Source organism: Mesorhizobium silamurunense, assembly GCF_014843905.1.
In the GTDB taxonomy this organism is placed as follows: Bacteria; Pseudomonadota; Alphaproteobacteria; order Rhizobiales; family Rhizobiaceae; genus Mesorhizobium; species Mesorhizobium silamurunense.
This window is the reverse complement of sequence record NZ_LPVS01000038.1, coordinates 115,344-173,014: the sequence shown is the minus strand read 5'-3', so window position 1 is coordinate 173,014 and position 57,671 is coordinate 115,344. Positions and strand designations below refer to the sequence as shown.

Here is a 57,671-nt window from a genome sequence, read left to right as displayed (position 1 = left end):
CTTCTTCTCCTCAAGTTCATATAGGCGTTCCAGGTCGCCTTGATCCACCGCCTCTAGCCTGGATCGAGCCTCTCCTGCCAGCCTCTCCTGCTCCTGCGCTCTTTCAAGCAGACCTGCCACTGTCTCGCCGTCTGCAGGCGAAGCCACGATGGCAGCGGAGCGATCAACCTCGGAAAGGATACGCCTTCGCTGGGATAGGGTTTCGATTTCCTCCTGCAGCACCTCGAACCGCCTTTTCTGCTCCAGGAAAAGTTGCTCCTGCGCCGCCCTGCCGATCTTGAGGCGGGAGGCGTCCTCCAGGCGAGTTCCTCGTAACAGCCCATCATCATAGAGGCCGTCAGCCATGAGGGCACGGCCGGGTTGGTTAAACTCCTCCATGGTGCGGGCCAGCCGTACATTGCCATATCTGCGCTGCAGGAAGGCGACCGCGTCTTTGTCATCGGACTTGAAAAGCGAAGGGAACCAACCTGACTGGACCGGATTCTGGTATTGCTCGAGCTTGTTTAGGCTGACTAGGGAAGCCTGGCGTAGCTCCCGCCTGTTTTCTCTCAGGATCGTCGTTGCCATATGGATGTGGTCGCGATCGACGAAGATCGCTTCCCTGTCTCGACCGAGAAGACCTTCAGCCGCTTGTCCCCAATGCTTGTCGGTAATGTCAATGATGTCGCAAAGCGCTCTCGGAACCATCCCGGCCATGCGAAGGAGCCTCATCAACTCGCGGGTATGGTCGCCGAGGTGAGAATCTCGTGAACCGGAAGCGGCCGCCTCGATAGACCGAGACAGCTTGTCGACCTCCTCAATCTTCGTATGCAAAGCGGCTTCCGCCTCGCTACGGGCCCTCCCAATTCTCTCGGCGCTTACGGGGAACGACGCCAGGAACGCTTGTTCGATCCCTGCCGTGGTTGCTGTGTTCCCACGCTTAACCGCCTCGGCCACCGCGGAGGCGTGGGCGGCCAATTCGCGGGAGCTTACTTCACCCTTTCCGAGTGCTTCGGCCGCAGCGGCGATCCGCTGCATATGCTTCACTCTTTCAGAGACCCGTTTGAGGCAATCTGCGGCGGAAAAGGAATAGCTTTCGGCCATCTTCTTAAGATCGTCGATGCCCACCTTGGCTTTGATCGCTTCGATCTGCTTGATGATGCGGTGCACATCCTGGTTCGCTTCGGTGATCGAACTGTTCAGGTCGTTGATTTCTTCGCTCTCGGCTAGGAGAAATGCCTCGGCTTCCTTGACCTCTTCTTCGAGTGCCCGCATTGCCGCCGAGGCCGCGAGGTACCTTGCCTTGCGACTGATCCAGTCCTCCTCGACGTGTTCGTTGAGGTAGTTTCTAAAATCTTCCGCTCGCGCCTTGACCACCTTCAGCCGTTTCGCACGCTCCCGCATGTTCTTGATGGTCTGGTTGACTTGTCGGTAAGTCTTCAGCGACTCTCTCAGTTCACCGATCCTCATCGGAGACTCCTCGAGGATATAGTTCCTGACAAAGTCTGTTGCAGACAGGCCCTGGTTAAGCGTCATGCCGTTCACAATCGCCTTTGCAAGCGCGGCGGCGTTTCCGGAAGTCGGCGCCGATCGTGGAACCAAGTCACGCATATATTCCCGGATGTGGTCCGTGGCGCTGTCGCGGTGGTTTACGAACCCGCCACCGCATTCCCTCTCTAGTGATTGCCTAACATCCTCCCATTGCGCGAATTCTTGCCTTCCTTCCCGCTCACGTAAGAAATCCGCCGTCTTCAATATTTTGCCGCGGACGACGAAACGGCCGAGTATGGTTTCGGCAGGCTGTGTCTTCCTTGCCTCCATGGCGAGGCCTACCGTCAAATCGGGCTTCACTCCCTCGGCGTCGCGAAAACTGACGGCCACGTAGGTAAGGCAGGCTTCGCGCCGAAAATCGCCCTCTCCACGGGCACCGAGGCAGTAACCCTGTACCGTGCGCCTCGGACCGCTTCTGCGACGATTTTCACCAGCGACTGGGTTGAGATTCATGTACCGCCCGCTGGCGCCGGTGAGCACCACCTGGATCATGTCGAGGATTGTTGATTTGCCCGAAGCGTTTTCACCGAGGAAACCGACGTGGCCGCTAACCGGAATATCTTCAACGCTGAACGAATGCCAATTGACCAACGCGAGATGAACGAGTTCCATCATTGCAATTTTTCCTCGATGGGACCGGGCTGGCGGGGCTCGTAGTCCTCCAGCGCAACCTGCTCCTCAATGCGCCGCAGCGCGTCGGATCCGGAAACCAACTTGATTATCGGCCGGACCACCACCTCCCGATCCTGAAGGACACGATCGAACTCTCCGAGCCAGATTAGGTTACGCGCAGCAAGATCCTCAAGAACGTCCTGGAACCTCGATTGGGGCATAAGCATCTTTGTGCCCCTTTCGGCCATTTCCCTGTACTTCTCGTAGAGGACGTTAAATGTTGTCAAGACCGTCGCACGTTCTTCAACGTTGCCCTGGTTCGCTTCGTCCTGCCAATGGGCCGCTGCCACCAGAAGAACGATAGTCTCGTCAGCCTTCATTTTTGGCGTTGACGACATCTCCTCGTCAGCCAGCGCGATCCCTGCCCACTGCTCGTCATGCTCGCGGTGGACGCGGTAGCCGATGCAGTCAAAGAATCCGTCGATCACTCTTCTAAAGCGACTATCCATAATTACATCATAGACGGTCGCCACGCCCCGATCGCCCGAATACACGAATTGATGACGGAGGAGGTATCGGCAAGCTTTCCGAAGGTCGGCACCCTTGTCCGCGCCGTATCGGGCCTCGACCTCTTCGAACTCATTCAGCATCCATGCCTCCAGCCGTGGCAGCCCGTCTCCGGATTAGGAAGTTACCGCATTTTATCCAATCGCTATCGTGCTGCGGTCCTTTAGAGTCATCCACGATCTCAAACGCCGCTGCGATAGAAGGCGGGAGATCGCCTGGTTTGGTGAACCGTCGGATCACATCGAAGGCAATGAATGAGTCTACGTCTTCTATCTCCAGGAAGCGCGCCTCTTTCGTCACCGCGAATGGAACTTTGTCATGCAGCCATTGCAGCAATTGTCTCTCGTCTGGAACGATTCTTTCCATGTACTGCTTTTTGAGTTTCTTGCGCAGCACCAGCAATGGATCCACTATTTTGGGCGGGACGGCCATTGGTTCCAGCGCCCTACGTGCTTGCCGCGGTTGCGCGAGATGCCGCTCGGACCACGGCGTACGCATCGGCTCGATCGGGAGGGGAACCCAGGCGAACTCAGAAAGAGCCGGGCGCTGGTCCATTACCTTGTGGAGCCGGTGTACGAGAGATGCGGCCCGGCTTGAAATGCCACTGCTCCCTTGCTCCGCATATTTGACCGTGTTGCGAAGACGCTGTTCAAGCTGTCGCCGAAAGATGGCGATCCGGTCGAACATCTCGCCGATCCCATCAAAAACTTCCTGGATCGATAGAAGGTCGGTCTCTGCTGTTCTGAGCCCATTCTCATGGATGTCGGCCATCCCGTTCTCGACGTAGCCCGAAGCGATGGTCTTCATTATTTCGGGATCGACCGAGATAGCGCGAGCCAGATCAAGGATGTGGTCTTTGAATCTAAAGGGATGATTGAAAGTGTGGATGGCTTGGAAGTCTTTCAGAACCAACTCGCCGATGAATTCCTGAAAGTATGCGTCTACCCTCTCGCGCATGCTCCGCGATTCCATAATGGTCCGGCGGATCCGCCTCAGGTCGGAGAGGATGGCCCTGAGTGTCTTGAGAAAGGCCGTGGCCTGTTCTCTCGCCTGCACCACAGCGTACGCAGCATCCACGGCCTCCTTTCCTGAAGAGTCCGCCTGGAGTTTCGCCGCCAGTTCCAGACTTTGTTTCACGTTGACCACGACGCCACCAAAGCGCTGGCTCACGTCGGATTTCAGGCTGGACAGGAGCTGCATGACCAGGCTGGCTCCCATCGGCATATCGACCGTTACCCTTAGCCCATATTCTTCCTCTTCGAGCCAGCCGGTCTGGATCAATTTCTGGTAGGCAACGCTCGCGACCCGCAACGCTGTCTCGGCAGCCTCGTTCGCTTCGCCAGCAAACTTGAGGCGTCTACGACGCTTCGACACCAGGTCAGGCAGGCCCTCACCAACATCGTCGCCCTCTGCAAGCAGATCAGGCTTTCGCTTGATAAGATCATAGATTGCGTGAACGACCTCCTGAGGAGTTGGGAATGACGCCCCACGGGAGAAGAAGCGCTCGTAGATATCCAGTAACGCCGCCTCATAGAGGAACCGGAATTTGCGTGAAAAGATCAGAAACGCGTCATCATTAAGATAACGGAAAAGTGCCATTTGTGGCGTCTACCCCAAGGTGCCCGCGAATTTATGCCACCGCTTGGTAGACCAAACAACCCGAGAAAACGCGGTCGAGAACAATCCGGCGATCTCGAGGCAACGTTCCTGCAAACTTGAGCGAGTCGGCTGTGCTTGCGTGATTTGCTCTGAAGACCTCGGTTGCTCTTCCGGAGGATGGAGCCAGGATGCGACAAGCGCTCGTTCCAGCCCGTGGATCAGAATTGTCGATGTGGTGGAAAACCGGCTACTGTTGCGACCCTACAATTTCGATCCCGGATCATCTTTCCAATGGAAACCAAACTCTCGCTGGTCATTAAGGCCCTAGGAGCTCCGCTCAATCGCTGGTTCAGGAATGCTGCTTGCAAATCAACGCATACGCAGAGGCCGAGGAACACCTCGACGACTATCACCGCAATGAATGCCTTGAGAACGCATCGGCGATCTTGAAGGCAAACACGATTCGCGGGCGTGCCACTGTCGGGGTTGTATTTGAGTTGCTCGGATTGGCTCAATCGTTGAAGGCCTTTGATACAGAGTTCGAAAGCGTTGCGGAGAAGCTTGGGCAGGTCAGCTATTGGGACGAGTACTTAGGCTCCCTTACAATGAGGCTGTAGATGTGCTCAGTTCCCGTCTCGACTTGCTTGCCGCGCTCGTAGAGACGCCATCCGAGGTACGAGAGCAGCGACGCGTGCTGGCCAGGATGCTGCGGCAGTTGTCGCACTACATTGAAGGGACCGGCAATCTTCCTAAACGAGAGAAGGATGTTCAGGATCATCTGCAACTGGTTCTCCGTCTCGCCTTCCCTGACGTAGTTCGCGAGGCGCCTGTCCTCAAGCAGACAAAAAAGCTATTTTCCCGACTTCGGGATCGATACCATCGGCACCGCCATAGAGGTGAAGTTCGTTGATGACAGGAAGAAGGCGGCATTGGCGGTTGGCGGTCTCTACGAGGACATGAAGGGCTACGCGAATAGCAGCTACTCGCAGTCGTAGGTCTGATCTATATGATAGGCAACTATCTGGCGCAGGACCAAGTGGATGCCGGTGGGCACGCCGAAGAACTGGGCTGTCTACCTCGTGGTTGGAGCTGGCGGGCGGGTGTCGAAGACCAAGTAGCGTCCACAAGTCGCTTCGGCCGAGGCGAATGGAGCCGCGAATGGCGCAGAAAGTCAGCGGCAGAACGTCCCTGCGACCGGCGCTATTACGCCATGATGAGCAACGTTACGACGATCGGTCTAGATATCGCGAAGTCCGTGTTTCACACGGCGTGGATGCGGCTGGTGAGGTTGCCGTCCGCAGAAAGCTTACGCGTGGGCGCGTGCTGGCATTCTTCAAGAGCTTGCCGCGATGCCTGGTCGGGATCGAGGCGTGCAGTTCGTCGCATTATTGGGCTCGTGATTCACCGCACTTGGCCACGATGTGCGGCTGCTGCCGGCAGTACGTGAAGCCATATCTGAAGCGGCAGAAGAACGACGCTGCAGATGCAGAGGCGATCTGTGAGGCGGTGACCCGGCCGACGATGCGCTTCGTGCCGGTGAAGTCGCCCGAGCAACAGAGTGTGATGATGCTGCATCGGGTTAGGTTGATGCTCAACCGCCAGCGCACACAGATATCGAACGCGTTGCGGGCGCACCTGTCCGAGTTCGGGATCGTGGCGCCGATCGGACGCAATGGAATCGAGCAACTGCTCTACGTCATCAACGACGAGAACGACGCCAGGATAGGGCCTCCGTGCGAATCCCTACGCAGACGATCCGCAAAAGACGATTTACAGCTGGAGCCTCGGCATTGCTCGCTGAGGTCCTGCGTCCCGGCAAGAGCAGGATGGACGCAGCAAGGTCCGATATGTCGACGGCCGCTCGATAACAGCGCGCGAGAACATGGCCGAACCCGGGACGGCAGATTGTTGCGGGTCGTCGCGAATTCCATGCAACACCCGGCTGATTGCAGGGAAGCGCGATCGGTCGCCGTCTCTTTCACGTTCCGCGCGGATTATGCCAGTGGCTGCGCGCTCAGGAACGAACCTCGATAGATGAAAACTAGGCTGCAACCTTCTTGCGGGTCCGCTTTGCCGGCGCCGGCGTTTCCGGCTCTTTCGGTTTGCGTCCGAGACCCATGGTCTTGGCCAATGCCGAGCGCGCCGCGGCGTAGTTCGGCGCGACCATGGGATAGTCCGCCGGCAAATGCCATTTGGCACGATATCCATCCGGCGTCAGCCCATAGTGGGTCGACAGATGACGCTTTAGCGATTTGAATTTCTTCCCGTCCTCAAGGCAGATGATGTTGTCCGGCGTCACAGATTTCCTGATCGGCACAGCAGGCTTGAGAGCCTCGGGTTCTTCTGCGGAAACGCCGGCGCCGGCCGTGCCCTTCAGTGCCGCGTGTACCTGGCCGATCAGGGCAGGAAGTTCTCCCACCGGAACCGGATTGTTGGAGACATAGGCCGAGACGACATCGGCGGTGAGCTCGATGAGGGTGTCGATGTTTTTGTCGGCTTCTTCTGTCATGAAACTCTCCAGGCGGCTTGAAACACAGTCGGCGAAGTGTTGCTTCATAGTGGCGGTTGTCGTTGAAAGCAACAAATGCATCGGCAGGATTATTGCGATGCTCGTTCGCTGGGCAGGCTTGGGTCAGTCCCACCTAGCCGAGGAACAAACCTTAGCCGCACTGCCGAGTATCTCGGCGACGACCGAGAGGGACGATCGAAACGTAAAGGATTTGCGGTTGAAATTTACTTTTCCCGAAGTATTCAGTGCTAAGGGACCGCCCAACACGCAGCTGGCTACTCTACCGCGGGGAGTGAAAGAGTGATGCAGCGTCTGTCTGCCGCAAGGCTCGGTGACCTTCTGGCGGGAGACCTGCGTGTTTTTGGCGGGCCCTCGACGATCGAACCACTTGCCGGCCGCATCAGGGCGGAGCAGGTCAGTATCGTGCTTCGCAACACGCTTCTTGGCATGGTTGCGAATATACTCAATGCGGCCACTTTTGTCATGGCGGTCTGGGGCTCGCCCGACCAAACGAAAGCCATCCTCTGGGCGAGTGTCGTCATCGTCGCCGCTGGTTTCGTCGGCCTAAGAGCGAGATCTTCGTTTCAGTCGGTCAAACCAAGGTCGGTGTCTCGCCGCACTACGCAAAACCTGGTGCGCAACGCCTTCCTTTTCGGCACTTGGTGGGGCGCACTGCCCGTTCTGTTTTTTAGTGGGGCAACAAGCGCAGCGCAGGTCGTCATTACCTGCCTGAGCGCGGGGATGATCGCGGGCGGCGCCGCTTCCTTTTACACCCTTCCCATTGCGGCCATCGCGTATACGCTACCGATCTTCGTCGGTTCGGCGGTCGCAATTGTGTGGGTACAAGACGCCGTCAATCTGCCCGTCGCAATCCTGATAGTGAGTTACGCCACTACGCTGTTTCGTGCGGTGCTTGCTCACGCGTCCGAATTTACCCAACGCTTCATTCTGCAAGCGGAAAGCGAAAATGCTATTCGCAGGGATGTTTTGACGAGTTTGCCAAACCGGTTCAGCTTCAACGAGCGGCTGGACAACGCGTTGGTGGACGCAAAGCAGTTTGACCAGCACTTTGCGCTGCTTTTGTTCGATCTCAGCAATTTTGACGAGGTGAATGATCACTTTGGCCGAGCCATGGCGGATGCCGTTTTGGTCGAAGTGGCTGCGCGACTTCGCAAATCGACACGGGAAAGCGATGGCATCGCCAGATTGGAGGGCGGCGAATTTGCAATAATCGCTGCGCGCGATATCCGGCCAGATCAAATCAGGTCCTTGGCCAAACAGATCATAGATGTCATGCGCGCGCCTTTCTTGATCGAAGGGCGAGAGATATATTGCAGGGCCTCCGTCGGTATCGCTTTGGCGCCCACTGACGGTTTGGATGCCAACCAGCTCCTGCGGTGCGTCGACACCGCGCTTCACAGGGCTAGGATGCTGGGGGCGGGCTCCATCCAGTTTTTCAGCGCAAGCGACGATGAAGCTGCTGCAAGGCGCCAGGCCCTTGAACGCGATCTGGCATCTGCGCTCGCCAACGACCAGCTTTGGCTCGCATTTCAACCATTTCTCGACCTCGGGAGCGATCGCATCCGAGGTTTTGAAGCGCTTCTGCGGTGGCAGCATCCGACACTTGGCGCGATCCCTCCGTCGGAGTTCATAGCTATCGCTGAAGAAACCGGATTGATTCACGCCATCGGGCATTGGGCTCTCAACACGGCTTGCCTGGCAGCGGTGCAATGGCCGCGCGACTTGCGGGTCTCCGTCAATCTGTCGGCTGTCCAGCTTAAGAACAAGGCGTTATTGGATGGAATAGTAATGGCCTTGTCGGAGACCGGTTTAGAGCCAAAGCGACTTGAGGTCGAAATCACGGAATCGGTGCTGATTTCCGATTTTGAAGACGCCATTTCATTACTACAATCGTTGAGTTTTCTGTCCGTCACAGTTGCCCTTGACGATTTTGGCACCGGCTTTTCATCCCTCACCTATCTTCGCAAATTGCCTCTTTCGCGGCTCAAGATCGACCGGTCTTTTGTCCAGGATATGCTAACCGACGCGGACTGCGCCGCGATTGTAAGATCATTGGTTCAGCTGGCGCATGAGCTTCGAATTGAGGTAACGGCCGAAGGCGTGGAAACTCCCGAACAGCTCGACTATCTGCGCCGCTTCGGATGCGATGAAGCTCAAGGCTATTTGATCGGGAAACCTGTCCGGATAGATGACATTCCTGGCATTACCGCGAAGCCGCTTGATCAGGAGCTAAGTACTTGAAAAGCAGGACCGGCGCTTTGGCGGCGATGGTCGGTTTTTTCGATTCCGTCGCAAACTTTCCGTCAAGATCACCTGGGGCATGAAGGCCCCTCCATTTGAGGGGGGGCATGTTCAAAGGCCGCCATTTCGATCGGTCGGTCATCCTGGATGCTGCCCGCGGGGGACCCGCCGAAGGCGAAGGATTCGCTGGTTGATCCGGTCTCCGACCGCATCAGTTGTGAACTCGTCGGGCTTGAGGCTGCAGGGCCTCGCCCGGCGAGTTGCATTTGGGCTCGCTGCGCTGGCCCGGCTCCGCGCGGCCAGGTAGACGAAGTTGAATAAAATTCTGGACAGACACCGTGAATTACCCCCAGTATTCAACGGGGGGACAGTTCAATGAAGGCGATAGCATTTCTTGCGGGCGCGGCCGTGTTCATCAGCGGGTGCTCAACAAACACGAATGTTTCGGATAGCGATTTAAAAGCGCAGAACACAACAGCGCTTTGCCACGCGCTGGTCGGCAGCGCCGACGAACAATATCGAAGTCGAGTTGCAGCGCTCCTGACTCGGCGTGGTGCAACGGTTGAGAAATGCGTTCGATTGATACAGACCGACAACGCTGTCGCGACTGGAATTGCGGTGGCGGGTGTAGCCGCTGCGGCGGGCGCGGCAGCAAAGAATGGCGGCGGGGGCTACTATGTTCCGCGACCGCAAGTTTATGGCGTTGCATGGGACCAGTTCTACGGCCCGAACTACGCTTTGATTTGGCGTTGCCGGGATATGGCGACCGGGCAGTTTGTCTACGATTACTACTGCGCTGCCATGCCCATGATCGACAGTACCTGGCCGGGCTGGTCGGCATAAGTCGACAATGGATAGATCACGACACGACAATCGGTCTGATCAATGGCGCAAACGCACCGGCGCAAAGCGCTCGCGCGCGCTGCGGTGGGCGAGCGTGCCGCGGCGCTTGATCTTCGTGACGTTCGCCGCAGCCGGCGCGCTGGCCGCGCAGATCGCCATGCAGCACAGCGACCGCTTGCCCGAGCTCAACGCATCGAACTGGTTCGGGCCGAAGCCGGAACCGATCTCGGGTGTCGCCTCCGTTATCGACGGCGACACGATAGAAGTTCGCGGCCAGCGGATTCGCTTCAACGGCATCGACGCGCCGGAGAGCAAGCAATACTGCGACGACGCCAAGGGCTTCGAATATCCCTGCGGCCGGCGATCGGCGGAAGCATTGGACACATTCCTGGCAGCCTCGAGGCCGGTGCAGTGCACGTTCGTGACGTGGGATCGCTATCACCGTTTTGTAGGCGACTGCCGACGCGCCGACGGCGCCAGCGTGGCGACATGGATGGTCGAGCACGGTCAGGCGCTTGATTGGCCGCGCTACAGCCACGGCGCTATGCGCCACAGCAGGCGAAGGCGAGGGGCCGCGAAAGTCGGCATGTGGGTCGGCAACTTTCAAGCGCCCTGGGATTGGCGCGCGTCGCATGCCGATGGCGCGGCGCCGTCGAGCCAGCCGCTCGGCATGGTAAGCCGCAAGCTGTTAGCGCAGAGCGGCTATTCATGCGAGCCACGGCGGTACTGCTCGCAGATCAGCTCGTGCGACGAAGCGCAATGGTATCTGCACAACTGCTCGTGGGGCCGGAAGCTGGACCGGGACGGCGATGGCGTAGCGTGCGAGACGCTGTGCTGATTGTGCGCGGAGGTGCCGTATGAACCTTAGACGAGGGTTCGTCCGCCTATGGTGGGCGTTCTCGATTCCGTGGATCTGTTTCTGGTCCTGGCACGATAATGTGCCTTGCTTAATGGGCTTTGACCTCATCGGCGACAGCCCTTGGTGCGTCACGGGACTCTACTTGCCGGTTCGACCGCACATCGAGACAGTTGAGTTGATCTTGGGGGCGCCGTTGGTGGTTGCTGCTGCTATGGCGTTGATCGCGTGGGTGGCCGCGGGCTTCGAGGATGTGAAATAAAGTCTTGGAATAATCCTAATCTTCTCAAGACGAGTTTTGCAGAGAATGATCGATGGAGTGGCTGGGCACCTCAGCTACCATGAAATCCAACGTATAATACAGCATGTCGATCAACCGAAGAGGAACGGAATCCCTTACGTATGGGAACTGTCACTGCTTTGGGCACACACTCGAATTCATCACGTCGTGCATGAAAGGGTCAGTGCGTCCGGGGACAAAAAAGAGACCCATGGCTTCCGGAACTTGGCGTCTTTTCTGAAGTCAAGACGATCTCTGACGCGCAAGCGCACAAGGACTACCCAGTCACATATTTTATCGACTGCTTTTCGGCATTCATTTTGAAATATGCACCGGTGCATGGCGACTTCCACATCCAATTTGGATCGCTGCGAAAGCGCGTCCACGGTCAAATGGTGTACGTCCCGGCTCCCCCCAAGAATGTAGAAAGGTCTGCCAAGCACCTCGTGCTAGAACTCGTCAAGATAGGAGGTGATTTCTCGCGCCCCTTTCAGCATCACGTGTTCTATGAGAATGCCCAGGCAACGGTGTCCTATCAGCCTTCAGGAAGAGACTTTCCGCTCATCGGCCACGGATATCCCTTTCTCCGTTGTTGCTTCCTGCACCCCTTCATTGCAGTGCCGGATGACGCCAGACGAGCGGCAATATTGCGAAATTCGGCGAAAACACCCGGACCAGCCAGATGAGAACAGGCATCCGAGATACTTTATCCATAGCGCGTCAATAAAAGGAGCCTGTGCTATAACTCTGCTAATTGCTTAGAAAGCCTTATTGGATGCCACGCCCATCAAAACCTCGGCTTTCTGAGCGGTGCCCTGCGGTTCGGGGCAGCCTGATCCCTAACTGCAAAGCGTTGCTGCATCCAAGCACGTTCCGTGCCAACTGTGAAAAATAATTGTTATCAGCAGGATAACTGAAAAAGACCGTGTCCGAGATCCGACCCGGACAAAGCGAAATGTAGTTGCATTGTAAGTAACGTCCCGGTGTGGCGCTCGGCCTCGAATCCGCCATGCTTGCGAATGAGCGTGCCTCGCCCGCGCCCCCGTGATGCTCGACCAATGCATCGGCTGGAGTTTGCCGCCGTGCTTGCCGTCAGGCGCCAATATCGGCGGGACATCGGCCGCGAAAAAGGAACAGGCGTGCGAATCCGGCTCTGATGGACTTGCAGGGTCACCGCGCTGGTAAAACCGCGAACTGAAGCGGATGGGGTCGGCCGCCGTCAACGGCAAGCGGGTACAATGCGGTGGTGACCTGCCGATGGATGGTCCCAGTTGTCGCCTCGAAGGGCTGAACGCCCCCAAATGCGTGCTGTAGGTTTCGGGTTCGTCTAGCCATCAGCTGCCGCTTTGACTGCCGCCTCGAACCGTTCTGCCGTTGCCTTTGCCGTTGTTAACAGCGCTTTGAAATCGTCGGGAGGATTACCGCTTTCCAGCATACTTTTGAAGGCCGCGTAGGCACTGTCCTGCTCCCGTAGGCACGCATGGTGTCGTCATCGTTTACCCACGCGAGCAGGATGATCTTGCTGGCGCTGTCGAACCGGAAAAACAACGATACTGCTGAAAAGAACGGAACCAGTGTTTGCGGCCGCTGCCGAGCGCATCACCCTGCCGAAATTGCGGCGCTGACGGCTCAACAAAGAAAGGGTGGCCTGCAGCCCGCCGGTCATTGCGGAACAGCTGTCTGCATCGTCGACGGCATCGAGCTGGCGGCAGGCCATATCGCCCGCGCGCTGCGCCCCATGATGCTTGTAGACGCCGGCGGCTGCCAATGCCAATCGTGGCGGAGCGCGCCGTCACGTCTCGGTCGAGATTGCAAAGGGTGCAAGCCGGGGACCCCAACGTCAGCATCAGCATTTATCTCTGCGTCCTGCATGCGCTCGCGAGGTCGACAGGTGCTGGCGAGCGCCGATCTGCCCAACACATCCATCTCAAGCCGCTTAGACGGATCGTCTCGCGATGGCTGACTTTCAGGTGCAATTAATCTGGACGGCCGCACACACCCGATCGGAATGGCGAGGAGCAATCGCGGCCGGGGCTCGGAGACCATCCTCTCTTCGAGTATGACGGTGCATGGTTTGAGAATCCGGACCGCTTCTTGCTCGACCCAGCTGTTGCTCTGACCCTGGCGCCTTCGCTCCTCCTGCCCCGGACACTGGCGATCATTCGATGACTGGCACTGTGCTGATAATCCGTTCGGCCTAAGCGTACCTCGGAAGGCGCGACAACAGAGCCCATTTCGGCATCCAAACCGAACGGCAACAGAGCCAGCATATCTCGATGCGACCGGCGACACCTCGCGCGGTTGACACGGTTATTGCAGGATCTCTTGTCACAAGGCGGCAAGAACTACGGGAAGAGAGATCGAGGAAGTATTCGGCGCCTTCCGCGTCTCTATACCCCCTCGTGCGCCCCGCCTGGAGCCGAATGCCAGCTACGTGACCGAAGCCGTAAAGCGGTCCGGGAAGACCTCTGACCATACCAGGATGATAATGGAATATGGATTTCGCATGACGAGGAACGGTCGGCGCGCGTTAGCATAGCCTTAATCAGGGTTTGGAGAGAAGGCATTGGTGAAATCAGGAAAGGCCCGGCTGGGCGGTACGTCCGAAGAAGATGACCTCACTCCGCTCTCGGGAGAGTGGGTCGAAGCCTTGACTGGGGCATCGACTTCCTCTGCCGGCGATCCGGCGAACCTCCACGCCCCGGCATCCCACGAAGCGTCGCTGGACCAAATCCTGGACGCCTGGGCTGCTGAAGCGGGACAGGGGGACAACGAGCAGCGGCAAGAGGCGGTGACACGAACCAGGGCCTGGGTTGAGGCCGGCGATGTCGATGCCCTACTGGACCTGTCACCTGCGTTCCTGACGAGTTTGCCCGCCCTCCCGGCCGGGCTTCCGACGCTCGATGTCAGCAACAACCGGCTGGAGTTACATCCCCGCGACAGTTTCGGGCAGCAGAGGCTGTCCTCTGGGGAGTTGCCTGAAAAAATGGGACTCTGCGCCAGCAAGCCGCATACCGCGGATGCAACTTCTTCTCACAGTTCACACTCCTCCAGCGCCAGTACATCCTCTCCCGCGAGGCCAAGCACCTCCCTGTTCGAATACAGGACGGCCGAATTGCACGAGGCGAATGAAAACGGCATCTGCGTTGGACTGACTGCGGAGTGGCTCCTCAATCTCAACCGCAGCGCGTCAGCCCGGATGAATGCGATATTGCCTGGATCGGAAGGACACGCCTCAGCGGCTATGCGGCAACAGCAGTATCAGAACCTCAAGCATCTGTTGCTAACAGAGGGAGCAGGAGCTTCCCAGGCCGACCTTCAGGCACACAACACCATTTTGCGGGAAGCAGGCCTAGCACCGTCCGGAAAAGAGAAGAAATACACATTTGGCGAGTCTTCGAGCCTCTTGCGGATGATTAGCAAAATAACGGAAGACGGGTCGACCTATTTGGTCAACTTGTATTTTTCTGGCGATGGCGCACACACAGTTGCGATGTCATCTTCGAATGGAGTGACGACGCTCTTCGATCCAAACTATGGGGAGTTTACTGTTCAATCGCGAGAGATGTCGTCGTTGTTCCAAAGCCTCACCAATCGTTACAGGAACCCAAACCGATTGCACTTGTCGACAATCACCACACAAAGGATGCATTGAGTCGGGCCGAACTTTCCGATAACTGGATGTCCGTACTCTACGCAGTCGCGTTTCGCTGGGTCAGCGTCAGCGGCGAGCGATTGTAGACGATGTGGCCGTTCGCATCCTCGCCGGTGACGGCCGTCTTCATGCGGTCGTGGAGAATCTCGATCGGCACCCCGCCAAGGGCCTCTGCCTGGCAATGCCAGCATAGCGGCGTCTGCAGGTCCTGGTGCATGACATAGCGGGCGAAGTTGTAGCGCGAGTGGCCAAGCACGAGCGAGAGCGCCGGCAAACGTGCATCGATAGTGCCGGAGCGAAATAGTTGCGGCAAGGCCGCGGCCGATGCACTGGACGGCTTTCTGGCGCAATCCGGACCCACGCGCTGCGACTTCGTGGAACGGGGCGATTCGATCCTCCGGGGCTAATTTCCTCGATGCTGCCGTCCACGATGTGGACCGTGCCGTCGTAGCTCTCGTTGAGTAAGACGAGTCTTGCGCAGGTCAATGTCAGTTCATTCATGCCATGTTTCTCCGATTCACCTTCGTCTCGATCTTCTCCGCCCTCAGAAATCTCTTCGTCCCACCAAGCTCAAACCGCTCTGTTCGCGTCATACACATTCATCGCCTGCAGGCCATAGCGGAATGGAAGTCAGTGACCATTGTCAGCTGAGATCAGCGCAAAAGTCTCATTGCGTTCATTTGCAGATAACGTGACATCGCCGCCAAGTTGATGGCCTAGGAGGAATGCCGAAAACCGGCCGGTCTTTGAATGGAATGGCGGCCCGCTCCACGTCGGGTAGTCCGCTTTGGAGGTGATCGCGAGATATATTTATAATTGCGTTACTCGTAGCAATGAAAAACTGTATCGCCGATATATGTCGCCATAGTGTCATTCATTTAATTTTCTAATTGCGGCAGCAGCGTCTCGACGGCTGCTGGCCGCCGCCAACACTCGCGATTTAGCCTTATTGTTTAATTTGCCAGCGTTCTCCACCAGCGCAGGCACCACTTGCGCTGCGCTGCTCTTGCTCAGAATTTCGACGATATCGTTCTTGCTGAGCTTCTGGCCGCTGAACTCCAGCTTCGCCAGCGCCTCCGCTTTGTCCAGCAGCGCCACAACCGCCCGCGCGGCACCGCGCCTTTTCAGGATCTTCAGTACATCATCCTTGCTGAGTTTCTGGCCACCGAACTCCAGCTTCGCCAGCGTCTCGGCGTTGTCCCCCAGGGCCCGCACGGCCCGGGAGGCACCTTCATTGCCCAGGATCTTGACGAGATCGTCCTTGCTGAACCTCTGGCCGCCGAACTCCAGCTGCGCCAGCGCCTCCGCGTTCTTGACCAGGACCTTCACCACCTGGGCGGCACCCTTGTTGTGCAGGATCTTGATGATATCGTCCTTACTGAGCTTCTGGTCGCCGAACTCCAACTTCGCCAGCGCCTCTGCGTTCTTGACCAGGGCCTTCACCGTCTGGGCGGCACCATCATGGCCTAGGATCTTGACGATATCCTCCATGCTGAGCTTCTGGCGCCCGAACTCCAGCTTCGCCAGCGCCTCTGCGTGCTCCAGCAGGGTGTCCAACGCCAGGGCTGTGCCCGGCCCGCTCAGGACCTTGATGATATCGCCCTTGCTAAACTTCTGGCCGCTGAAGTCGAGCTTCGCCAGCGCCTCCGCTTTGTCCAGCAGCGCCACAACCGCCCGCGCGGCACCGCGCTTTTTCAGGATCTTCAGTACATCGTCCTTGCTGAAGTTCTGGGCGCCGACCTCCAGCTTCGCCAGCGCCGCCGCGTTGTCCACAAAGGCTTTCAAAGCGAGCAATCCACCGGGGCAGTTGACAACGCGTTGGCACTCCTCGCGTGAGAGCCGAAACCTTGTCTCAAGGGCTTTACTCGCCAAGTCGCTAAACGTTTCAGGGACTTCCCTGCGCTTTGCCCCGTGCCGCGCCATCAGGGCCGCACGATCGGTTACGACGTTTCGAAGATCCAGCGATGCGCTCTCTGGCGGTTCCTTGTTCGTCAGCCTGGTCACCAGTTCGCGCGTAGCCGCCAACACCGCAACACCGCAGTCATATCCGTTGCGCTGCGGCGCTACATGCCCCTCCCGGTACCCTGCTGCCCCCAATTGGCGAGCGAGCTGGCCTGCAATAGAGAGCTGCGCAGAGTCCTTCAGCGAATCGTAATGAAGGGCCTGCGGCCCTTGGGGATGTCCCCGGTCGATGAACAGGAGCGACCAGTGCGTTCCTTCAGCTTCACCAGGCTGCCCATTATTCACCGGCAGGAACAGGAACCGTGTTTTTTGCCCGGCCGCGGTGTCATAAACGCCTGGCAGTGCTTCCTTCAGATCTTCTGCCGAGGCAAAGCGCAGCATCTGGACGACCGCGGGCGGCACAAAGTGGGTCTGGGCGGCAAATCTTGGGTAGATCTGTCGCAGTTCCTTGGCAAGCCGTTCGTAGTCTGCCTTGATATGCTCGTCGCCAAGCCATTCGGTTGCACCTAGTGCCAGAGGTCGCGCGCTCTCCAGCGCCGGAACCGCCGGATCGGCCTCCAGTGCCGCGCTGGCAGAGAGTTGGGGGCGCTCGGCGTGAGCGAGCATATGGTGTTCGTGCGGACTCGCTGGGAAACCGTCTCGGCCGAACAGCTCGACCATCTGCCGGGCCTGTCCGGAATAGTCCTGCGCTCTCTCAGTCGCTGCCCCGTCCACGGCAGGAGTGCTGCCGCTTGGCCCGGCAACGGGTTCCGACGGCGAAATAGGTCCCTGCGGTGGCATCAGTTGCGCGTCAAGCGCGTCCGGGGGGAGGTGTGGCTGCAGATGCTCGTGGGCCTGCGAATATGTTCCGCCTGCCACGCCCTCATCCGTCGGCAGAACAAGGTTGCCGGCGCGAGTAAGCGCATCGTGTTCGTCCGGACTCCTTAGGAAACCGTCGCGCCGGAACTGCTCGACTATCTGCTGTGCCATTCCGGAAAAGTTCTGCGCCTTGGCGAGCCAAGCCTGCGCCATCTCCCACAGCGGATGAGGCAACTCATCGACAATGATGCCAAAGGCCTGCGTGTAGTCGTCTTCTCTCGCGGTCGCTCCCCTGTCTACGGCAGGAAACCCTGGAGTGCTGTCGCTCGTCCCGGCAACAGGTTCCGGCGGCGAAACAGACCCCCAGGGTGGCATCAGTTGCGCCTCAAGCGAGTCCGAGGGCAGGTGGGGCTGCAGATGTTCGTGGACCTGCGGATACGTTCCGCCAGCCACGCCCTCCTCCGTCGCTGGAACGTTGCCTGGATGGCTGACTAATCCGATCGTGCTTTCCATGTCCACCGGGTCGGCGGTCGGCGGAGTGAGGCTCGTCAGGGCCTCCAGGAAAGCCCACGTTTCCGGACTGAAGTCACCGTCCTCTGGGGTCATGACAGCCATTTCCTGTTTCTTCGGTGATCCGTGTCGCAGCTCAATCGATCGCGACGGTAGCAGCAGGGTTGTAGAATTCCGCGATCAAGCTCCCTAAAGGTCTTCGGAGCGTCCTGCGGCGATGGGGGTGTATTGGATGTAGAGAGGGAAGGTCATGCCCGCGCATGATCAGGGAGAAGCCGTAGGAACGACAAAACATGTGGTGATGAAGCGGCACCATACCGGCGCGCGTTGCGGCCCCGGGCTGACAGATAGCTCGCGGCCTGCCGGGTGAAGGACGCAACGCATTCGATGACGAATGCCAGGGCACGTAATCCTCGCGTATCGCTGGCCGGCGGCAGATGGCGCGTAGCTTGTTGCGCGCTACACACACTGCTCGACCGACAGGCCTCTCTTCAATTGGGGAATCCAGATCCTCTCCCATGTCCACTTGCTCACGACGCAGCGCAATCGCCTTGCTGACGCGCAAGCCGTGACGAGGCTTCATCAGGATCAGCAGATAGTCGCGAATGCGAAGACGCCGTTTGCGGACGCCTCGAGTACGGTCCTGATCTCGGCCTTCCCTAAGAACCCATCCCGCCGCCCGTACCGTTGGTGGGGTCATCCGATCCACTCTTTGAACCTCGCTGTTGATAGCATCCGTGGTGTCTGACTACTTGGTTTGCCTGGGCCTGGCCCACAACGGCCGACGCCCAATTGACCTCCGCCTTTGTCTGCTCGACCAGAGAAGAGCGGTGCATCCGTGACCGGGCTGATCGGCCTTCACGTCTGTCGCCCTCGTAACGGCGTTTGCGTGAACGTCGGAAAACGCTCGTTAAGGCGGCGGTACAGCTAGCTTCCCGCGAATCCAGTTGCACTCCTCCGTTCTTTGGTCTGCACGTCAACCTCCTGATGCGCAAGCTGAGAGCCGTGCGCCAAACTACGCCATGACTGATCTGGTGATCTAGTTGCGGCGAGATTTGAGAAGATGGCTCAGTTCCCGAGTAGCAGTGAAGTCAATCGGTCTGTCCAATGCATATGAGATATGGGGTATGTCGATAGGTTATGCCGCGTATGGAGCGATGACCTTGATGGAGGTGAGTTTGCATGCAAATTCCGTGACGATCATCGGGGTTTTGTCGCAAACTATTCGGTAAGCTGATGCAGGCATGACGGCACTCTCAGCCTTCGCGACCCGGAGGAGATGATGGCCGAACGTGCGTGAGCGTCGATCATTCCACCGTGCGTCGGTGGGTCGTGCACTTTTCGCCGCAACTGCTGGAGCGGTTCAACCGGCGCAAGCGATCCGTCACTGGCAAGTGGCATATGGATGAGATCTACGGCAAGGTCCGCGGACGATGGACGTATCTCTATCACGCCATCGACAGCGTCGGCGACACGGTGGCTTTCTTCCTCAGCGAAACCGTGACCTATCGGGGGCGAAGCGCTTCTTTCGTCAGGCTCTTGCGCCCGACCTTCGACGTACCTCAGGAGCTCGGATTGCTTTGATACCTGCTCCTGAAGCCGGTCCAACGAACCTTCCTCATCGCCTATCGAGGTTGACGATCCACTGCTCAGTCATCGTTTTCTTACTGCCGGTAGAGAAGAATTTGGCTTCGTCCTTCTGGGCCCAACATGGCCGTGCACCGCTCCCCTCTGATGTAGATCGTTATCATTTGCTGGGATTGGCTCGGGAGTAGACCATGGTAGTGCAGTTGGCGCAACATTTCTATCGGCGCCCGAAAGCCGTCGTCCCAATTCGGGGGGACGTACTCTCCGAAATCGAAGGAAGCTGGCTGGTGATATGTCGAGCCGAAGATCGATGCCCCGAGGCCTTGATCCCACGTTGGCGGGCTTGGCTGATTTACACTTTCTGCCGGCGAATAGGGTGAAGGCATCCCCTGCCAAAAGTTCGCTGTATCGAAACTGTCGGCGGGCAACTGGCCGGCCTGATCCACTCCTGCCCAAAACTCCGCCGAGTTGAAGCTTTGCGGCGACGGGGCGGGTTGATCAGCCGCATCCGCCGCAGCCCAAATCTCGTCTTGATCGACACTTTTCACCGGTGAGGACGCGGCTTGATCCACTGGCGGCCACGAGCTGCCTTCCCCAGCGCGCGAACTTCTCTTCCGAAGCTCCTGACGGTGCCTCTCAAGCATACCCAATCCCCCGATGGCGCGCGGGAAAAGCGTTGTAGCATATTGGCGCAGCGAATCGCCATCAAGGCTAGCAAGGCTCAGCCCGAGAGGCTGGAGCGCCTTAGACAACGAACGGAGGGTGCTACGATAGGCTTTGATGGTATCCTTGCCCAGCCTCCCGCGAGCCGCCACAGCCGCCGTGTCGATGAGCCTCACGTCTTCATCAGAGACACGACGCCGCGGACTTTCGGCTGCTGCTTGCTGTGGCTCGGCTGGTTGCCCCGCTTCCTGCTGTTGCTGCAGCAAGTAGTAGTGCTGCATCCACGCTTCCGTGCCCTGTGCCCCGGTCAAGTCTTCGAACCACTGCGTCGGCTCCGGGGCGGGATCGTCGTCGTCGTCGGAAGCCTGTCCTGGATTTCTCATTGCCGTCTTTCCTGTAGCCAGATCAAAGATGTCCTATCCTACAGCCGGCCGAGCGTTCCTACCCATGCCAAATCCATATGCCATCATGCTCGTGAGACATGGTCAGGATCCTTGCCGAATCAACTGCGCACGACCGTTTCACGGGTCCTCGATCACCGGTTTGGAGCGACGGGTGTTCCCGGACCTCGTCTGACGGTCCGAAGGATTGCCTTGTCTATGAACCTCTCGGCAGTACGTTATGCCATGCTAAAAGCACCGGTGGCCACTGGCGGCCTGGACCTCACTGTCAAGCGAAGTGAGGATTTGACCCCGCATTGCCTCACGTTGATTGTTACCAATAGGGTCGCCGTCCCGAGGGGATGAAGCCGTTGTTGTCATCCTCATTCGGAGGCTGGATGGCGGGGCGGGGTAGCATGGCGACACGGTTGGAATTGATTGAAGCAATTGTCGAGCGATGTCGATCGAGCTGCCGGGCCGACAAACAACGGATTTTGGACGAGTTCGTCGCGGTTACCGGCTATCCTCGCAAACATGCGATCCGGGTATTGCGACCTCGCGCTTCCGGTCCCTCGCCCGCCAGACAATATCCGGTGCTTTATGGCGCCGAAGTTCTGGAGGCGCTGGTGGCATTGTGGGAGGCGTCCGATCGCCTTTGCTCGAAACGGCTGAAACCGCTGATTCCCATTTTGCTGCCGGCTCTTGAGCGGCATGGCCGGCTCGATCTGGATGGCGAACTTCGCGACAAGCTGCTGACGATCAGCGCAGCGACGATGGATCGCTTGCTTTCGGAAGTGCGTGCTGTAGCTCGCGGCGGGCAGCGCCGTCGCGCCGGACTGAGTTCTGCGGTGCGTCGGTCGGTTCCGGTGCGCACCTTCGGCGACTGGAACGATCCGGCGCCCGGATATGTCGAGGTCGACTTCGTTGCCCATCACCGGCACCTCTTCGTCCGGCAGCTTTGTGCAAACGATGGTCTTGACCGATATCGCCACAGGCTGGACCGAGTGCGTGCCGGGGCGGACGCGAGAAAGTGGTCTTGTCATCGCTGCTATCAAGCGGGCAAGGTCGTTGTTCCCCTTTCCGCTTCAAGGCGTGGACTTTGACAATGACAGCGCCTTCATGAATGAACTCGTGGTCTCCTGGTGCAGAAGTCAAGGATTGGAAGTGACGCGTTCCCGTGCTTATCGGAAGAATGATCAGGCATGGGTCGAGCAGAAGAACGGTGCCATCGTTCGTCGCCTGGTCGGCTATGGCAGGTTCATGGGTGCGGAAGCCACGGCGGCGCTTGTTTGTCTCTACGACGCAGTGCGGCTGCACGGCAATCTCTTCCAGCCCTCGTTCAAGCTGCGAGAGAAGACCCGTATCGGCGCGCGTGTGATCAAGCGCTATCATCCGCCAGCGCCGCTGGTCGAGCGTGTATTGGCCCATCCCGAGGTGCCGGAGGTCGACAAGGAGCTGTTGCGTGCGATGCTCGCAACGGCGGACCCGGTGATGCTGTTCACCGGCATCCGTTCGGCACAGGAAGATTTGGGAAGACGCGTCGATCGTCGTGGAGTGCAAGCAACGCCACAGGAACCGGTCGTCATCGATCTGCAGCGCTTCACCGCAAATCTGAAGACGGCTTGGCAGGGCGGTGAGGTGCGACCCACCCATAAAAGGCCTTATCGGCGGACAAAGCCTTATCCGAAGAGACCGAGCATGCTTGAGCCTTATGAGGCTCAGATTCGGGCATGGTTGGAGGCCGAGCCGACGCTCTCGGCGGCCCTCGTGCTGCAGCGGTTGATGAACCTCGATCAAACACGGTTCACGAACAAAAGTCTGCGGACGGTGCAAATAGCGGTGAAAGCCTGGCGTAAAGAGACAGCCGTTGAAATCATCAATGGCGACTGGATGGCGATCTCCCCGCTTCTTCAACCCGCTACATCGTTAGGTAACATTCTTCGGTGAGGCAACAGGGGGAGTCAGTTTCTCAATTCGACCGACAGCAGGCCTTTCTGACCATGTCCCGGGTGCATGATCGGATATGGATTTGACATGGCGAAGAACCGTCGGCGGCATTAGCATGGGGTGTTCCGTTGATTTGGCTCTGGAGAGACGGCATTGGTGAACCCAGGACAGGCCCACCCGAGCGCTACTTGCCAACAAGATGATATCACGCCGCCCGTGGCACACTGGGTCGAAGCAGTAACCGGGGCATCGGTGTCCTCCGTCGGCGATCCGACGAACCTCGACACCGCGGCCGTGCCGGAAGCATCGCTGGACCAAATCCTGGACGCCTGGGCTGCTGAAGCGGGACAGGGGGACAACGAGCAGCGGCAAGAGGCGGTGACACGAACCAGGGCCTGGGTTGAGGCCGGCGATGTCGATGCCCTACTGGACCTGTCACCTCTGTTCCTGACGAGTTTGCCCGCCCTCCCGGCCGAGCTCCAGGTGCTCAACGTCAACAACAACGATTTGACCAGCCTGCCCGCGAGCCTCCCGGCCGGGCTCCGGCGGCTTGACGCCAACCACAACCAGCTGACCAGCCTGCCCGAGCAGCTCCCGGCCGGGCTCCAGTGGCTCTATGCCAATGGCAACCGGCTGACCAGCCTGCCCGAGCGCCTCTCGGCCGGGCTCCAGCGGCTCTACGCCGACCGCAACCAGCTGACCAGCCTGCCTGCGAGCCTCCCGGCCGGGCTCCAGGCGCTCTACGTCAGCGGCAACCAGCTGACCAGCCTGCCCGCGAGCCTCCCGGCCGGGCTCCAGGCGCTCTACGCCAACGGCAACCAGCTGACCAGCCTGCCCGCGAGCCTCCCGGCCCGGCTCCAGGCGCTCTACGCCAACGGCAACCAGCTGACTAGCCTGCCCGCGAGCCTCCCGGCGCGGCTCCGGCGGCTTGATGCCAACGGCAACCGACTGACCAGCCTGCCCGAGCACCTCCCGGCCGAGCTCCAGTGGCTCGACGTCTGCAACAACCGGCTGACCAGCCTGCCGGAGACCCTGCTGACGCAGCTAAACTCTGAGTGCAGGGTTTTTCTAGATGCTAACCCGTTGCCCGAGAGGGTGCGCAGGAACGTGGCGACAGCCCTGTATGCCGCGGACTATCCCGGCCCGCAGGTCTTCTTCTCAATGGACGAGGAAGCGGAGCAAGGTCCTCTGCGGCCCCTGCACGAGGCGGTGGCGGACTGGCTCGTCGACGATCCGCAAGGGGGGCGCGCCTGGCAGGGCTTCGCCGGTGAAGAGGGCGCCCAAGAGTACGCGCGCTTTCTCGACAGACTGCGGCACACCGTGAGTTTTGGCAATGCCGAATTCCGACAGGCGGTGGTCGAGGATCTGCGGCAAGCGGCGGCCAGGCCGCGATTGCGCGAGCTATACTTCGCGCTGGCCTTTAGGGCGAGCGAGACCTGCCAGGATCGGATCACCCTCACGTGGAACAGCATGCAGACTGCCCGGCTGGTCGCCGATGTCGAGGACGGGGCCTATGACCGGCGCCTTGATGAGCTGGTCGGGCAAGCCCGTGTCATGTTCCGGCTGGATGCGCTCGAGCGCATCGCACGGAAGAAGGTCAGCACGCTCCGCTTCGTAGACGAGATCGAGGTCTATCTCGCCTATCAGGTCAAGCTGCGCGAGCGGCTGGAAATGCCGCTCATTGCCCCCGATATGCGCTTCTTCGGCGTCTCCTGGGTCACTGAGGACGACCTAACCGCGGCCGAGGAGCAGGTGCGGCAGGAGGAGGCCGCAGGCTTTGCCGCCTACCTGGCCACAAAATGGGAGCCTTGGGAGAAGGTGGTGAGCCGCATTGCCCCCGAGGCCTATGGGGCCATGCAGGATCGGCTCATCGCGGCGATGGGTGACGAATTCCGGAGCAGCCTGGACCAGCGTCTCGCCGCTGAGAATCTGACCGGCAACGACGATGCGGAGCGGGAATTCGGGAAGCTGGTCAGCGACGAGCTCGCCAGCAAGATCAAGGGCGAACTGATGCGTCAAGTGCTGCAGGAGGAGGGCCTCGAGCTGTGAAGCAGAACATCAGAGTCTCACAGATTGTGGCAGTATACCGAGCGGAAAGCACGCGAAGCGCCGACGCTCCAGCTGCCGCAGTAGAGGTCACGATCAATATCAGTTTTGGGATGAGCTGTTCCGAACGCGGACCGCTGCGACCCGCCGGGTCGGGCCCGGGTCGTCAGCGCAGTTACGTCGGATTTTGATCCGAATGACTGGCCGCCGGAAGCCGAGCCATCGTCGTCTGCAAGGTTCGGTCGTCATACATCTACAGCGGGGTTGCGCGCTTAGGCTGAACGCTGGGGCGGCTCTCGCCGAGGCCTTGCTGGAAGGCGCGTATCCTCCCTCCCATCCGCGCATTTTACCGTCTGACCATATTCGATGCGGGCTTAAGCACGGACATTTGTCGCACGGTAGTCCGAGGTTCCCCAATCGTTGGAGGCCATCTCCAGCATACTGCAACGGCAGATAAAACGCGGCGCTCTAAAAGACAGGCCGCGATGCGCAAGGCCCCCTCGGCTCGGCTCTGGCGCCCCGAGGACGACCTTAGATTGGGCTTTCGCTGCGCCTCCCCCCCATTACTCTGCTACCCGCCACGCAGGTCGAGCCCGCAGAGAAGCGAGATAAACGGAGACAGTCATCAGGTCTGGATACGAAAAGCGCTTTAACGCGACGAAACCCAAGGCCGGGACAGGGGGTGCGACCATTCCCGTTTAGCGCATCTCCGTTGTGTCATTTGATTGCCAGTCTATTCATATAGCGCTCCAAGTACCAGGCCGGATCATCATCAGACGAATCATCCTCGTCATTTGCTTCACTCGAATACGAATCAACACTTTCGTCACTCTCACTTTCGTCACTCTTAGAAAGGTAAAGGCCAGGTTTGCCTGCCCTCTGCCATTCACCGTTGCTATTCTTCGTCCATTTGTCGGGATGCTGCGTCGGATCAAGGACCCACCGATCTTGGCCCACATCAACAAAACCCATCTGCTGCAGACGGTCTTCCATGTCTGGCAACGCCGGGCGTGACATGATCAACGGCCGTTCACCGTCGAGTCGAAGTTGATGTTCGAGCAGAATATCGCCCGCGTTCTCGACAAGTGGATGTGTAACGCGAAGGTCTACAATGGATGTGATGTGTTTTCGCCCGGGAAATCGATCCCGCCACTGCTCCCGTTCAATGTTAAATCCACCTTCTGTTCTCAAAAGCCCAGCGCATGTTTCGCCTAAATCATAGCTAAAATAGCGCGCCTTTGGGCTATCCTGGTCGGTGCTACCGTAGAGCCTGGCGAGTGTTGCCGTTCGCTCGGCCTTGGAGGACACAAAAGGGGAGTACTCTTGTGGATTGTCTGCGATGTGCTTGATTTCATCGCTGTAGAAGTCCCTCATTTTTTTGGCGAATGAAGACTTATCGAGCTCCTCGATAGGAGGTTGGGAAGCGAGCGAATACGGCCGTGTCGGCGCTAGAGACGAGCTAGCACGGGGATCACGTGTTTGTGCCCCGGTCAAGTTCTCGATCCATCGCCCTGTTTCCGGGCGGAGCAACGGCCGTCTTGTGTTGTCCATTTTGATCTCTTCGGGTGGCAAAAAGCAAACATGGGTATACTGGCCAGCCGCGCGTCTCCGTCATGCATATTTCATATGTTGCCATATCGGGGCTTTGTCACGCTATCTCAGGTTGGACGGACCGCGGATGGCGATACCAGGCGAGGGCTAAGGGTTACAGCCAATTGTTGGGGCCTCTATGCGGTGCGGTGTCTCGACATCGGGCATGACAGCCGTTCACCACCCCATAGGAGCGCAGCATGTCGGTGATGGATGCGCTTTCGTGCCAAGCCCTGTTTCTTGCAACCTGCTTTGGCAAACGGTATGCAGTTGCAGCCGAGAGTCACCCGCATTCTCAACAAGTTTTTTGCGACACTGCATGGATCGCAAGCATGCAATGCGGTTGCTACGCCAAGGCGCGGAGCTGATTCCCCGGCCACCGCGCCTCGTCTCTACGACCATGCCACTCGGCAGGCGCTCGTGGTTTATGGCAGGCATCCGATCGGGTTTGTGGAAAGCGCCTGAGCGCGCTGATCCATTTTCCGTCTGTCTCCATGCACAACACTCCGTCCAAAGCTTTTTCGCATGATCAGCCCAAGGTGGGCCGGATCGGGTGTGCGCATTTTGGCAAAAGCCGGACGGGGGTTCCGCTAATTCCCGGACAGTCGTTTCGCTAATGCCGGGACAGTTTGGCGGCGTCGGTCCTTGGGTGCCTTGTTGCGTTCGTGGATGATTGATTTCGCCGTTTTCGGCGCCGGTCAAGAGGGGCGCGGCCTTTGCTTTCGCATGCTGTCGCCCTGAAGCGCGATGCGGTGGGCGTTGTGAACGATCCTGTCGAGAATGGCGTCGGCGACGGTAGGGTCCTCGAATGTTTCATGATGCACCTCTCCTTGATCGCCTGATCCGCTGCAGGCGGCTTTGCAGTTGATCGATCTGGTCGCTGGAAAGGCTGATCTGCCAAGGCTGGCCTTTCGTGCTTTGCCGACCGCTGATAAGTCCCTGGGCGAGGTAATCGAAGATGGTTTGAGCCGTCACGCCGATTGCAGCGGCAGCGCCCTGTACAGAGTAGGTCCCATCAGGCCAGCGTGTCGGATTGGCTGCGACACCGTTAATCTTGGCTGTCGGGATTCCCCAGCGGTGGCGCAGAAGCCAGACGTTCTCGTAGGTGAATGGTCTGCCTCGGGCTGAACGAATGCCCTCGTCGTTCAATTTTTTGGCGATTTGCCTGTCCATATCGCCCGCAGCATTGAGTTGCGTAACCCGCTCACGCACAAGGTCGAGTTCGCCATACTAGGCCAACGAACAGACGTTATGGCTTTGCGGCAAGTCCGAGCTGAACGCGCTTCGAATGTAGGATTGCCTTGAGAACATCGATCCCGAACTTCAGGCTTTCCGCTTCAGACTCTATCGAAATACCTGTCGTCACAGTGCCTTTGGCTTCGTTGAGCGAGACCTCCTCTAGATCGTTAAACCACTGCTGGTCTCTTGCTTCCTGAAATTTGGATAGTGCCTCAATCGCCACCCAAAGGGCCGATTGAACTGCAATTAGGGCAGCAGCGAGTTTTTTGTCGTCCGCGCCGGATATGGAAACAACAGGTCCGCCTTTCTTGTTCACGATTTAGTTTCCCTTGCTGAGATGGAACATCGACCGAACGGGCCTTCTGATCGCTGCCGCGCCTACATGCCGGTCGCAAAAAACGGGGGCGCTGACGGCTCGACAGAGGGATTCGCGCCCGTTGCTTTGCTTGCTAGCCGTCTAGGAAAGATGCGTTTCGTTCCGCACGGAACTCGCTCAGGGCAAAATCGATCACTATCGCATTATTCGGAATCAATCTTCGCCAGCCCAGACGTGGCCAGAGCCGCCACCAGCGCAGGAGTGGGAGGACCCGGTGTGGGCGGTGGCATCGACATGATGCTACCGGGGCGGAAGGGCGTTGCCATCATGCCGATCGTCGTACCGAAGATGGCGATGCCCTTAGAGCTTATTTCGATGGCCTGAGGGCCGGCTGGGCCCATCACTGAAAGGCGAATCTTGTTAGGTGTCACCTCGATACTGCTACCAAACGCCGCCAGGGCCGAGGCTGAAGTGAGGAGGTATTTCTTTTTGACGTCGATGGCATAATTATTCCCGACCTTTACGTTGTGGTCCTTCTGCGCTTTGAGAAAGACCTCCTCACTGCCTTGCCTGTCCTCGAATCGCAGCTCATTGTAATCCGCAATTGTGCCTCGATCGGTGTGCGTTCGGAAGGTGGAGCGGGTCTTGTTAGCCGGTAGGTTTTCGGGAGGCAAGTTGGACCCGTTGTAAACGACCCCGGTTACGTAGGGACGGTCAGGGTCGCCGTGGACGAAATCCACCATAACCTCTTGGCCGATCCTTGGAGTTAGGAGGCAGCCGAAGCCCTTGCCAGCCCAGTTCTGCGCTACCCTGATCCAGCAGGAGCTATTTTCGTCCTTGTTGCCCTCGCGGTCCCAGAAGAACTGGACTTTGATGCGGCCGTACTGGTCCGTCGTGATTGTCTCGCCCGGCGGGCCCACGACCACCGCTGTCTGCGGTCCTTTGATTAGCGGCACCTGTGTGCGGCGCGGAGAGCGATACTGTGTGCTCGCAGAGATGATCTCCACTGTGCTGTGATAGAGCAAGCACTCGACGTTTTGGTCGGTGGTCACCGCTTCCGTTGGACGGTCTCCCACTTCTCCTAAAACCGTGAAGTCATTCGCGATTGCGAGAAAGCGCTGGGTAGCCCTCGGGCGCGTACCCACATCGCCGTAGTAAAAGGGGTTTGCAGCCTTGAAGATCAATCCCGTTTGGATCTGGCGAGCTGTAGTTTCAATACGCGCCCGATAGGCGTTGCAAGCAAGCTCTTCCGCTCGGATAGTGGCGTAGAAGTCGCCATCCCTTTTCGCCTTGTAGCCTCCGGGATAGATGAATGTCTCCTGTATGGCTGAGAAAAAGTCCGCAGGCGCCGCCTCCAACGCCGCGCCAGCGGCGCCAGAAAGACGGGTGCCGGCGCCCACGGCGCTCTTTCCGGGAGGAATGTCGCCGATCCGAACGGAGGGAGTGCGCGCTACCGCGCTAAGCTCTGCCATTGGCCTCTCATGATCGTAGTCCTTTAGAACGACCTTGTTCGACTGCAGTGACACGGCCTCGCTCCAGTGCAAGATGACGTCATCTCGATGGAGATTTCGGGCGGGCCTGAGATTGTGGTGGGTCTCCACAGCCTCTGGCTTGCATGTCTCGTGGCTCGAAAGGTCGTCGACGAGCACCAGATCGTGTCGATTCTCCCCATGTTCAAAATAGTAGTAGAGGCCGTCCTGTTCCATTAGGCGGCTGACGAAGGTCAAATCTGTCTCGTCGTACTGCACGCAAAACGTGCGGTTCGGAAACCGCCCGATTGTCCGATTCTTGAAATTGCCTTTGTGCTCCTGAAAAATTTTGGAGATGATCTCGATGCTGGTCTTATTTTGAAAGATACGGCTGTTGGTGCGATAATCGAGCAGGGAAAGCCAAGGCCGCAACTCGGCTGCATAGTTGAGGTGCTCCGTGTCGTCCAGGCCAAGATACTCAAACCGAGTGATGACGCCATTGAAGAAGCGCGTTCCCGCGTCCTTCAGCTTCAAGCCGACCGTCAAGAATTGGCCGGGAATGTTAGCGAAGTTCTGAACTGGATTGGGTGTGGCGAGTTTCACCTCATAGCGAAAGGGTTCCCCCAGCCGTTCGGTGCCTTTTAGCCGTCGAAGAATGATCTCGTTCGGCTGGAATGCGGCCGAGGTAACTGCAGCAAATCGATTGTGCCTCAAGAGATTTTCAATTGTAGACTGGACCATGGGGGATTTCCGCGGTTGACTGAAAGAGCGCCGTAGTACTTTTCTACTTGGCTTTAGAGACGCGGCCGGAACGCCGGCAACAAAAAACTATGGACGGCGCAATGCCTGGCATCGATGATGAGTCTGCCGATCGAGCGCACCCGCCGCTGCGGCTCGATTGAGTTTGCTTGGTAGTTCGAACGGGCGCCGAGGTTGTTCCGGCAGCATCCTGATACCCTCATCGAACGGGCCATCTCGCGTCAGAGAGAAACGTCAGGCCGGCTGACGGCGAGTTGATTGCGCGTGGCCTCCAGCGGGCTCACCACTTGGTACGGCAGCCGGACAGCGGAAATATACCTTGCAACAACGCAAACTTGGGACGCTTTGCTCAAATACCGGTGGCCCTCCAATGTCGGGGTCTTGAGGCGCATATTGGTGACGGCCCGCTGCTCATCCGGCTCCGCCACATCGACGGGCTGGAGGTGCCTTCTCGGCGTCAATGCCTTGTCGACGGTCACGTGGCGCGCGATGATGCCTTGGTCAATGCCGAAGCTGGATGAAATCTTCCACAGATCGGGCTGGCCAGTGCCCCTGAGCTCGTGTTGAATCGGCTCAACAAAAATACTATCGCGGAAGTTGCGGAATGCTGCCGCAGTCTTGAATGTAGTATCATTGCAAAGTACATCGGGATAGGTAGTAATATTCATGCGGCTCACTCTAACCGACTTCCTTAAACTTCGGAAACTTGGAGACAGCGGCCGCTAGGCGGCACGCTCGATCGGCGCTGTAGTCAGGTCGTCGGCATCGCGTCGCGTCTTGCGCTGGCCCATCCAGCTGGTCCAGCCGAGCTTACCGCTATGTCCCAACCTGAGTTCCGGCACTTCTTCGTGTCGTAGGATCAGATTGACCTCCCAGTCCAGTTCATCTCCTAGGTAATTGCGGATGATCGTGGCCAAGGTCTCAAGGTCGGAGGTCCCCGGCAGAAGCCGCTGGTAATCAGCCAAGCCGAGCGGGCCGATAATGACGCGGAAGCGATGATGGTAGACTTTGATCCTGTCGCCAATTGCGGCTGTGCTGCCAAGTGCGCCAGTGCCTGCGTGGCGGCCGAGGAGGCAGAGCGCGTCGGGTGGCGACTGAACCCATTTGGGGACAAATTCACGGATTTCGACCGGCGCGACAAAGAAGCTGTTGAGGATAGCGACGAGTCCTTCAGCATTGCGCGTGTGCGAGGCAAGACGGCCTGTGAAGTGAAATTTCGCCAGATCGGGCATGGCGTCCCGGCCATGCAAAGACGTCATGCCAAAACCGGCGAGGGAGCCGAGCTGGAGGGCAAAGCGATCTACTTGTGGCCTGTCGTAGCTGACGGTCGGTTCGCTCTCCGCCCAGGCACGGAAGAAGAGCGAGGCTAGTCGATGATGAAAGATATCGGCAAACCGAACCAGCGTCTCGTCGGCGGCATTGCGCTGCCGAAAAAGGGCGTACTCCGTCAAATGCAAAGGCAGCGGACCGTTGGGCCCGAACAGGCCAAAGGCGTAGGTGGAAATACTGGCGGGATGGTTCTCTCCAGCCTCAGCTACCCAAGCGATAGACCGGGTCGGAAAGGCCAGCGCCGGCTGCTGTCCAATCCGCACCCGATCCAAGCCCGGGCGGCTCGATTCACCAAGCCTGGGGCGATCTGAGCAGATTGCGTCGACGACCCTCATAGCCTGAAAGAAATCATAGGCATGCGGCTCGGCCGCTACTGCGCTCAGAAACTGTGCGAGAGGGTCCGGCATCAGAGGATCGCCCGGCGACCAATCATTGACGGCCATCGCATCACTTTGCCGCGTTGCAACGTCGAGACGACCATCTCGGTGAAGCTGTTGATTGAGACATATTTGGCGAAGAACTGGTTGAGGACGGAGGCGAGGGGAAAAATGCCAACGCCTTCGAAAGCCGCTTCATCCAGGACGACGCTGATTTCGATTCCACGAGCGACCGAAGCTTGTCCCCCGCCTGGCAGCCGCCGCTCTATCGGTCGCGACTGGACTTCTCGTATTCCCTCGATCTGCCGCGACCCGAAAGTATCGTCCGGATCGACGTACAGGCCCAAGAGTTCTCGCAGCGCCTCTGCGCCGCCATGGCCGTCATTGTCGGAATTCGTGATCGAGAGATAATTCACCGATAGATGGCTGATCAGCTTCCACGCGACGTCGCCGGTGGCGAAGGAATGACGCGGCCTGGTCGGCAACGACAGACACCTTGTGACCGCGACCGGAGCTCCGATTTCGAGAGTGAAGTCTGTCTCTTTATGACCGATCGGCAGTAGCAGCGGCAGATGCCTGTTCGAGCAAAGGCATCGCACCGACAACTGCCGGGGATTCACCGAATTGGCAGCCGCCCGGCGCTCGACAAGTGAGATGAAGGTCTCGGTGCCTCCATAGTCAGTGCCGGCGCCGTTTAAGCGCTGGTCCTGCGACTGCAGGCGACGCTCTCGCCGGACTGTGTAATAGCTGGAGTGCTGCTCCTCCCGTCCATGGGCGCTGATGCTGTAGAATGGGAAAAACTGAACGCGGGCCGCTTCGCGGCTCTCTCCTTCGCCGCTCATCTCGATAATGGACTGAACCTCGAAGTCGAGCGGCCTCATTCGATCTACCACCAGATGATGCTCGTAGTTCTTATCGCTCAAGTGAATGCGATCCGCCTGGCGTTCGAAAAGATTGATAGCCGGCGTCGCGAACAGGGCGATGTTCTGAATTCCGAGGTGACGTTCCAACCGTGGCTCGGCACGGTTGAGGACGAATATGATCTCAAGGCTCTCTGTCGTCGACAGCGCCACGGCGTTGGCTAGCCCTGCGAGCTCGATGAACAAGGCTCGCTCTGCAAGGGCGAAATATTCTTGCAGCAGACGATACCCGTCGAAGGAGCGGGGAACCTCAGGCAGGAGAGCGAAATCGGGCTCCAGACAACACTGCTGCAACTGGCCGAGCGGGATTGTCTCCTGCCAGGGGGGAGGCAGGCTGGCGGGCCGCGCGACAATGGCGCAGGCATCGCCGATAAGCTGTTCGGCGACTGCCGAACCGATGCCATCAGGGCCGGCTAGGTAGAGTGTTAGCGCCCTCAGCGTGAGGTTTTTGAACGGCATCCCATTGGTTGTCCGAAGGCGCAGTCGCAGCGCGGCCTTCGCGTCTTGCCGCAGCGGAAGATTCAGGGCCGAAATTTGCGCCGGTGTCGTGTAGTAGTCTACAGCACTCACCGCGATCGGCCAGAGGTGGACATCGTGAGCCGTACGGAACTCGCAATGGGTAATCGCATCCGAAGCGAGTTGGCCCAGCAGCTTGGTTCCGCGCGGCACCACATATCCTTGCTCAAGCCGTCCGGCCAGCGGATCAGGCCCGAATTGGACGATTGTCATCGACGGGATGGGCGCCAGAAAATGGGGGTAGACCAATTCCAGGAGATGCTGCGTGAAATCTGGGAAACGAGCCTGCAGCTTCAACTGGACCCGCGCGGCCAGGAAGGCAAAACCTTCCAGCAGCCTCTCAACATATGGGTCGGCGGCCTCGGCTGCTTCCATTCCGAGTCGGCGGGCGACCTTTGGGAATGTGCGGGCAAACTCAGCTCCCATATCCCGCATATATGCAAGCTCATCATTGTATAGCCGCAGGAGCCTCGGGTCCATCAGCTTATCTCTGCGTCTAGACTGGTAACGCGGACCATCTTGCGTTCTCGATCAAGCTCGGTTCGGATCACAATGCGCAACGGCACGGGCTGCGCTAAGAGGTCGGCTTCGACCCTAAAGCCAAGAGAGCCGTCGGCGTGAGTGAGGGCCGTCACCTTGACACTGTTGGCAAGCAGCCGAGGTTCAAAAAGTTGCAAGCTGCCGGCGATCTCCCGTCCTAAGGCGGCAGTGTCGAGGCCATCGACGAGGTGCCCGGCAAAGGGCCGGATACCGTAGTTGAGCGTGCTGGATGCCACATGGGGGTAGGATTGGAGGTCTACGGTTGCGGCCAACTGGTTTGCGTTGAACAGCCATGACACGTCGCGCAGGATTAGTGCTTGTACTTGGCGCAGCGAAAGGCTGGATAATTTCGATGATTCGGACGCACTGCGCGGCTCGTCATCCGTGAGCCGGTCGAGAAGGGATGGCTGGATCAGGTTCCACTTAGCAGTGACAACCATGTTCAATCTCCAAATCCGCAGCGACGATCCGGGACCGAATGCGTGCCGAGCGGCCAGAACGCACGCGGTCGCGGATCTGCAAGCTGTCAGGCGACGAGCTTATTGAAGTCAGTACTGTTGGCGATTTGGTTCCAGATACCCTCACCAGCCTTGGTAAGAGAACCTTTGTCGTCCTGCCCGTAGTAGATGATCTTGCAGGCGCCAAATCGGAAGGTAATCGTCTCCTCCGGAGCTTCTTCGGCAAAGGACCACTCGACCTTCTCGATCGCAAGCATATTAAAGGACCAGTGTAAGAACAGGTTCGAAGCGGCAGTCGCGAGCCCTGCACCCGTCGATTTGAACAGCTTCAGGTCGACGCCGTTGAAATGGGCGCCGCGGCCACATGCCACGTACAGGGAAGCAGAGGCGTTATCCACCTGCTTCTTGATGGTGAAGACTTCGAACTCGGCCTTACCTGACCCGGCGCCAGCGGTGTGAGGGCCGATGTTGAGCTTGTTTTCCAATGAGAAACTCCACTGGTCGCCGAGCGTGATACCGTCCTTCAGGATAATGGATTCGCCCTTCGGCTGGATGCCGTCCTTGGACGCTTGCGTGAAACTCATGACTGCATCGAATGCCATGCTAAATCTCCTCTATCTGGCTGTTTCGGATCGACGGCCGGAATGGTCCCGAACCCGTGTGGTATTGGAGGCGTGCCTCCACTTGTGATGGCAGCACAAAGGGCCTCAGCCCTTGCGTGCCGCGGGTAGCCGCGACACCAGCCTCAGTGAGATCGTAAGGCCCTCGAGCTGATAGTGGGGTCGCAGATAGAATATGGCGGTGTAATAGCCGGGATTATCTTCGACTTCCTCGACCTTGACCTCTGCTGAGGAGAGCGGCTGTTGCGCCTTGCTTTCTTCGCTCCCCAACTCGGGCGAGGGATGGACATAGCCTTGGATCCACTGGTTCAGCCACTCCTCGACCTCATGCCGTTCTTTGAACGCGCCAATCTTGTCGCGGACCATGCACTTCAAGTAGTGGGCAAAGCGGCAGGTCGCAAAAATATAGGGCAGCCTGGCACTCAGCTCTGCATTCGCCGAGGCATCCTGGTCTGCGTATCTGATTGGCTTGTTGACGGTCTGGGCGCCCAGGAATACCCCCAGCTGTGTGTTTTTCCGATGCAACAATGGCAGAAGGCCATTCTTGGAGAGCTCCGACTCCCGCCGATCGCTGATCGCGATTTCCGTTGGGCATTTGAGGTCGACGCCACCGTCGTCGCTGGGGAAAGTGTGCACCGGAAGGTCTTCAACGAGGCCGCCGGACTCGAAACCACGGATTCTGGACAGCCAGCCGTAAAGCTTGAACGACCGCGTGATGTTTACCCCCATGGCATAGGCGGCATTTGTCCATAAATACTTTGCGCTATCGCTGCCGTCGGTGTCCTCTTCGAAGGCAAACTCATCGACTGGATTGGTCTTAGCGCCGTAGGGCAGCCGCCCGAGCACGCGTGGCAGTGTCAGCGCTACATAACGGGAATCCTCGCTCTCGCGAAAAGCTCGCCAGGCGGCGTGCTCAGGGGTCAGGAAGATCTTCGTGATGTCGCGTGGGTTGGCAAGTTCGCGCCAAGAATCCATCTGCAGCAAATGCGGCGAGGCAGCTGAGATAAACGGGGAGTGGCTTGCGGCAGCAACCTGCGCGATCCCCGCCAGCAGATCAATGTCCTGGGGACCATGGTCGAAGTAGTAGTCCGCTACCAAGCAGCCAAAGGGGTTGCCGCCAATCTGCCCATATTCCTCTTCGTAGACCTTCTTGAACAATGGGCTGTGATCCCAGGCTATCCCCTTGTACTTTCGCAGCGTTCGAGACAGTTCTTTTTTCGAAATGGAAAGAACGCGAATCTTCAACGTCTCGTCCGTCTCGGTGTTAAACGTGAGATGATGCAAGCCCCGCCAAGCCGACTCCAGCGCCTGAAAGTCCTGGTGATGGAGTATCTCGTTGATTTGCTCCGATAGTTTTTCGTCGATCGATGCTATAATCGACTGGATCGTCTCAACGGCATCGTCACTGATCAGCGGTGTATGTCGAAGTGCTTGGTCGGCCAACGTTCTGACCGCATTCTCCACCGCCTCGCGGGCTTGATCCGAACGGGTCTTGAACTCACGCTGCAGCAGGACGCCAAAATCATCGGGGTCGACGAGAGGCGGGGACTGCATCTGGGCGGGCATTGAGGTTACCAAAGTCATGATCACTGTTCCTTCGTCTCTGCGGAGGAGGATGGCGCCTCCACTGCTTCATCGGGTGCTTCATCGGTCGCTTCACTCTTGCGAAGGCCGCTGAAATTACTGAGCAGCGCGGGATTGGCGAGGAAGCGGGCGATTAGTTCCTCAGCCCCCATCTTGCCGTCCATGTAGGCTAAGAGATTGGAAAGCTGCATGCGGGCCTGCAAAAGCGCGCTGAGGCTTCCGACCTTGCGCGCCACGGCTGCCGGAGAGAAATCGTCCATAGACTCGAAGGTCAAGTCGACAGCTAGTTGGCCCTTCCCGGTCAAACGGTTGGGCACCCGCATGGCCACCCTGGGTGACAACGATCTGAGCCGGTCATCGAAATTATCGGCGTCGATCTCCATCATCTTTCGCTCGCCCACTGGGGGTAGCGGCTGGGCGGGATTGCCGGCGAGATCAGACATGACCCCCACGACGAAGGGAAGTTCCACCTTTTTTTGTGAGCCATAGGTTTCCAGGTCGTATTCGATCTGAACCCGCGGGGGGCGATTTCGGTTGATGAATTTCTGACTGCTTGCCTTTGCCATTCTTCGGTTTGTCCTTTCGAGATTCCGAGTTCATGCACCGGAGTCGCCCGTCAGACCGGCGATCAAGCGGTATTGAGCAGCCCCCTCCGGCGCGAGCTCCTCGAGCAGAGCCATAAAGTCCTTGGATACAAGGCGCTTGGCCCGCTCAAGCAGGGCTGGCACGGGGCTCGCCGGCTCGTTCACTTGATACCAGCGGCAGATACCGTCGAGTATGCTGATGACATCGTTACGGCCGCTAATCTCTTCCGGTTTGCGCACCTCGCCTCCTGCTGCCAGCGGCTGCAGAAGGGTTGCAGATGGAGGGGTTTTTTGGTGGCGACCTACCACGTCCTTGCCTTGCCGGAGCACCGAAAGCAGGGGCTCGAACCGGACAGCATCGATGATGTCGACGTGCTCCTTCGCTATCGCTTCCAGGTCGATCGCAGCCGTAAGGCTGGCGTCGAGGCTCGCCCCGAGTTGGGACAGGAGGGCGGGGTCGGTATCGCCGAAAGCAAGGTCGATGGTCGCTGAATCGATCTCACTCGATTGAGATCGCTGCGTCTCCATCCAATCGCGCAGGGTAAAGGTGCCAAACTGTCTGGAGGCGGTGAGGGGAACCTGGCAAACCTCCGCGATAAGCCCGCTGGGATCGCATAGATTTGCCAAGGCATTAATGCGCACCGTCTGATCGCCCGACTCTTCTACGTCTGGTCGCGGATGCAGCTCGGGCCAATAGAATTCCACATAGCCGGCGAGCAGCTCCAGGCCGTTGCGAAGTCCGGGGTAGCCGAATTGGCTGAGAGCGGAGCGGGTTAGCAGGACACCGACGCGCAGGTCCTTTGTGCGGGCAGCGAGCTCCAGACCAAGCTGCCAGACTTGGCGCCAGTCGGGAGCCTCCGCCGCTATGACGGAATCTCCCATCTGCCGGGCGGGCTTGCCCTGCGCCGCCATCTCAAGTTCGAGAAAACTCAGATCGTAGTCGAGAGCCTCACCGCATGGGTTGGCCTCGCTAACCGGCTTCAACAAATGATCTACATCGAGCATGGCTAATTTGCTGTTGCCCTAATCACGTTCGCGCCCCCAAAAGGCCAGGCCAGCCTCGGATAGTTTGTCTCTCTTAGGCGATGATCAGGTCTCATGCGGCATGCGAAATTGATATGCAGCCATGGCGGAGCCAACCTGCATTCCTGTCGCTTATGATTGCATGTCAACTACGCATGGAGGGTCTCAGAAAAACGCTTTAGAACTGCCTCGTTGAAGACCGATTTTACCGAAGGACGGCGGGCCAGGCGGATGTCTTGGGACAACAAGGTGGTTTGGTCGGAGGGGTTGTTCCTCCGGCCGCAGCATTTTCAGCAAAACGACCGTTATGTCGAAAAGCTGGTGCGCAGCAGAACGGCGGTTTTGCATGGCTATGGCTGGGGCATCACTCACCTCCGGCTCAATCGTGAGCTGCTTGGCTTGGGCAAGATCGCTATCGAAGCAGCGTGTGGCGTTTTGCCGGACGGCACTCCGTTCAGCATTCCAGATGACGCCGACCAGCCCACTCCGTACCAGGTTCCGGAGCATCTGCGCGACTCGCTCATCCACTTGGCGGTGCCCCTCTATCAACCAGGAGCGGTGGAAACGGATGCGCGAGCAGAAATCGACGTCCCAACCCGATTCGAGGTTGCAGCCCAGGATCTTGTCGACACAAATGCCGGCGAGCGAGGCAGCGCATCCATCGAGGTGGCGCGGCTGCGTTTTCAGCTCCTGCCGGACGCAGCAAATCGCGGTGGATTCGCCTGTCTTCCTGTAGCCCGCCTGATTGAGGTGCAGGCCGACCGGCAGATCGTTCTCGACGAGAACTACATCCCACCAACCCCTGACTGCGCCAGTTCTCCTATCCTATCAAATTACGTGACCGAAATCACTGGCCTGCTTCATCATCGTGGTGAGGCGCTGGCTGCGCGGGTTTCGCAGTCGGGCACGCGCGGGGTGGCGGAAATTGCTGATTTCCTCCTGCTCCAGGCGATCAATCGTTACGAGCCCTATTTCCGCCACCTTTTCAAAACCGCAGGCGTGAATCCAGTGAAGCTTTATGGCCTCACGGTCCAGTTGGCTGGTGAACTGGCCACGTTTTCCCGGACCGAGAAGCGTCCTCCGACCTTTGTCGGCTACAAGCACGACGCTCTCTCGCAAGCTTTTGCGCCGGTGATCAGTTCCATTCGTTCGTCGCTTAGCACTGTGCTAGAACGGACGGCGCTACCCTTGCCACTGCAGGAATATAAATACGGCGTCCATCTCGCCGAGGTGCGAGACCGTTCGTTGTTTACGAATGCGAGCTTCGTGCTAGCCGTGCGCGCCGATGTCGAGACCGAGCGACTGCAGCGCGAATTTCCGGCCCAAATCAAGATCGGCCCGGCTGAGAAGATCAAAGAGCTCGTCAATGTCGCATTGCAGGGGATCAGCATCAACCGCCTGCCGGTCGCCCCACGGCAGATCCCCTTTCATGTCGGTGTCACCTACTTTGAGATCGATCAGCAGAGTCGCCTCTGGAAGGAAATGCCTAACTCCGCTGGCTTGGCGCTGCACGTGGCCGGTGATTTTCCAAATCTCGAAATGGCGCTCTGGGCCATTCGGTCTCAATAGCCACCATTGGGGACTGCAGGCTCAACATGCCACTCATTCTACGTGTGACAAATATGGAGGCCGGCTCATCGGGGAGCCGCGGCATAAGCTGGCTGATTGAGTCAAGCGGCGGACTCTCCATAGGGGTGTCTGAGGACAATGGGTTCATTTTGTCGGATGTTCAGCAGACCCTCTCAACGCACCGCTTCTCGATTGAGCGTGCGGAAGGGGAATTCGTACTTATCGAGCGCAGCGGCAATGGCACGTCCTTGAATGGCGGGGCCAAGCCGCTGCCGTCGGACCTGCCTATTAACTTGACGACCGGTGATATCATTGAGGTCGGCAGCTATATAGTCAATGTCGATGCAGCATCGGTAGAGGACGCTGCCGAAGGCGAGCTGCGCACGGTAGGCTCGCCTGAGCAGTCGAGTCTTCTTGGGGCTGTTGAAATGGCTCCTCTCATACCGGTTGGCAGGACCACTCGACTGGGAGGGTTGCCGGCGGAGCCCTTCGATGAAGACCTCCTGCCGATGTCGTTCCTGGATGCTGAGCAAGATCTCTCATCTGGCAACGCGGGCGCTTGGCTGGTGGACAGTTATCCAGATCACATACCCGACCAGGTCGGCATCTTCGTGCAACCGGCGTCAAGCGTCGAGACCATTCCGGAGGATTGGGACCTCGCGACAGAACTCAGAATCACACAGGCCTCGACAGTTGCGCCAAGCCTCATCAGTGTCAGCAAAGGTCCTGCTCTAGGGGCCAGCCTCACCTCGGCACAGCCGGCGCCTGAGGAACCATCTCGTTCGATGGTGGCTGATCACACGGGTGCCTGCAACGAATATCATGCTGCCATAACGGCCTTTCTTGGGGCCTGCAGGCTATCTCTACCAGATCTCGGGCAAGCCGATATTTCAACTGTCATGGGCCGTGCGGGGCGGATGCTCCTGAATTCCGTCGTCGGTCTCAGCAGTGCGCTCTTCGCATGCGAGCGCGCCCGGCAAGAACCCGGCCTTCAATGTAAGACGACCGCGAGACCCGTCGAGAACCCCCTGAAGTTCATGCTGGACGCCAGGGACGTGTTGCACGCGGCTCTATGCTCCGACAGCCAGCGGACCCTTCATGGAGACATCGCCGTGGAGCAAGCCTTTGCTGACATCCAGGCGCATGAGGATTCGCTGTTGGCGGCATCGCGCCAAGCTTTACGCAGTGTTCGTGAACGTCTCTGCCCTGCAGCCATCGAGGCCTCGGTTGCGCCGACCAGAAAATTCTGGGGCGGTAGCCGAAAAGCCAGGGTTTGGGAGGAGTACTGCCGGGTCTTCGAAGACGTCGTCTCTGACATCGAGAATGATACGCTTCGCAGCTTTGGCTTCGAGCTAGGGCCTTCACTTCGGCGGAACGTCGGCAGCGAGCACGAGCCACAAGCGCGGACGAAAGAGCCGGCCCAAAGGAATGGGTAGTTATGTCGAGCGACGAAACCATCTCAAGTTCCAGCCCTGCCGTCGGCCCTGAGCTTCCGATATCAGACCAGCCGTTCGGGGAAACGCTAACTCTCCAGCGTCTCAATCCACTGGTCGCGGCCGCAGCAGCGCTATTGGGTCTCTGCGCTCACCTCAAGAGCAGTAGGGATCATTTTGATGTCGAGGAGTTACGCCTGCGGGTGTTGCGAGAGATCGATGCATTCCAGCGTCGGATAATGCCTCTCAAACTGCCGATGCGGGCAATTAAGCTCAGCAAATACGCTCTCTGTGCCACGATCGACGACATCGTTCTGAATACGGCCTGGGGTAGCCACAGCGTCTGGACAACTCGAAGCATGGTCGGAACGTTGTTCGGCGAAACTTGGGGCGGCGACCGCTTTTTCGAGCTTCTGGAGCAAATCAAAAAAACCTCTGCAAACGACGTCGATCTGCTGGAGTTGCTCTACTACTGCATGCGACTGGGGTTCGAAGGTCGCTTCAGGGTAGCCCCGCGAGGAGCCTCCGAACTCAGCGTGCTGTGCGAGGACACGTACCGCCTGATCCGGGCAGCGCGCGGTGACTTCGAGCGCGACATAGCTCCACACTGGCAGGAACGCTCCACAGAGCGGGGACCGCCCCGCAAATTCGCGCCACCTTGGGCCGCCGGCGCTTTCGGTGCAGCGGCCGTACTGTCGCTCTACGTGGGGCTTCTAGTTAGACTCGATGGCCAATCGGATGCGGTCGTCGCCAAGATGGCAACTCTGCCGCCGCGTGGAGCGGTGAGCTTGGCGAGGACCGCAGCACCGCCCCCAATCGTAGTGAGTAGCGATCGACTGCGTCGCTTTCTAGATGCCGAAATCCGCGATGGGTTGGTCGCTGTCACCGAGGATGCGCAGCAGATTCTGGTTACCATCCGCGCCTCGGGGATGTTCGACTCCGCAAGTTCGATCGTGAAAGATTCGTTCGTGCCGCTTTTCCTGCGGATTGGGCGAGCGCTGAACGAGCAGCCCGGGGCGGTTCTTTTGACCGGACACACGGATTCGATGCCGATTCAATCTCAGGCCTATCCTTCCAACCAAGACCTCTCAACGGCACGTGCCAAGGCAGCGGCTGAGATTATCAGATCGACGATGAGTGAGCCGGGCCACGTGCGGGAAGAAGGTAGAGGGAGCGGAGAACCGATCGCTTCGAACCGGACCCGGGAAGGTCGTGCCAAGAACCGCCGGATCGAAATTGCAATCACGAAGCCAAGCTGAGAGTTAAGCCCATGCAGTCATTCAAGAGAGCGCTCCAGGGCAAATGGCTCGCGATCGCAGCTGCCGGCTTGGTAAGTGCTGCTGTGATCTTTATTTTTGGACGACACCTTTCAATTGGAGGGCTCGTCCCACTCGATAGCCTTAGTGAGCAGCTTGCCGCGTCAACATTGATGCCGATCGCGTTCGTCTTGTTCTACATGATCCAAGGCAACATAGAAGACTTTTTCCTTACACGAGTGTCCGGCATGCTAGACGCGGTCCGGACAAAGCCAAGGGAGGCGGACGGGGCAGGATCGCCCGATCGGGGCGGACCGCCAGTCGGCGCCGCTGCCCAAGCAGAGCTGGAGACCATGTCAGCTCGTTTTCGCGAAACTCGCATCACGCTAAAAGGACTTCGTCTTCCCGGCATTCCCGGCAAGCGGCCGCGCTACCAACTGCCGTGCTACGCAATTATCGGTTCGCCCGAATCGGGAAAAACCACCGCCATTGCCAATTCCGGCCTCAGCTTCCCCCTGGCGGAAAAACCCAGGAGGAAATCGGTTGGTGTGCTCAAGGGCACGCGCAATTGCGATTGGTGGTTTACCGATCGCGCCGTACTCATCGACACTCCCGGTTACTACCTGGTTCACAAGCGCAATCCGGAACAGGACAAAGCGGTGTGGCATGGCTTCCTTCGCCTGCTTCGTCGCTGGCGTAGGCGCCAGCCGCTTAACGGGGTTTTGGTGACAATCGCAATCAATGAGCTGAGCTCATCATCCGAGGAGGAGCTCTTCGAACACGCCAGATGCATCCGACAGCGGATTCTTGAGCTGTATCGAGAACTCGGATTACGACTTCCGATTTATGTATTACTCACCAAGAGCGATCTTATTGCGGGATTTAACGAGTTCTTCGACGACCTTGGCCACGAGGGGCGCGAGGCCGTGTGGGGTTTCACTTTCGCCCAAGAGCCATCGGAAAGTGAAGGCGATCCGATGGAGTCATACCCAGCAGAATATGACGCACTCGTCGGGCGCCTCAATGACAGGCTGCTTGAACGAATGCAGCAAGAGAGCAGCATTCAGCGTCGCGCACTCGTATTCGGCTTCCCACAGCAGGTCGCGAGTCTCAAGTATTTGTCCCATCAATTCCTGCAGGAGGCCTTCACTCTCAATTCGTACGAGGATCCGATCATGCTCCGCGGCGTTTACTTCGTGAGCGGTATGCAGGTCGGCGCGCCGTTCGATCGCCTTGTTGGGGCCAGATTTCAGACATTCGGCATCTCGCAACCGGCTGGGCCTGTTCCTCCCGATCAGAAGCGTGGTTATTTTATTACTCGCTTGCTTCGCGAGGTGGTCTTCGCCGACGCTGGGCTTGTCGAGGTCCATCCCCGCGCCGAACGGCGTCGGCGGAGGCTTCGCCATGGCCTGCGCGCGGCGATGGCGGCAGGTGTGGCCATTGCTAGCGTCTTCTTGATCGTCACCTACGGTCGCAATGTCCACATGATCGAAAGGGTGCATCTATCGGTCAGCAGTTATGCTGAGGACGCGGAGAAGCTTAGGCTCGAACGGGTGGACAGTAGCGACTTTCGACCAGTGCCGCCGCTGCTCGAGCGGCTGCGCGACATGACGAGCGGCTATGATGAAGGCGTCACAGCGGGCAATCATTTCGCAGGATTAGCCCTAGATCAAAGCCAAAAGCTTGGGGTTGAAGCACGTGCAGCCTATCGCCGCGGGCTGAACACGATCTTGCTGCCGCGTCTCATTTTCCGACTGGAAACACTATTGGCGGAACACAAGGGCAATCCTCCGTTCCTCCATCAGGCGCTGAAAATTTATCTGATGCTGGGGGGACGGGGCCCGTTCCAGCCCGGCGTAATCAAGGACTGGATGACGCGCGACTGGGAGGTGATGTACCCAGCTGAGGCCGATGCCAGCCTTCGCCGTGCGTTGGGCGATCACCTAGACGCCCTTTTGGAGAACCCGCTGCCAACTATCGGCCTTAACAGCGATCTGATCGAAAAGAGCCGTGCGAAGCTGCAGACCATCTCGATCCCAGGACGGATCCTCAACATCATCACGACCACTCCGCGGGCCGCCCAACTTCCAACCTGGCGTCTGTCCGACCACGCTGGACCGATGGTAGGAGACGTCCTGATCCGCAAATCAGGACAGCCGCTCAACGCTGGGATCGCGGGTATCTACACCCGAGCCGGCTACCAAACATTCCTGCGATTGCTGCCACAGGCAGCAGATGCGGCTGCTGCAGAAGGTTGGGTGCTTGGCGACCAGGTGATCACCCCCGCCGGCGAGGACAGCCAGAAGCTGCAGCGTGCGGCCATGGATCTCTATTTGCAGGAGTTTGCATTTCATTGGGACAAACTCATCAATGACATCTCCATCCGCCCGATGGCCAGTGTCGACGACGCCCTGCGAAGGTTGAATGCGCTTTCGGCGCCGACATCGCCGATCCGTTTATTCCTCGCCGCGGCCGCGCAGGAGACCAAGCTCGGTGAACCATCGGCACCCGATCCCTCGACTCAAGGCAACAGCACTGCTCAGAAGGAGCCAGGGGAAGGCGACCTTCAGGCGCTCTTCCGATCGCCTGTCGCCGGTACTGCTGAAGGCTATGCCCAACTTTACACGGCCGAGCGTTTTCAATGGCTACACCAACTTGTCGAGGTGCCGCCAAACAGCCCGGCGGATGCTCAAGCGCCGATTGACAATGCTTTGCGTGATCTCGGCGCTCTTTACCAATCGCTCAGTGAGACCCAGGCGCAGGCCAGCTCAGGCTCCCCGGAAAGGAGTGATCAAACCGCTGTCGCGATCCGCAAAATTGAAGCGGGAGCCGCCAATATGCCACCACCCATCCAGCAGTGGATCGTCAGCGTGGGTCGGTTCAGCTCGAAACTCTCTTTGGGCGAGGCAGAGCGTTATGTCGCTAGCGTGTGGGCAAGCGGTGCCGGCGACTTATGCCGGCGGGCAACCGTAGGACGGTATCCCTTCGACCGTGCATCCCATCGAGACATCCCTTTGGGAGATTTCGCTCGGCTTTTCAGCCGCGACGGCGTTATCGACACGTTTTTTGCGCAGCACTTGGCTCGCATTGTTAATGCCTCCGAAGGCCCGCAAAAGACGCAGGTCACCAGAAGTTCCGATTTCCAAGTACACAAGGGCGCCTTGACCCAATTCCGACGGGCGGCCGCAATCCGGGACTCCATGTTCACTGATGCCGAGAAGCAGCCTTCATTTGAGTTCCTGCTCACCATCGCGGATACTGATCCGTCCACCAAGATGGTGGTTGTCGAGGTCGACGGGCAGCAACTCAGTCAACTGCGAGGAGCGTACAGGCCCAGGCGGTTCCGGTGGCCCACTGTCGGCGGCACCGGCGGCGCTTCGGTCACTTTGATAGGTTCCGAGCGCGCGTCTCTTTCCAAAGAGGGCGCCTGGGCGTTGTTTCGACTGTTGGATGAGGGGAAGACGCTTCGTCAAGAAAGCCCCGACCGTATCTACGTGCGACTGGCGGCCGGCCGCCAGTGGGCGACGTTCCTGCTTCAGGCCGACAACCTGACCAACCCCCTATCTCGCAATCTGCTGTCGCAGTTCAGATGTCCAAGATTCTAAGGAGAGCCATCGTTGCAGCCAAAGATAGATGCAGCTGTCGTGCGGTTAAAATCGGAAGGCGCCACTGCAGGTGCATCCGACGAAGCTCCGGTTCGAAACTGCCGACAAACGAGATGCCGGCCGAATGAGTTGGGTGCCTACGCCGGACCTTTCATGCAAACCGACTGGCTAAAGCCTTTATTCGTCCGTGCGTCAGGTCGCTGGTTTCCGCTGATCTTTCAACAGACCATCGGACGGCCCGTGAGCCACCTCAGCACGAAATGCGGCTGCCTCGCCAGCGGGCCGCCGCTGCTCGAAGCCCGACCGAAGCTTCGAGCTGTCCGAGCGTCGAGTCGTGTCTCGGATCTGACGGGAACGGTTGCCGTTTCGTCCATCTTCCGGCGTAAATTAACCTAAGACAGCCAATAAGGAGACGTATAATGAGCCAGGTACACAGCAAAGAAATGTTGTACAAATATATGAATGTGATAAATAACTCTGGAGAAGGACTTGAGTTTTGCTTTGCAGTCGGCACTATCGTCATTAGCGGTGAGGAAAAGCCGGTTCCAGTTGCCTTGGTGCGGAAAAAAGGTCTGGCGAGCCTCAGGCGTGTTTTGGAAGATATGCCATACAAAACACCCAAAGGTGTTCAGGAACCCAGTGAGTTTAAATTTCTGGGGTCTGGCACGGGGAGTATGCGAGAGGGCGTTATTGTCGTACGAATGGCCAAGGGCAAATTCATTACCGTCAAAACGCAAATGAAGCGATATTTCAAAAATTTGAAAGTAAGCCTTCCTGATATACAGGAAGCAGAACCCCTGAATGAAGAAGATCTAAATCGTTTCGAAGTAGCCGCTCAGGAGAACGCGGACGACTTACCGTCAGACACTGATCACAAGGTCGCTCAACAGAGCCCAGCGGGAGGCGCCGAGGACACCCTCTCAGAGGTGATGAAGCAAACTGTTACCACTTCGGCAGCGTCAATCGCAGCTCACGCCATTCGCGTTAGTCGGCAAAGCGGGTTAATGCAAACCGCCGAACTTGGCCCATTGACGGAAAAAATCGCCCATTGGCTCAAAGGCGTGGTGGCCGCGACGCCGTTGGAAGAGCAAGAGAATGCGCTCTACAATTTCACTTGCCGGCTGCTACTGATGCTGGCGTACGACGATAATCGGCGAAATCTCCAGTATGTCGACGACGCGGTCGAAGCAGACGAGGCGCACGCGGATAGCCCCCGAAAGTCGGACGAGACAGGCGTAAGCGAAGGCGCCGGCGGCAAAACGGTCATTATAGATGGGATCGACCTCGACAGTGTTCAGAGAGACACCGTCGAGAAGGACGAGGTCGTGGAAACCCTGTTCCGAATGACCAAGGCAAAGGCTCAAGAGCGACGGCTGCCCTATCCTATCGAAAAGGCGAGCTCCGACAGAATTGGAAGGATGGTGTCATCGCAATGGCCCAAAGAAGAAGGCCAGGCGGCCAGCAGGCGCGAGATTGTGGAGCGTCTGATAGCCGTGGTGGAGCAGCGGCTGGGCAACGATGATCAACTGATCGGCCTGCTCGGCTTCAACAAGACGGACAAGCTGGACCCTGATTTCGCCAGCTCCGTTCGGAGCATCGAAGCTAAATGGCAAGCATGCCGCGACGCCGTGTTGGTGCATTGGGAGGAGACGAAGAGCAAAATCAGCGAGAAGTACGATGTCGAAGCCCTCGGGGGAACCTGGAAACCTGTCGACGATATTATCCTGAAGGTCAATGATACGGTATCCAGCCAGATCACTACCTTAATCGAGCAAGAAGCCGAGCCAGGAGTTGACGCGATCGCGCGCGGTGAAGCAATCGTCGAATCGGTTCTTCGCGACCTCGACGGTAACAACTTCATCCAACTGCTTGACAATCCTCCGGCCGCCTTCGCGCCTATCCTGATCGGGAAGAGGCTGCGGGACGGGATCGGTAGTGTCGGCAGCGAGCTGAAGCGCATCAAAACCTCTCTCGCCTCAGCCGTTCCGGCGAACTAGCAGCTCAGTATAACAGCTTCGCGTGTTCAGCTCCCCGCTGCTAGCAAATCGCGTCTGAATTGGCGAGGACGGTATTGCTGGTTGACGTGGAGCTGATCCGCGAAATGGCCAAGGGCGCACCTTCGTCGCTTCGTCGCCGACCAGCCCAATACCGTACTGATCGGCGGCGCCGGACCGGCAAGTCGCACCTAGCCATGATCCGCAAGCCGGAATGTCATGCCTCAAGCGCGCTTATACTTGCCGCGCTGCTCATGGTGCGGGCCCAACCACTTCAAGGCCCACGTCTGGTCCTCAACCGTGGCCCATATCCCCCGTCGTGAGGCCTCCAGCCAACCTGATCCCACGTCCGCATTGCAGGTGGTTCCGTCGGCATGCCGCCCTGCGGTGGCGCTGCGTACAGGCGTTTGCGGACCGAAAGTAGGGTATTCAGTCTAGCGTAACGCGCCGCCGACGGCAGCAAAATGTGGCGCGCCAACAGGACTGATAGCATGCGATGATGAAGCCAATTTGTGGGAATGCGGTGAGGATTGGCAGTCCTGGCTGGTGATATGACCAAGCAGACTACGCTCGCTGCTGAACACGCCTGGAGGCTCTCGACGATGTTTCAGGGCGTCGTGACTACACCCTTCTCGCGACGGGTAGGCGAGCCTCGCCTTCGTCCCCCAGCATTAGATATAAATCCGCGGAAAGTTCTCGTAGCTCTGAGCCCTCAGGTGCGCCTTCATCCGCTCCGGAATTCTGTTACCAAACAGCTCAACTGTGCAGTCAGCGTTTAGGCGCTCTAGGATATAAGGTAGGGCCGTCGTCGCGTTGCCAATCCCTGTCAGCAAGTTTGAACTCAGGTTGAGCTGCCGAAGGTTGGTCGGGAGGTTAGGGGGCAGATGAGTCAGTTCATTGTGGGGGACTTCCAGCATCTGAAGCCCAGCTGGTAGGTTCTCTGGCAGGTGAGTCAGTTCATTGTGGCCGGCTTTGAGGTCCTGTAGATCGGTCGGGAGACGCTCTGGCAAGCTTGTGAGTTCGTTGTTGTTGGCGTGAAGCTCTCTCAGCTTCGGGGGGAGAGTCTCCGGCAGGTAGGCCAATTGGTTGTTGTTGGCGTAAAGCCGTTCAAGCGTGGGCGGAAGCGTATCGGGCAGGCTCGTCAGGCGGTTACTGTTCGCATCGACCATCTTGAGCCCGGGCGGAAGCGTGTCAGGCAGCCTGGTTAGCCGGTTGCCGGCGGCGGCTAGGTTCTCGAGCGCGGCCGGAAGGACCTCAGGCAGCCTGGTCAGTTGGTTGTCGGAGGCATCGAGCGCTCGCAGAGCGGGCGGGAGAGCGTCGGGCAGCCTGGCAAGCTCGTTGCTGCTAACGTTAAGCCGCTCGAGTCCGAAAGGCAGGGGGGGCAGCGCTGTCAGGGACAGTGATGTCAGATCGAGCCGGCCACGGAGATTGCCGGTCTCCAGCCACTCTCCGATTCGTCTTATCGCCTCGTTCCGGTCCTCTCCCTCCCCTTGCTCCTCTTCGTCGCCCCATGTTTGCAGCCTCTCTTTCAGCTCCATTTCCTGAAACGACGAACCAGCGGAAGAGCTCTCCTCCGTCCCAGTTAAGGCTTCGATCCAGCGACCCGTATTCACCATCGCCGTCTCTCCCTGGCGTTATCACATGAGCACCCATATTGCGGGACACAGCGCGATCTTCGCCATGCAAAATCGATATTCCAGTATGCTCCGGGGAAATGGCCAGAGTAATTTCTCGAGCTGACGGCGAATGCATCCGTCGCGATAGTGCGTATCCGCTCGCGGAGACAGCGGAGCATTCATCAAGGAGTGGAGCGGCCGCCCGCCTGACTGGCAAGCCACCTTCGCCAAGACAAAACCCGCGACCAGCGCTTCGTCCTTCGCGACAGACCCGGCCAATTATCCTCAGGGCAGGGGACCGGAAATGGCTATCACGTTGGCCCCCTTCGCCCCGACCGCCGAAGGCAAACCGGTGTCAAGACGCGCAAATTGGGCATGACAAACATTCGCTTCTTTCCGGTTCGCCTCCTTTGAGGAGCCGGCCCATCGCCACCCCATCCAGCGCGTCCTCACGACAAGCCCGCCGAATGCCATTTTGTCGCGTGTGAATGCCGAATAGAGTTCCCGAAATTGAGCGCTCCTGCGACTAATGTCAGCGGAGGCGAAGGATACCCGAGCCGGCTCTGCATGTATCGAGGCGTTCTTCAAAACTCCAGCTTGTGTTGTTCTTCGCATCATCCGCCCGGCCCTCCGTGAGGCTCGGACAACCTCGAATCCTATCCCAACCCGAGCCATCGAGCCCTCGGTTTTGTGGAGCATCGCCAGCGAGGAGCGTAGGTCTTCGATGTGAATCGGCATGCAAAATTGACCCCCTAGACGGGAGGATCGGCGTCCAAAATTGACCCCCCTCGTTCTGTCGATCTGCGACCATCCGCTTGTTTTGATGAGCGGATGGAGAGGGGATGAAGTCAGTGGATACGATCGCTCGGGTCCGGCGCGCTTTCCATGTTGAAGGATGGTCTCTGAAGCGGATCAGCCGCGAGCTGCATGTGTCGCGCAACACGGTGCGCAGGATACTGCGATCGAACGAGACCTCCTTCTCCTACGAGCGCGAACATCAGCCGAAGCCGAGGATCGGCCCCTGGCAGGCGCAGCTCGATGCGCTGCTCGACGGCAACCTGGCAAAGCCGCAGCGCGAGCGCCTGACGATGATCCGCATCTACGAGGAGCTTTGCGCTCTCGGCTATGAGGGTAGCTACGACGCGGTCCGACGGCATGCCAAGACCGGCAGCGGGCACGGGGTGCAGCAATGGCTGAGGCCTATGTGCCGCTGTTCTTCGCGCCGGGCGAGGCCTACCAGTTCGACTGGAGCCACGAGATCGTCCTGATCAACAGCGTGACGGTGACCGTGAAGGTCGCCCACATCAGGCTCTGCCACAGCGGCATGATGTTCGTCAGGGCCTATCCGCGCGAGACGCAGGAGATGGTGTTCGATGCTCATGACCGGGCCTTCGCCTTCTTCGGCGGGGCCTGCACGCGCGGCATCTACGACAACATGAAGACGGCGGTGGAGACGGTCTTCGTCGGTAAGGACCGTCAGTACAATCGCCGCTTCCTGCAGATGTGCAGCCACTATCTGGTCCAGCCCGTCGCCTGCACGCCGGCGTCGGGCTGAGAGAAGGGGCAGGTCGAGAACCAGGTCGGCCTGGTGCGCGAGCGCTTCTTCACCCCGTGGCTGCGCTTCAAAAGATACGAGGAGCTGAACGCCTGGCTGCTCGACAAATGCGTCGCCTGGGCCAAGGCCCACCGCCCCAGGATTTCGGTGATGGCGCTATAGCGCTTGGGAAGTCGCTCGACGCCCGTTCTTTTTGGGACCTTCGTCAGGCCCTGCAGTCGGGGGAGCGTGGGTTCAACCGGGCAATAATGGTGAGGGTACTCGATCATCAGACTGCCATCCTGCCGGGTTCACCGGCAACACGATACGGACAACAGTCCCAATGCCGGGCGTCGAAGTAATTTTGACGCTGCCGCGCATCGCACTCACCATTTCGATGCAACCTGTCAAACCAAGCCCCACGTGCGAACCACCTCGCGTCGAAAAGAACGGCGTTGCGGCTTTGTCCAGAATATCCGAGGTCATACCACGACCGTTATCCGAAATTTCAATGAGAAGCCTGCGCGCGAACAAGAAGCGTCGATTGAGAAGGCGCGCTCCGATCGTGACCTGTCTGTTTTGTTTTCCTCGAACAGCCGTCATAGCGTTATTTACAAGCTCTTCGACAATCAAGCGAACTTGGGTCCCGGGAACTTGCAAATATTTCGCGTTGTCGTGGATTTCTAATCGAATGTGGGTGTCCAGTGCACCGCGAGGCTCTTGAAGAAGTTTGCCGAGCGGCTCGGTGCGAAGGTCTCGCTCGGAATTGGCGATCCGCATGAGCCCGTTAGTGATACCTTCGAGTTCCTTCACCGCATCTTGTGCAGCCTTAAGCATTCCGGGCGACGGTGAAGGCTGTTTTCCAAAATAGTCATGAAACAGCCGAAGCGCAACAATTCGTGATCGGGTCATATGGGCATGCAGCAACGAAAAAGATCGAATGTATTCGTCGCGGCGTCTGGAAAATTCGACACGTTGCGCAATTATTATAAAGCCGACAGCAACCAAAACGAGCGCTAGTGCGAAAACGAAGCGATTACGCGTAGCAGCGATCGCGATCTTTCCTTTCTCTTTGACATCGAGGCGGTGAGCGACTGCTAAATGAGCGATTTCAGACAGAATTTGCTCAATTTCGTCGGTGTGCCGGACCGCCGCATCGTAGTTTCTGCCGATCAGCGCGAGTGCCATAACCTGCGCCTTTATGACTTTCCGGGCCCTGAGCAGAAGATTGATCTCCTTTTGGCTTAACTGTTCGAGCGTCAATATTTTGTCGATGTTGTCGATGATCGATGTGACTTGGCGGCCGAACGCCGGATCGAGTTCTCTGGTCTCGCTGGCCAGACGAAGCCAGCCGGCAATCCGCACGATGCCCATCCGGGCTTCTTCCGATATGTACAGAATTTCAAAGGTCTGACCGAGCAATCGTTCAGTCTCTTGTCGGTAGTGTTCGGATAGAACAAACGACCAGCACCCTAGTGAGAGTGCCATCGCCAGCGCTAAATAGAGGCCGGTGGTGGAGTTGAAGGACCGCTTTAGCATCATGGCACCGGCTGCACGGTCGCGAACCGGGCCAAAATTGAGCAGCGTGCAAGCGCATATGAGGACAGCAGCGATTCCAAAAGAATTACGGAAAAATTCAATCGGGTCCCTTTATGCTCATTGGTCGAACCCTGATGAGCTCTGCAAATCGTACTGATGATCATCATCAGGCCTGTCGGTCGGTGCCAATTCGGAAGCATGGATGTCGGCTCATTCGTGCGCGTCTAAGGGCCGGAACCATCGATTCTGTTACACTGTGTTGCCCGGCCCGCCGGCGAGCATGTCTTCGACAAGGGATCGCGAGACGATTTGTCATTGTTGGTTCAGCGCATTTGCATCCAGCCCCCGGAGCGAATCAGACTTCTGAAAAACACGCTGGTCCTTGTCGGAGCTCGACGCGAGCTTCCGATCCCGGTTCATGCCGTCTGCGCGAGGATGACCTCTGTTTCAGACTGGGTAAGCTGCAACCCCATCATTCTGCTGCAGTCCCTCATGCTTGTGTGCGCCTGATCCTGCAGTCAGCGCTGCGACGATCTCACCGCGCAGCCATTTATGCTCCAGGTCGCGATGCCAACGCCCGTGCCAGATCAGCACGACCTCGTAAGGTTTCATTTTCATCGGTAGGTCGACCGCCGTGAGCGGTAGCATGGCGCAAAATCGCATCGCCGCCCGGCGCGGGACAACCAGGGCTAAATCGGAAGTCGCAGCCACCATCGCGGCTGTTAGCACATTTGAAAACCTCATCCTGCGATCCGGGAGTCCCAACTCTGGCAGCTCGTCGTAAATTTGCCCGACTTGGCTACCGGGGTCTGAGCTGACGGCGGCGTGACGCAGGGCCAAAAAGCTCTCCATTGTCCACTCGCGCGCTAGTGCCGGGTGGTCGTGGCGCAGCAAGCAAGCGAAGTGGTCAGTATAGAGGCTGCGCCGCAAATAGCCGGGCGGAGCGGAGACGATCTGCCCAACGGCCAGATCGATATCGCCTTCCTCAAGTGCTCGCAGGGTACCTTTAAACAGCGAATGGGAGACGATCTCAAGGTCAGGCGCGCGCTGCATGAGCGGTGGCAGCAAAACCAGCGTTTGGTGATCGGGCATAGCCACCGTTGCTTTGGACCGCCGCTCCCTCGTGGTGGAGTTCACCATATTCCGAATCGTGTTCAACGCTGACGGGAGCATTTGGGCCAAGCGTTCGCCTTGCGACGTAAGGACGAAGCCCCTTGAGGCTCGAACCAAGAGATCATCATTGAATATCCCACGCAGCGTTGACAACGCCCGGCTCATTGCTGGTTGACTCTTGCCGATACAGTGACCCGCATGCGTGATGTTGCGGCATTCTAGGAGGGCTTCCAACGCTACCAGCAGGTTCAGATCGATCGACGCCAGATTCATCTCTGGTCGCGGTTCAACATAGTGGTCGCAGGTTATCAGAGCTGCTGGCCGCCCCCCATTTTGTGAGGCATTTCGACTGCAAGAGAGCTCGTTCATGGTCTCTATTCCTCGATCACGTTCGCGTAAGTTTTCCACAGCTCGCGTTGTGGGTTTGCCGGCTACCATGGACGCCGTGCGTTTCCTGGGAAAGGGGGGCCGCCGTCCCTATTTGAGGTTGCCTTTCTCGACCATATTTTCCATATGCGGTTATGCGGGTTAGGGCCTCAGTCATAATTGGACCGCATGCAACAGATTTTAGTGATTGAAGATCAGGACCTTATGCGCCTGGCGCTGATCCAGGAACTTAAGAACTGCCTCGCCGAAAGCGTTCTTCTTGGCGCCCCCACATTAGACATAGCTAAGACTCTAATGAGGTCCCAGGACTTTAACCTCGTTCTCATTGACCCTGGCTTGCCGGGCGTAAATCCAATCTCTCAGTTCGACAGGCTTTCAGTTATCGAGCAGGTCGTTGATGCATCCCCTTCAGCGACACACCTGGTTATCACTGGATCAGACTCGGTCGCCGAAGCTAATCACTGTCGTCGGTTTGGTGTAGCTGGATATGTGGGCAAGACCGGCCTGATGCGCGGACTTTTGGCTGAGGTGCTGCAGGATATTTCACAAAGTGGATTTTCCGTTCGGATTTCGCCAACAGATCAGTTCGCAGCCGACTTTCACTATTCGGGGCTTACGGGCCGGGAGCAGGAAATCCTAGATTGCATGCGCCGCCGTGAGCGCGGAATGAAGCGAAAGGAAGTTTACGAACAGATCGGTGAACGGATCGGAGTCGATCCCGCCACTGTTGAAAAATACTACAAGCAGGCTCGCGCCAAGCTACTTAGGCGCGGCCGATTGCCCGACGGGATTTAAGACATGGACAGCGGCGAAGCTGCGGGAAGGCCGGGAGAAAGCCGTCGGCCCGAACGACGTCTGGGCGATGGACTTCGTCCAGGTCAGCTCGCGACGGGCAAGAAGATCCGTGTGCTGACGGTCGTCGACACGTTCTCCCGCTATGCTGTGCTCGACCCGCGTTTCAGGTATGGGGCGGAGGATGTAGTCAGGGCACTGGAACAGGTCTGTCCGAAGATCGGCTATCCGAAGACGATCCCGCGTCGACCAAGGCTCCGAATTCGTCTCCCGCGACCTCGACCTATGGGCCTACTCGAAAGGCGTGACGCTCGACTTCAGCAGGCCGGGAAAGCCCACCGACAACGCCTACATCCAGGCCTTCAACGGCCGCTTCAGGGCGGAGTGCCTGAACGCCCACTGGTTCCTGACTCTTTGCCGACGCCGCCGAAAAGTTGGAGGATTGGCGCAGATACTAGAATCCTGTTTTCATAACACCCATCTGTCTATGCCGTTGAACGGGATAGGTTTTGCTGATCGGGGCGCGATCCCGCAGGGTATTTCGAGTTCCGTCGCGCGCATGAACAATCTGCTGGGCTCGCGGATTTCCAAGTTCTGATCGGCTGAAGATCCACGGCCCATCCGGTAGAGGATGAATGCCTTCGATCTCGCCTGCGTCGGAGGCGAGTCTGGACTAAGGGTCTTCGGTGCAACGCCGAGGAGGCGCGCGGCCTTGTTCAGGTTGAGCCACGGCTCGTTCTCATCCGGTGCCGGCCGGAAGACCGGGATCTTGTGATGCGATCTGTGTGCGGTGACCCGCTCCCGTGCCCAGCGATTGCCATGCCCGGTTATCAGGCCGTTGCGGTTGAGAATGCCGGCGATCATCGCTGGCGATCAGCACCAGTTGCCGGATGGCTGCGATGATATCGCCAGAGGTACTGTTGCGCTGTCCGCGCCGGCGCTTCGGCAGGCGCAGCTCGGTATGGGCGCCGCCAATCCAATGGATCAGCAGCTCGATCTCGGAGGCTTTATCGTCGATATCGGCGACCACCTCCTGAATGACGGTGCGCACGATGCGCTTCTTGAGCTTGGCGTCCGTCGTTGGCGCCGACCAGACAGCCTGAAGGTCTGTGGCCAGCGCCGTGATGCTCGTTGCCAACACAGATAATGGCCTCGGCGTCGCGGAATCATGCGCGGCGATCTTCCTCTCGATCTCACCGACACGGATGAGTGCCTGGTTCCAGCGCGCTTCCAATTCCGCTGCGACCAGCCGATTCTCGGGATCGGCCGCGTCATATAGCCGGAAGGCCCGGTCGGCAGCGTAGCGGGCAGCCTCAAGCCAGCCCCCCATCGTGAGAAAGCCGGGAAACTCTACCTTCCGGCGGTCCAGAGAATGGTATCGGAGCAAAAACGGCCGAGGCTCTAATCGCCACTGGATGAAACTTCATTGGCAGGTCAAGGCGAGCGGACGCCGGAGCGGCTCGGCTATCGCTCGGGTTACTATGGCCGCACCCTTGTCAGGTATGTCGGCAAACTTGAGCTGCGGGTTCCGCAGGACCGCTCGGGGCGCTTCTCCACTGAGCTGCTCGAGCGCTACCAGCGGTCGGAACGGGCTTTGGTGGCGACGCTGGCCGAGATGTATTGCAGGGTGTGTCGACCCGCAAGGTGAAGGCGATCACCGAGGAACTGTGCGGTCATGCCTTTTCGGCCTCATCGATCTCGGCCATCAACAAGCGGCTGGACAAGAGCCTGTTGCATTCGGCACCAAGCATGCCACGGAGACATCATCAAGTCGTGGTAATCATCACACGAAGGATACCCAAGTCCACAACAACGAGAGTGCAATCGAGATGGTCTATTATCTCGAAGCCGACCATGACTCCGGTAATCAAATGGAAATCAAAGAACACTTGCCTCTCCTTGTGGACTCGGGGGGTATGTACAAAATAATGGATTGAGCGCGCAGCGAGGTCACTGCTTCTGGTGCTCTGGCCGCGGGCCGAGTGAACGGGACTCTTCGGCGGTGTGCTCCTTGCTCTCGTCGCACTTTCAAATCTGTTCAAGCTTCGAATGGGTGGCTGCAACCCGCGACCCAATAGGCTTCCTAGTTCATTCCGAATGATTGTAGGGTCAGGTTCGACCGGCGTTTCCATTGCGGACTCAGGGTAGCAAACGAAGGAAGTACTATGTTTCGCTAGTCGCTCCCCGATCATGCTCGGTTCTTATTCAGTCACTCTGTCTCGACTGGCGACGTTTCCCAAGAACCGGTTAGCAGCCGCGATTGCCATGCCCAACGCGGAGTAGCCCGGACGGAAGCAGTTTCTCCTCGAACCATCAGAGATGCCTAATGCGTGCAAGCAACACTCACAGAGAGGTCACTAGGCACGGCCGTTGCTTCGGCCCCCAGAAACCTGCCGGTAGCCTACCACCCGGCGCACCATAGCTTCCTCCCTCTATTCGACCTGGGCCTAGTCGTTCTTGCTAATGTTCTAGTCACCTCGAATCCTCCAATCCTTGACTTCGGCACTAGTAGAGAGGGAGCTTATTCGCGCAGATGCCATCGTTAGCAAGAGTCGACGTCCAAAGCGGAGACGGAAATATAGCTGGCGGGGGCACCACTGGATTGCCGCGACGGCAAGACCGCTGGTTTCTAACCGGACGCCTTCCAGCCCACGCCGCTTCGATATCGGTCTGCATTATCGTCTGCAGTCTGTACAAACCCGCCAGATGATGGGATGCCGCGATGACGACAAGGTCGACCTCGACATTCGGGCTGTGAATCGTTCCAGTCTCCGAAGGCGCAGACGGGCGCATTACCAAGCAAGCCTGGAGGGCGGCGATTGTCCAAGGACCGCCCCAGCCAGCTCGATCAGCGGCGTCGTCGAGTTCGCGCAGGGCCAGCTGCCCCGCCTCGCAGTCTCTCC

At 58.4% G+C, this 57,671-nt stretch carries 39 protein-coding genes and 8 pseudogenes (2 of these 47 cut by a window edge); 20 read left to right on the top strand and 27 right to left on the bottom strand.

Going from position 1 to position 57,671, the window contains the following annotated elements; all coding sequences use genetic code 11:
- The 3 genes in view from AU465_RS11285 to AU465_RS11275 are tightly spaced (each overlapping or abutting the next) and all read right to left on the bottom strand, a layout consistent with a single transcriptional unit that may run on beyond the window.
- Positions 1-2,145, bottom strand: partial view of an SbcC/MukB-like Walker B domain-containing protein gene (locus AU465_RS11285; protein WP_192246873.1) — the 5' portion only. Its footprint begins 1,320 nt before the window's first position; the window shows 2,145 of its 3,465 coding nt (coding positions 1-2,145); its start codon is at positions 2,143-2,145; the stop codon falls past the left edge of the window.
- Positions 2,142-2,792: a DUF4194 domain-containing protein gene (locus AU465_RS11280; RefSeq protein ID WP_192246871.1), complete on the bottom strand. Its 651-nt coding sequence runs from the start codon at positions 2,790-2,792 to the stop codon at positions 2,142-2,144. The genes AU465_RS11285 and AU465_RS11280 overlap by 4 nt, the downstream gene beginning before the upstream one ends.
- Entirely contained in the window at positions 2,782-4,308 is a 1,527-nt protein-coding gene (locus AU465_RS11275) for a Wadjet anti-phage system protein JetA family protein (RefSeq protein WP_192246869.1), read from the bottom strand. Before AU465_RS11275 ends, AU465_RS11280 begins: the two co-directional genes overlap by 11 nt.
- Before the next feature lie 362 nt (positions 4,309-4,670).
- Between AU465_RS11275 and AU465_RS11270 the strand changes: the two genes are divergently transcribed.
- Positions 4,671-4,925 carry a hypothetical protein gene (locus AU465_RS11270; RefSeq protein WP_192246867.1) on the top strand — a complete coding sequence of 85 codons (255 nt, stop codon included), beginning with the start codon at positions 4,671-4,673 and terminating at the stop codon, positions 4,923-4,925.
- A gap of 596 nt (positions 4,926-5,521) precedes the next feature.
- Positions 5,522-5,961, top strand: a pseudogene (locus AU465_RS11260) (IS110 family RNA-guided transposase); the annotation flags it as partial.
- A 388-nt stretch (positions 5,962-6,349) separates the two neighbouring features.
- On the opposite strand, the gene AU465_RS11255 reads toward AU465_RS11260, so the two are convergent.
- Positions 6,350-6,817, bottom strand: a complete 468-nt coding sequence (locus AU465_RS11255; RefSeq protein ID WP_192246865.1) for a Ros/MucR family transcriptional regulator — start codon at positions 6,815-6,817, stop codon at positions 6,350-6,352.
- A gap of 303 nt (positions 6,818-7,120) precedes the next feature.
- Here AU465_RS11255 and AU465_RS11250 point away from each other — a divergent pair, with 303 nt between their 5' ends.
- The 3 genes from AU465_RS11250 to AU465_RS11240 all read left to right on the top strand — a co-directional run bounded on the left by AU465_RS11250 (position 7,121) and on the right by AU465_RS11240 (position 10,760).
- Complete coding sequence (locus tag AU465_RS11250; RefSeq protein ID WP_192246913.1) at positions 7,121-9,079, top strand: putative bifunctional diguanylate cyclase/phosphodiesterase; 1,959 nt, start codon at positions 7,121-7,123, stop codon at positions 9,077-9,079.
- A 375-nt stretch (positions 9,080-9,454) separates the two neighbouring features.
- Positions 9,455-9,922, top strand: coding sequence for a hypothetical protein (locus AU465_RS11245; RefSeq protein WP_192246863.1), 468 nt, complete (start codon positions 9,455-9,457; stop codon positions 9,920-9,922).
- 7 nt (positions 9,923-9,929) lie between these two features.
- A complete protein-coding gene (locus AU465_RS11240; protein WP_192246861.1) occupies positions 9,930-10,760 on the top strand; it encodes a thermonuclease family protein in 831 nt (276 codons plus the stop codon).
- Between the two features lie 1,687 nt (positions 10,761-12,447).
- On the opposite strand, the gene AU465_RS36470 is transcribed toward AU465_RS11240, so the two are convergent.
- Both AU465_RS36470 and AU465_RS36465 read right to left on the bottom strand, forming a co-directional pair.
- Positions 12,448-12,606 carry a type II toxin-antitoxin system YhaV family toxin gene (locus AU465_RS36470; RefSeq protein WP_246506000.1) on the bottom strand — a complete coding sequence of 53 codons (159 nt, stop codon included), beginning with the start codon at positions 12,604-12,606 and terminating at the stop codon, positions 12,448-12,450.
- Entirely contained in the window at positions 12,548-12,826 is a 279-nt protein-coding gene (locus AU465_RS36465; RefSeq protein ID WP_246506027.1) for a hypothetical protein, read from the bottom strand. The genes AU465_RS36470 and AU465_RS36465 overlap by 59 nt, the downstream gene beginning before the upstream one ends.
- A gap of 801 nt (positions 12,827-13,627) precedes the next feature.
- Between AU465_RS36465 and AU465_RS36460 the strand changes: the two genes are divergently transcribed.
- Entirely contained in the window at positions 13,628-14,713 is a 1,086-nt protein-coding gene (locus tag AU465_RS36460) for a YopT-type cysteine protease domain-containing protein (RefSeq protein WP_312891240.1), read from the top strand.
- A 55-nt stretch (positions 14,714-14,768) separates the two neighbouring features.
- On the opposite strand, the pseudogene AU465_RS11225 reads toward AU465_RS36460, so the two are convergent.
- Positions 14,769-14,975 (bottom strand): annotated as a pseudogene (locus AU465_RS11225) (IS21 family transposase); the annotation flags it as partial.
- Between the two features lie 260 nt (positions 14,976-15,235).
- Here AU465_RS11225 and AU465_RS36455 point away from each other — a divergent pair.
- Positions 15,236-15,364 (top strand): annotated as a pseudogene (locus tag AU465_RS36455) (IS6 family transposase); the annotation flags it as partial.
- A 219-nt stretch (positions 15,365-15,583) separates the two neighbouring features.
- On the opposite strand, the gene AU465_RS11220 reads toward AU465_RS36455, so the two are convergent.
- Positions 15,584-18,088 carry a Ulp1 family isopeptidase gene (locus AU465_RS11220; protein WP_192246859.1) on the bottom strand — a complete coding sequence of 835 codons (2,505 nt, stop codon included), beginning with the start codon at positions 18,086-18,088 and terminating at the stop codon, positions 15,584-15,586.
- A gap of 1,150 nt (positions 18,089-19,238) precedes the next feature.
- Between AU465_RS11220 and AU465_RS11215 the strand changes: the two are divergent.
- Positions 19,239-19,524 (top strand): annotated as a pseudogene (locus AU465_RS11215) (IS6 family transposase); the annotation flags it as partial.
- Between the two features lie 123 nt (positions 19,525-19,647).
- Here the strand turns inward: AU465_RS11215 and AU465_RS11210 are convergent.
- Positions 19,648-20,616: a hypothetical protein gene (locus AU465_RS11210; RefSeq protein WP_192246857.1), complete on the bottom strand. Its 969-nt coding sequence runs from the start codon at positions 20,614-20,616 to the stop codon at positions 19,648-19,650.
- A 413-nt stretch (positions 20,617-21,029) separates the two neighbouring features.
- Here AU465_RS11210 and AU465_RS36450 point away from each other — a divergent pair, with 413 nt between their 5' ends.
- The 3 genes from AU465_RS36450 (at position 21,030) to AU465_RS11200 (ending at position 24,609) form a co-directional block, all read left to right on the top strand.
- Entirely contained in the window at positions 21,030-21,716 is a 687-nt protein-coding gene (locus AU465_RS36450; RefSeq protein ID WP_246505995.1) for a hypothetical protein, read from the top strand.
- A gap of 16 nt (positions 21,717-21,732) precedes the next feature.
- Positions 21,733-22,560, top strand: coding sequence for a hypothetical protein (locus AU465_RS36445; protein WP_246505993.1), 828 nt, complete (start codon positions 21,733-21,735; stop codon positions 22,558-22,560).
- Between the two features lie 252 nt (positions 22,561-22,812).
- Positions 22,813-24,609 carry an NEL-type E3 ubiquitin ligase domain-containing protein gene (locus tag AU465_RS11200; RefSeq protein WP_312891238.1) on the top strand — a complete coding sequence of 599 codons (1,797 nt, stop codon included), beginning with the start codon at positions 22,813-22,815 and terminating at the stop codon, positions 24,607-24,609.
- A gap of 714 nt (positions 24,610-25,323) precedes the next feature.
- Here AU465_RS11200 and AU465_RS11195 read toward each other — a convergent pair.
- The 13 genes and pseudogenes from AU465_RS11195 to tssA all read right to left on the bottom strand — a co-directional run bounded on the left by AU465_RS11195 (position 25,324) and on the right by tssA (position 37,912).
- Positions 25,324-26,157, bottom strand: coding sequence for a host specificity protein (locus tag AU465_RS11195; RefSeq protein ID WP_246505991.1), 834 nt, complete (start codon positions 26,155-26,157; stop codon positions 25,324-25,326).
- Between the two features lie 737 nt (positions 26,158-26,894).
- Positions 26,895-27,014 (bottom strand): annotated as a pseudogene (locus AU465_RS37760) (ATP-binding protein); the annotation flags it as partial.
- Complete coding sequence (locus AU465_RS11185) at positions 27,010-27,369, bottom strand: hypothetical protein (RefSeq protein ID WP_192246853.1); 360 nt, start codon at positions 27,367-27,369, stop codon at positions 27,010-27,012. The gene AU465_RS11185 and the pseudogene AU465_RS37760, both read right to left, overlap by 5 nt.
- Positions 27,370-27,445: 76 nt before the next feature.
- Positions 27,446-27,751, bottom strand: a complete 306-nt coding sequence (locus AU465_RS11180; RefSeq protein ID WP_192246851.1) for a hypothetical protein — start codon at positions 27,749-27,751, stop codon at positions 27,446-27,448.
- Between the two features lie 203 nt (positions 27,752-27,954).
- Entirely contained in the window at positions 27,955-29,961 is a 2,007-nt protein-coding gene (locus AU465_RS11175) for a type VI secretion system Vgr family protein (RefSeq protein ID WP_192246849.1), read from the bottom strand.
- Between the two features lie 239 nt (positions 29,962-30,200).
- Positions 30,201-30,647: a hypothetical protein gene (locus AU465_RS11170; protein ID WP_192246847.1), complete on the bottom strand. Its 447-nt coding sequence runs from the start codon at positions 30,645-30,647 to the stop codon at positions 30,201-30,203.
- Positions 30,648-30,701: 54 nt separating this feature from the next.
- On the bottom strand, positions 30,702-31,751 hold the full coding sequence (gene tssG, locus AU465_RS11165) for a type VI secretion system baseplate subunit TssG (RefSeq protein ID WP_192246845.1): 1,050 nt from the start codon (positions 31,749-31,751) through the stop codon (positions 30,702-30,704).
- Positions 31,715-33,547 (bottom strand): type VI secretion system baseplate subunit TssF, encoded by a 1,833-nt coding sequence (gene tssF / locus AU465_RS11160; protein WP_246506020.1) that lies wholly within the window; start codon positions 33,545-33,547, stop codon positions 31,715-31,717. Before tssF ends, tssG begins: the two co-directional genes overlap by 37 nt.
- 53 nt (positions 33,548-33,600) lie before the next feature.
- Positions 33,601-34,101: a type VI secretion system baseplate subunit TssE gene (gene tssE / locus AU465_RS11155; protein WP_192246841.1), complete on the bottom strand. Its 501-nt coding sequence runs from the start codon at positions 34,099-34,101 to the stop codon at positions 33,601-33,603.
- A gap of 86 nt (positions 34,102-34,187) precedes the next feature.
- Positions 34,188-34,721: a type VI secretion system tube protein Hcp gene (locus AU465_RS11150; protein ID WP_192246839.1), complete on the bottom strand. Its 534-nt coding sequence runs from the start codon at positions 34,719-34,721 to the stop codon at positions 34,188-34,190.
- 105 nt (positions 34,722-34,826) lie between these two features.
- Complete coding sequence (gene tssC, locus AU465_RS11145; RefSeq protein WP_192246837.1) at positions 34,827-36,323, bottom strand: type VI secretion system contractile sheath large subunit; 1,497 nt, start codon at positions 36,321-36,323, stop codon at positions 34,827-34,829.
- 2 nt (positions 36,324-36,325) lie between these two features.
- Positions 36,326-36,889, bottom strand: coding sequence for a type VI secretion system contractile sheath small subunit (gene tssB, locus AU465_RS11140; protein ID WP_192246834.1), 564 nt, complete (start codon positions 36,887-36,889; stop codon positions 36,326-36,328).
- A 30-nt stretch (positions 36,890-36,919) separates the two neighbouring features.
- On the bottom strand, positions 36,920-37,912 hold the full coding sequence (gene tssA, locus AU465_RS11135; protein ID WP_192246832.1) for a type VI secretion system protein TssA: 993 nt from the start codon (positions 37,910-37,912) through the stop codon (positions 36,920-36,922).
- 249 nt (positions 37,913-38,161) lie between these two features.
- Between tssA and tssK the strand changes: the two genes are divergently transcribed.
- The 5 genes from tssK to AU465_RS11110 all read left to right on the top strand — a co-directional run bounded on the left by tssK (position 38,162) and on the right by AU465_RS11110 (position 47,790).
- Positions 38,162-39,499 carry a type VI secretion system baseplate subunit TssK gene (gene tssK / locus AU465_RS11130; protein WP_192246907.1) on the top strand — a complete coding sequence of 446 codons (1,338 nt, stop codon included), beginning with the start codon at positions 38,162-38,164 and terminating at the stop codon, positions 39,497-39,499.
- 26 nt (positions 39,500-39,525) lie between these two features.
- A complete protein-coding gene (gene tagH, locus AU465_RS11125; protein ID WP_192246830.1) occupies positions 39,526-40,935 on the top strand; it encodes a type VI secretion system-associated FHA domain protein TagH in 1,410 nt (469 codons plus the stop codon).
- A 2-nt stretch (positions 40,936-40,937) separates the two neighbouring features.
- Complete coding sequence (gene icmH / locus AU465_RS11120) at positions 40,938-42,191, top strand: type IVB secretion system protein IcmH/DotU (RefSeq protein WP_192246828.1); 1,254 nt, start codon at positions 40,938-40,940, stop codon at positions 42,189-42,191.
- Between the two features lie 11 nt (positions 42,192-42,202).
- Entirely contained in the window at positions 42,203-45,793 is a 3,591-nt protein-coding gene (tssM, locus tag AU465_RS11115; RefSeq protein WP_192246825.1) for a type VI secretion system membrane subunit TssM, read from the top strand.
- A 419-nt stretch (positions 45,794-46,212) separates the two neighbouring features.
- Positions 46,213-47,790 (top strand): hypothetical protein, encoded by a 1,578-nt coding sequence (locus AU465_RS11110; protein ID WP_192246823.1) that lies wholly within the window; start codon positions 46,213-46,215, stop codon positions 47,788-47,790.
- Between the two features lie 668 nt (positions 47,791-48,458).
- On the opposite strand, the gene AU465_RS11105 is transcribed toward AU465_RS11110, so the two are convergent.
- Complete coding sequence (locus AU465_RS11105) at positions 48,459-49,403, bottom strand: leucine-rich repeat domain-containing protein (protein ID WP_192246821.1); 945 nt, start codon at positions 49,401-49,403, stop codon at positions 48,459-48,461.
- Positions 49,404-50,245: 842 nt separating this feature from the next.
- Here AU465_RS11105 and istA point away from each other — a divergent pair.
- Positions 50,246-51,090 (top strand): annotated as a pseudogene (istA, locus tag AU465_RS11100) (IS21 family transposase); the annotation flags it as partial.
- A 102-nt stretch (positions 51,091-51,192) separates the two neighbouring features.
- On the opposite strand, the gene AU465_RS11095 reads toward istA, so the two are convergent.
- Together AU465_RS11095 and AU465_RS11090 are read right to left on the bottom strand one after the other, a co-directional pair.
- Positions 51,193-52,359: a sensor histidine kinase gene (locus AU465_RS11095; RefSeq protein ID WP_192246819.1), complete on the bottom strand. Its 1,167-nt coding sequence runs from the start codon at positions 52,357-52,359 to the stop codon at positions 51,193-51,195.
- 564 nt (positions 52,360-52,923) lie between these two features.
- Positions 52,924-53,862 (bottom strand): LysR family transcriptional regulator, encoded by a 939-nt coding sequence (locus AU465_RS11090; RefSeq protein ID WP_281396732.1) that lies wholly within the window; start codon positions 53,860-53,862, stop codon positions 52,924-52,926.
- 282 nt (positions 53,863-54,144) lie between these two features.
- Here AU465_RS11090 and AU465_RS11085 point away from each other — a divergent pair, with 282 nt between their 5' ends.
- On the top strand, positions 54,145-54,771 hold the full coding sequence (locus AU465_RS11085) for a helix-turn-helix domain-containing protein (protein WP_192246815.1): 627 nt from the start codon (positions 54,145-54,147) through the stop codon (positions 54,769-54,771).
- A gap of 13 nt (positions 54,772-54,784) precedes the next feature.
- Positions 54,785-55,223: pseudogene (locus AU465_RS11080) on the top strand (DDE-type integrase/transposase/recombinase); the annotation flags it as partial.
- A 284-nt stretch (positions 55,224-55,507) separates the two neighbouring features.
- Here the strand turns inward: AU465_RS11080 and AU465_RS11075 are convergent.
- A complete protein-coding gene (locus AU465_RS11075) occupies positions 55,508-56,098 on the bottom strand; it encodes a hypothetical protein (protein WP_246505987.1) in 591 nt (196 codons plus the stop codon).
- A gap of 99 nt (positions 56,099-56,197) precedes the next feature.
- Here AU465_RS11075 and AU465_RS11070 point away from each other — a divergent pair.
- Positions 56,198-56,499 (top strand): annotated as a pseudogene (locus AU465_RS11070) (transposase); the annotation flags it as partial.
- Between the two features lie 1,117 nt (positions 56,500-57,616).
- Here AU465_RS11070 and AU465_RS11065 read toward each other — a convergent pair.
- On the bottom strand, positions 57,617-57,671 hold the end of the coding sequence (locus AU465_RS11065) for a Ulp1 family isopeptidase (protein ID WP_192246813.1). The gene runs 2,459 nt beyond the window's last position; 55 of the gene's 2,514 nt are visible here — the last part of the coding sequence; the start codon falls outside the window, past its right edge — the gene reads right to left on this strand; the stop codon is at positions 57,617-57,619.

Bases quoted from the DNA above. Each gene is read 5' to 3' on its own strand.
- AU465_RS11195 (WP_246505991.1), bottom strand. From the start codon at position 26,157: ATGGACAACACAAGACGGCCGTTGCTCCGCCCGGAAACAGGGCGATGG.
- tssG (WP_192246845.1), bottom strand. From the start codon at position 31,751: ATGGCCGTCAATGATTGGTCGCCGGGCGATCCTCTGATGCCGGACCCT.
- AU465_RS11275 (WP_192246869.1), bottom strand. From the start codon at position 4,308: ATGGCACTTTTCCGTTATCTTAATGATGACGCGTTTCTGATCTTTTCA.
- tssF (WP_246506020.1), bottom strand. From the start codon at position 33,547: ATGGGAGCTGAGTTTGCCCGCACATTCCCAAAGGTCGCCCGCCGACTC.
- tssM (WP_192246825.1), top strand. From the start codon at position 42,203: ATGCAGTCATTCAAGAGAGCGCTCCAGGGCAAATGGCTCGCGATCGCA.
- tssA (WP_192246832.1), bottom strand. From the start codon at position 37,912: ATGCTCGATGTAGATCATTTGTTGAAGCCGGTTAGCGAGGCCAACCCA.
- AU465_RS11090 (WP_281396732.1), bottom strand. From the start codon at position 53,862: ATGAATCTGGCGTCGATCGATCTGAACCTGCTGGTAGCGTTGGAAGCC.
- tssE (WP_192246841.1), bottom strand. From the start codon at position 34,101: ATGGTTGTCACTGCTAAGTGGAACCTGATCCAGCCATCCCTTCTCGAC.
- AU465_RS36450 (WP_246505995.1), top strand. From the start codon at position 21,030: ATGGCGACACGGTTGGAATTGATTGAAGCAATTGTCGAGCGATGTCGA.
- AU465_RS11210 (WP_192246857.1), bottom strand. From the start codon at position 20,616: ATGAGAAATCCAGGACAGGCTTCCGACGACGACGACGATCCCGCCCCG.
- AU465_RS11085 (WP_192246815.1), top strand. From the start codon at position 54,145: ATGCAACAGATTTTAGTGATTGAAGATCAGGACCTTATGCGCCTGGCG.
- tssC (WP_192246837.1), bottom strand. From the start codon at position 36,323: ATGACTTTGGTAACCTCAATGCCCGCCCAGATGCAGTCCCCGCCTCTC.
- AU465_RS11255 (WP_192246865.1), bottom strand. From the start codon at position 6,817: ATGACAGAAGAAGCCGACAAAAACATCGACACCCTCATCGAGCTCACC.
- AU465_RS11170 (WP_192246847.1), bottom strand. From the start codon at position 30,647: ATGAATATTACTACCTATCCCGATGTACTTTGCAATGATACTACATTC.
- tssK (WP_192246907.1), top strand. From the start codon at position 38,162: ATGTCTTGGGACAACAAGGTGGTTTGGTCGGAGGGGTTGTTCCTCCGG.
- AU465_RS11105 (WP_192246821.1), bottom strand. From the start codon at position 49,403: ATGGTGAATACGGGTCGCTGGATCGAAGCCTTAACTGGGACGGAGGAG.
- AU465_RS11185 (WP_192246853.1), bottom strand. From the start codon at position 27,369: ATGGACAGGCAAATCGCCAAAAAATTGAACGACGAGGGCATTCGTTCA.
- icmH (WP_192246828.1), top strand. From the start codon at position 40,938: ATGTCGAGCGACGAAACCATCTCAAGTTCCAGCCCTGCCGTCGGCCCT.
- AU465_RS11150 (WP_192246839.1), bottom strand. From the start codon at position 34,721: ATGGCATTCGATGCAGTCATGAGTTTCACGCAAGCGTCCAAGGACGGC.
- AU465_RS11075 (WP_246505987.1), bottom strand. From the start codon at position 56,098: ATGGGGGGCTGGCTTGAGGCTGCCCGCTACGCTGCCGACCGGGCCTTC.
- tagH (WP_192246830.1), top strand. From the start codon at position 39,526: ATGCCACTCATTCTACGTGTGACAAATATGGAGGCCGGCTCATCGGGG.
- AU465_RS11220 (WP_192246859.1), bottom strand. From the start codon at position 18,088: ATGGCTGTCATGACCCCAGAGGACGGTGACTTCAGTCCGGAAACGTGG.
- AU465_RS11245 (WP_192246863.1), top strand. From the start codon at position 9,455: ATGAAGGCGATAGCATTTCTTGCGGGCGCGGCCGTGTTCATCAGCGGG.
- AU465_RS11240 (WP_192246861.1), top strand. From the start codon at position 9,930: ATGGATAGATCACGACACGACAATCGGTCTGATCAATGGCGCAAACGC.
- AU465_RS11175 (WP_192246849.1), bottom strand. From the start codon at position 29,961: ATGGTCCAGTCTACAATTGAAAATCTCTTGAGGCACAATCGATTTGCT.
- AU465_RS11280 (WP_192246871.1), bottom strand. From the start codon at position 2,792: ATGCTGAATGAGTTCGAAGAGGTCGAGGCCCGATACGGCGCGGACAAG.
- AU465_RS11250 (WP_192246913.1), top strand. From the start codon at position 7,121: ATGCAGCGTCTGTCTGCCGCAAGGCTCGGTGACCTTCTGGCGGGAGAC.
- tssB (WP_192246834.1), bottom strand. From the start codon at position 36,889: ATGGCAAAGGCAAGCAGTCAGAAATTCATCAACCGAAATCGCCCCCCG.
- AU465_RS11110 (WP_192246823.1), top strand. From the start codon at position 46,213: ATGAGCCAGGTACACAGCAAAGAAATGTTGTACAAATATATGAATGTG.
- AU465_RS36445 (WP_246505993.1), top strand. From the start codon at position 21,733: ATGAATGAACTCGTGGTCTCCTGGTGCAGAAGTCAAGGATTGGAAGTG.